The 42,006-nt window shown below is 65.3% G+C and carries 49 protein-coding genes and 1 riboswitch; of the genes, 18 read left to right on the plus strand and 31 right to left on the minus strand.

Annotation, left to right across the window (positions count from 1 at the left end; translation table 11 throughout):
* Positions 1-197: 197 nt before the first annotated feature.
* The 3 genes from XI09_RS15835 to XI09_RS15845 form a co-directional block, all read right to left on the minus strand.
* Entirely contained in the window at positions 198-800 is a 603-nt protein-coding gene (locus tag XI09_RS15835; protein ID WP_271567647.1) for an MSMEG_1061 family FMN-dependent PPOX-type flavoprotein, read from the minus strand.
* A gap of 76 nt (positions 801-876) precedes the next feature.
* Positions 877-1,230 carry a hypothetical protein gene (locus XI09_RS15840; protein ID WP_271567648.1) on the minus strand — a complete coding sequence of 118 codons (354 nt, stop codon included), beginning with the start codon at positions 1,228-1,230 and terminating at the stop codon, positions 877-879.
* Positions 1,231-1,404: 174 nt separating this feature from the next.
* On the minus strand, positions 1,405-2,466 hold the full coding sequence (locus tag XI09_RS15845) for an alpha/beta fold hydrolase (RefSeq protein ID WP_271567649.1): 1,062 nt from the start codon (positions 2,464-2,466) through the stop codon (positions 1,405-1,407).
* A gap of 125 nt (positions 2,467-2,591) precedes the next feature.
* Between XI09_RS15845 and XI09_RS15850 the strand changes: the two genes are divergently transcribed.
* Together XI09_RS15850 and XI09_RS15855 are read left to right on the plus strand one after the other, a co-directional pair.
* Positions 2,592-2,858: a DUF2277 domain-containing protein gene (locus tag XI09_RS15850; RefSeq protein WP_271567650.1), complete on the plus strand. Its 267-nt coding sequence runs from the start codon at positions 2,592-2,594 to the stop codon at positions 2,856-2,858.
* A 96-nt stretch (positions 2,859-2,954) separates the two neighbouring features.
* On the plus strand, positions 2,955-3,176 hold the full coding sequence (locus tag XI09_RS15855) for a hypothetical protein (RefSeq protein ID WP_271567651.1): 222 nt from the start codon (positions 2,955-2,957) through the stop codon (positions 3,174-3,176).
* Positions 3,177-3,342: 166 nt separating this feature from the next.
* Here the strand turns inward: XI09_RS15855 and XI09_RS15860 are convergent, their stop codons facing one another.
* Positions 3,343-3,861, minus strand: coding sequence for a collagen-like protein (locus tag XI09_RS15860; protein ID WP_271567652.1), 519 nt, complete (start codon positions 3,859-3,861; stop codon positions 3,343-3,345).
* Between the two features lie 113 nt (positions 3,862-3,974).
* Between XI09_RS15860 and XI09_RS15865 the strand changes: the two genes are divergently transcribed.
* A complete protein-coding gene (locus XI09_RS15865; protein WP_271567653.1) occupies positions 3,975-4,301 on the plus strand; it encodes a hypothetical protein in 327 nt (108 codons plus the stop codon).
* 21 nt (positions 4,302-4,322) lie between these two features.
* Here XI09_RS15865 and XI09_RS15870 read toward each other — a convergent pair whose 3' ends face one another.
* Positions 4,323-4,568 carry a helix-turn-helix domain-containing protein gene (locus tag XI09_RS15870; RefSeq protein WP_027547911.1) on the minus strand — a complete coding sequence of 82 codons (246 nt, stop codon included), beginning with the start codon at positions 4,566-4,568 and terminating at the stop codon, positions 4,323-4,325.
* A gap of 343 nt (positions 4,569-4,911) precedes the next feature.
* Complete coding sequence (locus tag XI09_RS15875) at positions 4,912-5,679, minus strand: SDR family NAD(P)-dependent oxidoreductase (protein ID WP_271567654.1); 768 nt, start codon at positions 5,677-5,679, stop codon at positions 4,912-4,914.
* 111 nt (positions 5,680-5,790) lie between these two features.
* Between XI09_RS15875 and XI09_RS15880 the strand changes: the two genes are divergently transcribed.
* Both XI09_RS15880 and XI09_RS15885 read left to right on the plus strand, forming a co-directional pair.
* Positions 5,791-6,276 (plus strand): J domain-containing protein, encoded by a 486-nt coding sequence (locus XI09_RS15880; protein ID WP_271567655.1) that lies wholly within the window; start codon positions 5,791-5,793, stop codon positions 6,274-6,276.
* Positions 6,277-6,340: 64 nt separating this feature from the next.
* Positions 6,341-6,883: an REP-associated tyrosine transposase gene (locus XI09_RS15885; RefSeq protein WP_271567656.1), complete on the plus strand. Its 543-nt coding sequence runs from the start codon at positions 6,341-6,343 to the stop codon at positions 6,881-6,883.
* 73 nt (positions 6,884-6,956) lie between these two features.
* On the opposite strand, the gene XI09_RS15890 is transcribed toward XI09_RS15885, so the two are convergent.
* From XI09_RS15890 to XI09_RS15905, 4 genes are all read right to left on the minus strand, one after another.
* Positions 6,957-7,595 carry a hypothetical protein gene (locus tag XI09_RS15890; RefSeq protein ID WP_271567657.1) on the minus strand — a complete coding sequence of 213 codons (639 nt, stop codon included), beginning with the start codon at positions 7,593-7,595 and terminating at the stop codon, positions 6,957-6,959.
* Positions 7,596-7,701: 106 nt separating this feature from the next.
* Positions 7,702-7,953, minus strand: coding sequence for a hypothetical protein (locus tag XI09_RS15895; RefSeq protein WP_271567658.1), 252 nt, complete (start codon positions 7,951-7,953; stop codon positions 7,702-7,704).
* Positions 7,954-8,193: 240 nt separating this feature from the next.
* On the minus strand, positions 8,194-8,454 hold the full coding sequence (locus XI09_RS15900; RefSeq protein ID WP_028176302.1) for a hypothetical protein: 261 nt from the start codon (positions 8,452-8,454) through the stop codon (positions 8,194-8,196).
* Between the two features lie 148 nt (positions 8,455-8,602).
* On the minus strand, positions 8,603-8,986 hold the full coding sequence (locus XI09_RS15905) for a RidA family protein (RefSeq protein WP_271567659.1): 384 nt from the start codon (positions 8,984-8,986) through the stop codon (positions 8,603-8,605).
* Positions 8,987-9,602: 616 nt separating this feature from the next.
* On the opposite strand from XI09_RS15905, the gene XI09_RS15910 reads away from it, so the two are divergent.
* Positions 9,603-10,037, plus strand: a complete 435-nt coding sequence (locus XI09_RS15910; protein ID WP_027547918.1) for a hypothetical protein — start codon at positions 9,603-9,605, stop codon at positions 10,035-10,037.
* Between the two features lie 192 nt (positions 10,038-10,229).
* Here XI09_RS15910 and XI09_RS15915 read toward each other — a convergent pair whose 3' ends face one another.
* Positions 10,230-10,877, minus strand: coding sequence for a glutathione S-transferase family protein (locus XI09_RS15915; protein ID WP_271567660.1), 648 nt, complete (start codon positions 10,875-10,877; stop codon positions 10,230-10,232).
* A 207-nt stretch (positions 10,878-11,084) separates the two neighbouring features.
* Between XI09_RS15915 and XI09_RS15920 the strand changes: the two genes are divergently transcribed.
* Positions 11,085-11,813 (plus strand): SDR family oxidoreductase, encoded by a 729-nt coding sequence (locus XI09_RS15920; RefSeq protein ID WP_271567661.1) that lies wholly within the window; start codon positions 11,085-11,087, stop codon positions 11,811-11,813.
* Positions 11,814-11,903: 90 nt separating this feature from the next.
* Here the strand turns inward: XI09_RS15920 and XI09_RS15925 are convergent, their stop codons facing one another.
* Positions 11,904-12,425, minus strand: a complete 522-nt coding sequence (locus XI09_RS15925) for a mismatch-specific DNA-glycosylase (protein ID WP_271567662.1) — start codon at positions 12,423-12,425, stop codon at positions 11,904-11,906.
* A 111-nt stretch (positions 12,426-12,536) separates the two neighbouring features.
* On the opposite strand from XI09_RS15925, the gene XI09_RS15930 reads away from it, so the two are divergent.
* Positions 12,537-12,986 (plus strand): hypothetical protein, encoded by a 450-nt coding sequence (locus XI09_RS15930; RefSeq protein WP_271567663.1) that lies wholly within the window; start codon positions 12,537-12,539, stop codon positions 12,984-12,986.
* A 158-nt stretch (positions 12,987-13,144) separates the two neighbouring features.
* Here the strand turns inward: XI09_RS15930 and thiC are convergent, their stop codons facing one another.
* The 6 genes from thiC to XI09_RS15960 all read right to left on the minus strand — a co-directional run bounded on the left by thiC (position 13,145) and on the right by XI09_RS15960 (position 18,867).
* Complete coding sequence (thiC, locus tag XI09_RS15935; protein ID WP_271567664.1) at positions 13,145-15,043, minus strand: phosphomethylpyrimidine synthase ThiC; 1,899 nt, start codon at positions 15,041-15,043, stop codon at positions 13,145-13,147.
* Between the two features lie 182 nt (positions 15,044-15,225).
* Complete coding sequence (locus XI09_RS15940; RefSeq protein ID WP_271567665.1) at positions 15,226-15,852, minus strand: thiamine phosphate synthase; 627 nt, start codon at positions 15,850-15,852, stop codon at positions 15,226-15,228.
* Positions 15,839-16,621: a thiazole synthase gene (locus tag XI09_RS15945; RefSeq protein ID WP_271567689.1), complete on the minus strand. Its 783-nt coding sequence runs from the start codon at positions 16,619-16,621 to the stop codon at positions 15,839-15,841. The genes XI09_RS15940 and XI09_RS15945 overlap by 14 nt, the downstream gene beginning before the upstream one ends.
* A 173-nt stretch (positions 16,622-16,794) precedes the next feature.
* The gene (thiS, locus tag XI09_RS15950; protein WP_271567666.1) at positions 16,795-16,992 is read right to left on the minus strand and encodes a sulfur carrier protein ThiS; all 198 of its coding nucleotides are present in this window, start codon (positions 16,990-16,992) and stop codon (positions 16,795-16,797) included.
* Between the two features lie 7 nt (positions 16,993-16,999).
* On the minus strand, positions 17,000-18,010 hold the full coding sequence (locus tag XI09_RS15955; protein WP_271567667.1) for an FAD-dependent oxidoreductase: 1,011 nt from the start codon (positions 18,008-18,010) through the stop codon (positions 17,000-17,002).
* A riboswitch (TPP riboswitch) is annotated at positions 17,999-18,126 on the minus strand. (Overlaps the previous gene by 12 nt.)
* A gap of 198 nt (positions 18,127-18,324) precedes the next feature.
* Positions 18,325-18,867: a lytic transglycosylase domain-containing protein gene (locus XI09_RS15960; protein WP_271567690.1), complete on the minus strand. Its 543-nt coding sequence runs from the start codon at positions 18,865-18,867 to the stop codon at positions 18,325-18,327.
* Between the two features lie 237 nt (positions 18,868-19,104).
* Here XI09_RS15960 and XI09_RS15965 point away from each other — a divergent pair, with 237 nt between their 5' ends.
* The gene (locus tag XI09_RS15965) at positions 19,105-19,335 is read left to right on the plus strand and encodes a hypothetical protein (protein WP_271567668.1); all 231 of its coding nucleotides are present in this window, start codon (positions 19,105-19,107) and stop codon (positions 19,333-19,335) included.
* 8 nt (positions 19,336-19,343) lie between these two features.
* Here XI09_RS15965 and XI09_RS15970 read toward each other — a convergent pair whose 3' ends face one another.
* Positions 19,344-20,669 carry an ATP-binding protein gene (locus tag XI09_RS15970; protein WP_271567669.1) on the minus strand — a complete coding sequence of 442 codons (1,326 nt, stop codon included), beginning with the start codon at positions 20,667-20,669 and terminating at the stop codon, positions 19,344-19,346.
* A 13-nt stretch (positions 20,670-20,682) separates the two neighbouring features.
* The gene (locus XI09_RS15975) at positions 20,683-21,438 is read right to left on the minus strand and encodes a response regulator (protein WP_271567670.1); all 756 of its coding nucleotides are present in this window, start codon (positions 21,436-21,438) and stop codon (positions 20,683-20,685) included.
* A 180-nt stretch (positions 21,439-21,618) separates the two neighbouring features.
* Between XI09_RS15975 and XI09_RS15980 the strand changes: the two genes are divergently transcribed.
* Positions 21,619-22,188 (plus strand): hypothetical protein, encoded by a 570-nt coding sequence (locus tag XI09_RS15980; protein WP_271567671.1) that lies wholly within the window; start codon positions 21,619-21,621, stop codon positions 22,186-22,188.
* A 218-nt stretch (positions 22,189-22,406) separates the two neighbouring features.
* Positions 22,407-22,931: a PRC-barrel domain-containing protein gene (locus tag XI09_RS15985; protein ID WP_271567672.1), complete on the plus strand. Its 525-nt coding sequence runs from the start codon at positions 22,407-22,409 to the stop codon at positions 22,929-22,931.
* Between the two features lie 102 nt (positions 22,932-23,033).
* On the opposite strand, the gene XI09_RS15990 is transcribed toward XI09_RS15985, so the two are convergent.
* The 8 genes from XI09_RS15990 to XI09_RS16025 form a co-directional block, all read right to left on the minus strand.
* Positions 23,034-24,245, minus strand: a complete 1,212-nt coding sequence (locus XI09_RS15990; protein ID WP_271567673.1) for an ABC transporter substrate-binding protein — start codon at positions 24,243-24,245, stop codon at positions 23,034-23,036.
* Between the two features lie 269 nt (positions 24,246-24,514).
* Positions 24,515-25,345, minus strand: coding sequence for an ABC transporter permease (locus tag XI09_RS15995; protein WP_271567674.1), 831 nt, complete (start codon positions 25,343-25,345; stop codon positions 24,515-24,517).
* Positions 25,342-26,604: an ABC transporter permease gene (locus XI09_RS16000; protein WP_271567675.1), complete on the minus strand. Its 1,263-nt coding sequence runs from the start codon at positions 26,602-26,604 to the stop codon at positions 25,342-25,344. Before XI09_RS16000 ends, XI09_RS15995 begins: the two co-directional genes overlap by 4 nt.
* Positions 26,605-26,680: 76 nt before the next feature.
* On the minus strand, positions 26,681-27,739 hold the full coding sequence (locus XI09_RS16005; RefSeq protein WP_271567676.1) for an ABC transporter substrate-binding protein: 1,059 nt from the start codon (positions 27,737-27,739) through the stop codon (positions 26,681-26,683).
* A 65-nt stretch (positions 27,740-27,804) separates the two neighbouring features.
* Complete coding sequence (locus tag XI09_RS16010) at positions 27,805-28,929, minus strand: ABC transporter ATP-binding protein (RefSeq protein WP_271567677.1); 1,125 nt, start codon at positions 28,927-28,929, stop codon at positions 27,805-27,807.
* A 135-nt stretch (positions 28,930-29,064) separates the two neighbouring features.
* Positions 29,065-30,633, minus strand: coding sequence for a DUF4403 family protein (locus tag XI09_RS16015; protein WP_271567678.1), 1,569 nt, complete (start codon positions 30,631-30,633; stop codon positions 29,065-29,067).
* A gap of 132 nt (positions 30,634-30,765) precedes the next feature.
* A complete protein-coding gene (locus XI09_RS16020) occupies positions 30,766-31,404 on the minus strand; it encodes a Vgb family protein (RefSeq protein ID WP_092186133.1) in 639 nt (212 codons plus the stop codon).
* Between the two features lie 28 nt (positions 31,405-31,432).
* On the minus strand, positions 31,433-32,653 hold the full coding sequence (locus XI09_RS16025; protein ID WP_271567679.1) for a helix-turn-helix domain-containing protein: 1,221 nt from the start codon (positions 32,651-32,653) through the stop codon (positions 31,433-31,435).
* A 144-nt stretch (positions 32,654-32,797) separates the two neighbouring features.
* Between XI09_RS16025 and XI09_RS16030 the strand changes: the two genes are divergently transcribed.
* Both XI09_RS16030 and XI09_RS16035 read left to right on the plus strand, forming a co-directional pair.
* On the plus strand, positions 32,798-33,592 hold the full coding sequence (locus tag XI09_RS16030; RefSeq protein ID WP_271567680.1) for a DUF899 domain-containing protein: 795 nt from the start codon (positions 32,798-32,800) through the stop codon (positions 33,590-33,592).
* Positions 33,589-33,861 carry a hypothetical protein gene (locus XI09_RS16035; RefSeq protein WP_271567681.1) on the plus strand — a complete coding sequence of 91 codons (273 nt, stop codon included), beginning with the start codon at positions 33,589-33,591 and terminating at the stop codon, positions 33,859-33,861. Before XI09_RS16030 ends, XI09_RS16035 begins: the two co-directional genes overlap by 4 nt.
* Before the next feature lie 126 nt (positions 33,862-33,987).
* On the opposite strand, the gene XI09_RS16040 is transcribed toward XI09_RS16035, so the two are convergent.
* Together XI09_RS16040 and XI09_RS16045 are read right to left on the minus strand one after the other, a co-directional pair.
* Positions 33,988-34,407 carry a c-type cytochrome gene (locus tag XI09_RS16040; RefSeq protein ID WP_271567682.1) on the minus strand — a complete coding sequence of 140 codons (420 nt, stop codon included), beginning with the start codon at positions 34,405-34,407 and terminating at the stop codon, positions 33,988-33,990.
* A gap of 112 nt (positions 34,408-34,519) precedes the next feature.
* Positions 34,520-35,236, minus strand: coding sequence for a L,D-transpeptidase (locus XI09_RS16045; protein ID WP_271567683.1), 717 nt, complete (start codon positions 35,234-35,236; stop codon positions 34,520-34,522).
* A gap of 273 nt (positions 35,237-35,509) precedes the next feature.
* Between XI09_RS16045 and XI09_RS16050 the strand changes: the two genes are divergently transcribed.
* From XI09_RS16050 to XI09_RS16060, 3 genes are all read left to right on the plus strand, one after another.
* Positions 35,510-36,562 (plus strand): glycosyltransferase family 4 protein, encoded by a 1,053-nt coding sequence (locus XI09_RS16050; protein ID WP_271567684.1) that lies wholly within the window; start codon positions 35,510-35,512, stop codon positions 36,560-36,562.
* Positions 36,563-36,594: 32 nt separating this feature from the next.
* Complete coding sequence (locus XI09_RS16055) at positions 36,595-37,284, plus strand: class I SAM-dependent methyltransferase (protein WP_092185141.1); 690 nt, start codon at positions 36,595-36,597, stop codon at positions 37,282-37,284.
* Positions 37,285-37,519: 235 nt separating this feature from the next.
* Positions 37,520-38,179: a hypothetical protein gene (locus tag XI09_RS16060; protein ID WP_271567685.1), complete on the plus strand. Its 660-nt coding sequence runs from the start codon at positions 37,520-37,522 to the stop codon at positions 38,177-38,179.
* A 197-nt stretch (positions 38,180-38,376) separates the two neighbouring features.
* Here XI09_RS16060 and XI09_RS16065 read toward each other — a convergent pair whose 3' ends face one another.
* Positions 38,377-40,041: an aminotransferase class III-fold pyridoxal phosphate-dependent enzyme gene (locus XI09_RS16065; RefSeq protein WP_271567686.1), complete on the minus strand. Its 1,665-nt coding sequence runs from the start codon at positions 40,039-40,041 to the stop codon at positions 38,377-38,379.
* A gap of 35 nt (positions 40,042-40,076) precedes the next feature.
* Between XI09_RS16065 and asd the strand changes: the two genes are divergently transcribed.
* Both asd and XI09_RS16075 read left to right on the plus strand, forming a co-directional pair.
* Entirely contained in the window at positions 40,077-40,940 is an 864-nt protein-coding gene (asd, locus tag XI09_RS16070) for an archaetidylserine decarboxylase (RefSeq protein WP_271567687.1), read from the plus strand.
* A gap of 67 nt (positions 40,941-41,007) precedes the next feature.
* The gene (locus tag XI09_RS16075) at positions 41,008-41,571 is read left to right on the plus strand and encodes an NUDIX hydrolase (RefSeq protein ID WP_271567688.1); all 564 of its coding nucleotides are present in this window, start codon (positions 41,008-41,010) and stop codon (positions 41,569-41,571) included.
* The last annotated feature ends 435 nt before the right edge of the window (positions 41,572-42,006 follow it).

Consider the following 42,006-nt stretch of genomic DNA (forward strand, 5'->3'; position numbering starts at 1 on the left):
CTTGTCTGAGATTTGCAACAACCTCATTCTGGCACACTGATGCCGTAGGGGGCCGTCCACCCCATCAACCACAGGAAGTGGTTGTAGCGCGCAACTGGTAACTCCGAGTCTTCGTCAAACCACTCCCTGTGGTTATGGGTCCCGGATCTGCGCTTCGCTTCGCTGCGCTTGTCCGGGACGACGGCTGGTTGCGCCAGCTACAGCTGCTGCTTGTAGCGCTCTTCCACGATCTCCTGACTCTCCGGTTCGCCCAGGCCCGTCTGGTCGTGAATGACTTCGACGATGCTCGGCATCACCGAGCGCTGCACCTTCTCCGGCGACCACAGCTTCGAGCGCATCAGCGCCTTGCCGCAGTGGAAATAGACTTCGCTGACCGCGACGTTCAGCACCGCGCGCGGTGGCTTGCCGAATTCCACCATCAAGGCGAGCAGATCCGGATCGGCCGACAGCATGCCGCGCCCGCCGACGCGCAGCGTCTCGTCGATCCCGGGCACGAAGAACAACAGATGCACGAAGCCCGAGCCTTCGACGACGTTGCGAAAACTGTCGATCCGGTTGTTGCCGGAGCGGTCGGGCATCAGCAACTGGTTGGGGCCGGCGACGTGGACGAAGCCGATGCCGCCGCCGCGCGGCGAGGCGTCGACGCTGCCGTCGCTGCCAGAGGTCGCGAGCACGCAGAACGGCGACATCTCGATGAATTTCTTCGCATGCGCATCGATTGCGGGACGTGCCTTCGCGATCACGCGCGGGCTCGGCTTGGCATAGATGGTGGCGAGGTCTTCGGCGCAAAGATCGGTCAACGGCGTGCCTCCGCATCAGCTTGGGGCAAACTACCCGATGGGGCCGCGCCCAGCCAACGAAATTCATCACGATCCGCTAGACTGCATCGGCCGGCACGAAGCAGCTGATGATGATGGTGCCGCGGTGGTGGACGTACCACACCACGGCCTGGCCGACCGGATTGCCGCGATCGCGGATGATGGCGCGGTCGGGGACCTCCATCCACTGTCCCTCGATCGGCACCCAATAGGTGCCGCCGCGGACGTCATATTCGGTGCGATGGCCGTCGGAGATGTCGCAGCAGGGCACGCCGTTCGGCGCGATCACGCTCTTGAACCAGGCGCGGATGTCGGGCGGGACGTGGTCATATTGACCGTTGTCGAACGCGAACGCCGCGCTCGTCAGCGCCGTCATCGCAGCCAGCCAAACGCACAGTGCGAGCCTGCGCATGCGATCCTCCTCATCGCGTATCGTGCCAGTGGCGCGCGATTGTCCCGCGCGTCGATTCGTATCGTTGACGCGATTAAGCCCGAGCTGCCGGCGCATTGCATGCTCAAATAATATGCGGCGCGAGAGGCGCCGCACATGATGCATTGCGATATGAGGATTTGCAGTCCGCCGGTTTTACATCGTCCGTTGCGGCGCGGTTTGCAGCAATTGCCTGACCTGCTCGCTGTAGAACTTTGCATTGCCGGTGGTGCCGTGACCGCGCGTCTCGGTGCTGGCGGGGATCAGATACAGGCGGCCGTTCTTGATCCGCTTCATCGCCGCGTCCGTGAGGCCGGTCTCCGGCGGGTTGCGCTCGTCGTCGGCGGAATTGATCAGCAGCAGCGACGCTTCGATGCCCTCCAGCTTCTCGGCGGCATTGTAGTCGTGCGAGGCCTCCCACTGGTAGACGAAGTCGTTGGCATCGGCCGTGATCGGCGTCGCGAGCCGCTCGTCGACGATCTTGTCGGCCTTGGCCGCCGTCGGCGCCTGCGATTGATAGGCCAGCGTTCCGCCGATGCTCGCGATGCCGTAGGCGGTGACGGCGTATTTCATCATGCGCGGCTGGCTGGTGTAGTTGCCGCCATTGTAGTCGGGATCGTTGCGGATGGTGTCGAGCATGATCCGCCGCAGCATCCAGTTACGCGAGGCCATCTCGGTCGGCTGCGAGGCCATCGGGATCAGCGCGTCCATCGCCTTCGGATATTTCTCGCCCCACAGCCAGGTGTGCATGCCGCCCATCGAATTGCCGATGACGAGCCGCAGATGCTTGACGCCGAGGCCTTCCGTCACCAGGCGGTACTGCGCCTCGACCATGTCGTCGTAGTCGTATTTCGGAAAGCCCGTCTTCATGCCGTCGGACGGTTTTGACGATTTGCCGTGGCCGATGCCGTCGGGGATGATGATGTAATATTTGGCGGCATCGAGCGGCTGTCCCGCACCGAACAGCTCGCCGGCAAAGCCTGGCGTCAGCATGCTTGCGCCCGAGCCGCCCGTTCCATGCAGCACCAGCACCGGTTGGCCGCTCGGCTCGCCGACGGTGGTGTAGTGCAGCCGCAGCTCCGGCATGGTCTCGCCGGTGTGGAACTTGAAATCCCTGGCGATCCAGTCGCCCTGCTTTGGCGCAGGATAATCGGCGGCCAAGGCAGGCAACGAGATGAACAGCAGAACGGCTGATAGGGCCGCGCAAGAAGCCTTCATGTTTCTCTCCCCATGCGGCTCGTATCCGGCGGCCGCGTTGCGGCGGAGCTTAGCAAAACTCTCCGGAAGGATGTAGGATTTTGGTTCCGCCGATCGTCCTTGAGGAAAACATCCGGAGAGGCTGCATGTGCCGCAACATCAAGACGCTGTTCAACTTCGAGCCGCCGGCGACGGAGGACGAGATCCATGCCTCGGCCTTGCAGTTCGTGCGCAAACTGTGCGGCTTCAACAAGCCGTCGCAGGCCAATGAGGCGGCGTTCGACCGCGCGGTGGCCGAGGTCTCGGAGGCGGCGCGAACGCTCCTCACCTCGCTGCACACCCATGCGCCGGCGCGCGACCGCGAGGTCGAGGCGGAAAGGGCCAAGGAGCGTTCGCGGTTGCGCTTTGGCTAGCGGATCCGCAGACCCGTTCCGTGATCTGGCTCACGGTATGGGGCGCCGCGACTTGCAATGATGTCTGCCGGGGTTTTGCCAACCCGGAGCACGATCATGAGCCGCCCCCTTCTTCCCCTCAAAGCAGGTGCCATCATCTTCACGCTGCTGTGGACCGCGTGGATGATGTGGTGGAGCGGTTCGTTCTCGAGCGCGAACGTCGTCATCCTGGCGATGTGCGGTGCGGCAGTCGGCTATCTCTGGTATCGCGCCATGCGCTGGCAGTTCGAGCGCATGGGCATGCTGCCGCGCAAGGATGATTCCTCTCATGCGTCTTGACCAAGGCCGGTGTCCCGGACGCGGTGCGGCGCGTCTTCAGCGATGCACCGCAGAATCGGGGCCCAGAAGTCGCGCACGCATGTCTCGGTGACATGGGCCCCGACTCAGCAGCGCATCACGCCGCGAAGGGCGCGCGCCGCGCTGCGTCCGGGGCACGCACAAGCCGCTAGTCCCTGTGGCCGTGCTTCTTCTTTTTCTTCTTTTTCTTGTGATCGTCGCCTTCACCGTCGTCGCTCTCGTCATCGACGATCGGCTCGTCGGTTTCCTGCACGGCGGCCTCCAGCGCCTCGCGCTCGGCGGCTTCACGCTCGCGCTGGCGGCGGCGCTCGTCCCAGGCGTCGAACAGCTGTTCGAGCCAGGGCAACACCTGTTCGATCGACGGCAGTTGGCCAGGCGGGCCGGCCTCGCCGCGCGGGCCCTGCGGCCCCACCGGGCCTTGCGGTCCGACAGGTCCCTGCGCTCCGGCAGCGCCACGCGGACCGGCCTCGCCCTGCTTGCCTTGCGGCCCGGCCTTGCCCAATGGCCCAGCCTTTCCGATCGGTCCCGGCTTGCCTTGCGGTCCTGGCTTGCCGCGCGCGCCGTCCGGGCCGCGCCGGCCCGGATGACCCTGAGGGCCCGGCCGTCCCGGCTCGCCCTGCCGCCCGCGCGGACCCTGAGGTCCCTGCCGTTTCTGTTCGTCTGCCACGCCACTGCTCCCTTGACCGGAAGCAAGCTACTTAGCGTCGTTTGACGACAGCAGCAATTCCGTCCGCGCATCGCACCACGCTTGATCAACATCAACCGGCGGCAGGCGACGCCGTGTCATTGAAGGGCGCGCGGCCACAACCTCACGAGGAGCGACCGATGCGCGAAGCGTGGAAAATGTTCTGCTTGTCTGCAGTCACTTTTGGCATTGCGTTCGGCCTTGCCCACGTGTTCGTGCCCGATATCGTGCCGGTCGCTTTCGCCGAAGAGCCGCAGGCGTCATGGGCTGTCATGACGGCCTTCGTTCTCCGCGCGATCGAGCTGATCGCGGCCGCAGTCGCGACCATCGCGCTCGCGGTTCTCGCCGGCGCGTACCTGCAGAAGGAGCTGCGCCGCCTGTTTCGCAGCACATCGTCGCGCCGGGCGTCGCAGGCCGACTGATCGACCTGGCGCAGCCACGCGCTAGTCCTGATAGGCCGGCACGTCGATGCCGGAGGCGGCATAGAGCCTGATCTTGTTGCGCAGCGTGCGTACCGACAGGCCGAGCACGCGCGCGGCGCGTGTGCGGTTGCCGTCGCAGCGGGCGAGCGTCTGGAGCACGAGCTCGCGCTCGACCTCGTCGACGGTCGCACCGATCAGCAGCGGAACGATCTGGTTTGGAGCAAGGAATTCTGCGCCCTGCGGCGCGGCGACATGAACAGTGGTCATCAATACACCTCCCGACCAACGCCCGCTTCCATCGTTGGAAGCGGATCGAGAACAAACGACCCCCAAGCCGTAAATCCACGGTGATCGGGTTTGGTTAATGAAAGGTTAACCGCCGGCGATCGCACCAATTGACCTTGGGATTGCCGCGAAGCCGCCGCGATTGGCGCGAGATGCGTGGGGATGCGGGCGTATCTCTCGCGACACACTCCGTGTCATCGTCCGCGAAAGCGGACGATCCAGTACGTCGCGGTACCTCGTGGGAGCTCTGGCGTCTCTGGAATACTGGATGCCCCGCCTGCGCGGGGCATGACACCGTCTGTGTCGATAGATCGTCGCGTTTCCCTCACACCGTCCGATACCCGCCGTCCACCATCACGATCGTTCCCGTGACGTAGGCCGACAGGTCCGAGGCGAGGAAGATCGCGGGCCCGACGATGTCCTCGGGCTTGCCGGTGCGTGCCAGCGGGGTGTGATCGACGAAGGCCTGCACCAGCGCCGGATTGCTCGCGCGCACATTGGCGTTGATGTTGGTCTCGATGAAGCCGGGCCCGATCGCGTTGACGCGCACGCCTTCCTTGCCGAGCTCGGCCGCGAGCGCCTTGGTGAAGCCGAGCACGCCGTGCTTCGAGGTGGTGTAGGCCGCCGAGCTCGGCGTGCGCAGATGCACGAAGGACTGGATCGAGCCGATATTGACGATGCGGCCCTTGGCTGCACGCAAGGGGGCGAGGAAGGCCTGCGTCATGTTGAAGACGCCGTTGAGGTTGAGCGAGATGATGTCGTTCCAGTCCTTCGCCACCGTCTCCGTCTCCGCGGTGAAGGCGTTGCGGCGGGTGATGCCGGCATTGTTGACGAGGATCGAGACCTGCCCGACCTTGTCGGCGACTTGCTTGGCCAGCGCAAAGCAGTCCTCGCGCCTGGTCACGTCGAGCGCGAAGCTCTCGGCCCTGCCGCCGGCCTTGCGGATCTCCTGCGCCGCTTCCGCAGCCGTGTCGGCGTTGACGTCGAGCAGCACCACTTGCGCGCCTTCGCGCGCGTAGCCGGCCGCGATAGCCCGGCCGATGCCGGAACCGGCGCCCGTGACGACGGCGATGTGGTTTGCAAGCAGTGCCATGACATTTTCCTCCCGGATTCGTTTCTAAGTTTCATGAAAGGCTAACTCGAAATTAAGGGGTCGGAAACGGCGGCCTTGGCATACTGATCTTCATTGCTAAACGTTGCGCGCATGATGGAACGGCTTGAATCCTGGAAATTGGCGCTCGAGCGCCTGCGGTCTGCGGAGCCGGCCGATTGGGCCGAGGCGGGCCGGCTCGTGGCCGAGATCGCGCGGATGAGCTCCGATGTCACGCTGCGACAGGCCGCCGAGCAGGCGCTTCCGGTGCTGCGCCAGGCCGTGGACAATGACGATCACAGCGTCACGCTGGCGGCCCAGCGCCGTATCGGTGTGGTCCTCGATGTCGTCCATGGTCTGACCGCGCCGCGCTTCGGCCGCCGCAACGCCATGCCGAAGAAACTTTCGAGCGAGGACCGCGCCCGCAAGGTGCTTGGCCTGCCGCTTGCGGTGCAGCTCACCTGCGAGGACATCAACCAGGCCTATCGCCGCGCCGCCAAGGGCATGCATCCCGACCGCGGTGGCAGCGCGGAAGCCTTCATCGACCTCGCCGCCGCGCGCGACCTCCTGATCCATCCCGGCGCGCACAAGGACGCATGAGAGCGCCTCATGTGCTATCCTGTAGCCCGGATGAGCGAAGCGATATCCGGGACAAGTCGAGCCTATGGTCCTGTACCGAAGAAATTTTCTTCCCGGCGGCACTTGCTTCTTCACTGTGACGCTTTTCGACCGCCGGTCGAGCCTCCTGATTGAGAATGTTGACGTTCTGCGCAAGGCCTTTCGGACCGCTCGGAAGGAACGTCCGTTCGAGATCGATGCGATCGTGATCCTTCCGGATCATCTGCATGTGGTCATGAAACTCCCGCTGGATGATGCCGACTTTGCTGGGCGTTGGCGCAGGATCAAGGGACATTTCAGCAGTGCTTTGCTTCGTGCCGGTGTCGACATGGCCCGCCATTCCAACGGAGATTTGGCGCTATGGCAGCGGCGCTACTGGGAACACACGATTCGCAACGAAGATGATTTCGCTCGTCACATCGACTACGTTCATTTCAACCCGGTCAAGCATGGTTATGTTCGGAGCGTCGGCGATTGGCCGCATTCGTCCTTTCACAGGTACGTGCGGACGGGGTTGCTCCCGGAAGATTGGGCAGGCGATGCCCGCGAAAGTGGGGATGCTTTCGGTGAGCGAGCCGAGGAACGCTGACCTGGGATAGGCTGAAGTCCCGGATGTCGCTTCGCTCATCCGGGCTACGGAAATCCGGCCGGAAGCCCGCGCCTCAGCTCTTGTTCACGCAGCTCGGATAGGGCGCGGCTTCCCCTGATACGATCGGGCAGAGCTCGATCGGGCTGAGCTCGCGCAACCGCGCCTGCCAGCGTTCGTCGTTGACCGGCGGCTCGTCGCTTTCGGGGCCGCGCTCGGCCCATTGGATGGTGTAGTAGTCGGTCGTGCCCTTCAGCGTGACCAGCAGGGCAGTCTCGCTGTGCCGGGTCGGGCCGCTGTCGACGCGGCCGCAGCCGATCACCGCGACGAATCCCTCGAAGCGGCCGAAATTCATGGCGCCGAGCGGCTGTGCCGCAAAGCTGTCCGGGCAGGCCGATTTGAAGCCGCCGGCGATGGAGCCTGCGAACGTCTCGGGCGAGGCGCCTGGCGTCAGCGTCATGCCCTTCTCGCCGGTGACGGTGATCATCTGCGTCCAGCGTTCCGGCGTCTCGCCCTTCGGCACGGCTTCGCGGATGTAGTGGCCGCCCTTGGTGTTCTCGAACACCGCGACGAAGTTCGACGGCATCGCGAAGCTGACGAGCTGGCCGAAGATCGGCGAGATCACGCGGAAGGATTGCGGCGCCTGCGCGCGGCCAGCGGAGACGAGCGCGAGCGACACGGTGAAGATGGCTGCCGTCGTGGTGAGCGTGCGCATCGATTGATCCCGCGGGGACTGAGCAGAAACGCTGGATAGAAACGCGAACGGGCAAGGATGCTAGCATCGCATCCTTGCCCGACCCTTGTCGTCCGCCGATCGAATCCTACCAGGTGCAGCGGCCGTTCTTCAGCGCGTGATCCTTCAGCGCCAGTGCGTCGACGAAGGTCGGCACGGTGGTGCTGACGCGGGCGTAGTCGGAGGGCCACGGCGTGGTCGGGATGCTCTCGTCCCAGATCTGGCAGAAGCCGGTGTCCTGCCAGCGGATCAGGTGATAGCTGGCTTCGGCAGGGCTCGCGGCGACGAAGGCAGTGACGGCAAGACCGGCGGCAGCGCACAGCACGGAAATACGACGCATGATCAGCTCCTCAAATGAAAGATGTGATGCGCCTCCCGACAATGACGGGAGGGGTGGTGCGGGACGCTTTTGGGCAGGCGCCCCGGACAAAATGTGAGTAGTTCCGCCTGCCGATGAGGTTCAAAGCGCGTGCGCCGGAAATGCGGGATTTAGCCCCGAAGATGAGGGGCCGCGCGCCAAAAGAAGAGGGCGGATCGCTCGCGCGACCCGCCCTCTCAAATCCGGTCCGTCGCGTCAGGCTCAGAGCGTGCAGCGGCGCTCCCCGCGCAGCTTGATCTGGAGGTCGGAGGCGGCCGTGAAGGTCGGGAGCGGCTTGCTGACGACCTTGTAGGTCGAAGCGCCCCACTGGAACGGCTTGTACTTCAGGTCCTCGTTCCAGACCTGGCAGATGCCGGTGTTGTCCCAGCGGATCACGTAATAGCCGGGCGCCGCGGACGCGGGCACGGCAAAGACGGAGGTGGCGATGCCGGCAACGGCACAGAGGGCGAGAACGCGACGCATGAAATATCTCCTTGTGAGGAAGTGGGACCCGAAAATTCGTGCGGTAAAAGCAGGACCTTTGCAAGCCGGGGAGCGGCCGTTCACGGACATGTCAGACGGAGCCGGCCACTTGGTTTGGCCGAGTGCCCGACAAGCCACACGGCGGGGCTCACTTCGCCAGCGACGCCACTGCCTCGATCTCGATCAGCATCTTCGGATCTGGCAGTGCATGCACCACGCAGGTGGTGCGCGCCGGATAGGGCGGCGGACCGAACGCGCCGGCATAGAGCGCGTTCATGGCGGCAACGTCGGAGGCGCGGGTCAAGAGCACGCTGACCTTGACGAGATCGCGGACGCTCGCGCCGGCCTCGTCCAGCACCCGCTTGATGTTGACGGCGACGTTGGCGAACTGCGCCTCGAAGCCGTCGGGCAGCGCGCCATTGCCGTCGAAGCCGGGAATGCCGGAGACGAACAGGAGGTCGCCCACGCGCGTCGCAAAGGACAGCGGCGGTGCCTTCACATGCGGCGGGGGCGCGAAATGCTGGATCGTCATGGGATCACCTCGGGGGTCGTGCAGGGCGCATCAGCGTAGCGACATGCGGGGGACTTGCAATCGTCATCAGGGTGCCGGCGCAGGGGGGCAAAATAAAAACCGCGAAAACAACCCCATGCACAGTAGAACGCCTTCGGCCGGGATGGTCGAGGCGAGGACGTGCAGGCACTTGATGCGCCGGGGAAAACGGCCGCATGCGCGCATCCCTGCGCCAGATGTGGCGGAAAGAGCGCGGAGCCCTCGTTCGGCTGCCGCGATCGATCGGGGGAGTGGAATTGTTCCGTCCGGACGACGTCGGCTCGGCTGCGACGACGTTTGACTCGTCGGGCAAAACACCGGCAGACTTGCATGATGGCGATTGGCCCGTCCTGCGACACCAAACTCCGCCGTCATGCCCCGGCTTGACCGGGGCATCCAGTACGCCGCGGCTTCGCGGTTCAGCCACCGCCGTTTCTGGAATACTGGATCGCCCGGTCAAGCCGGGCGATGACAGTTGAATGCGTTGCTGCACCTCACGCCTCACGGCCGCTCCATCATGTTGCCGCCGCGATCGATCGGATAGATTCGTCCGGTCTGATTCGATCCCTCCTTGAAAAATAGCCCCCGGAGACGCCCCATGAAGCTCGCATCCACCCTTCGCGCCGCGCTGGTCGCCATCGCCGCCCTTGCCGGGCTCTCGACCTCGGCGCTGGCCGACGGCGGCACCGTGGTGCTGACGATCTACAAGGCGGGCTGGATCATCGGCGGCTCCGGCGGCTCCGGCGTGCTGAACTTCCGCGGCCGCTCCTACGGGCTCTCCACCGGCGGCCTCGACTACGGCCTCGTCTTCGGCGGCTCCAAGACTGTGCTGCGCGGCCGCGTCTCCAACATCAACCGTCCCTCTGACGTCGCCGGCGTCTACGGCGCCGCTGGTGCCGGCCTTGCCGTCGGCCGCGGCGCCCGCGCCATCGTGCTCACCAACCAGAAGGGGGCCGTGCTCGAGCTGTCGGGCTACCAGACCGGCCTGATGGCGAATGCGGATCTCAGCGGGCTCGCGATCACGATGCGGTAGGGCGTGCGCCGCACTTCGTAGCCCGCATGAGCGTCAGCGACATGCGGGTCAACTCTCGGCCCCGGATGTCGCTATCGCTCATCCGGGCAGAATCCTCTCGCAATGCGCGACGAGATTCCACGTCCGCGGCAACAGAGGCGGTGGGTTACGCCGCGCGGACGACGCGTCGCGCCGCCGCGCGTCTAACCCACCCTACGAACGCGACGCCGCAGTGAAAGCCGCAAGCTGCGCCTCGAAAGCACGCCTGAAGGCGGGGCGCGCTTCGCCGCGGGCGACATAGGCGGCGATGTCAGGGTATTCGTCCAGCAGGCCGGACGTGTTGAGCCGGCGCAACACCGTCACCATCATGAGATCGCCGGCGCTGAATGCCCCGTCGAGCCAGTCGGCATCGCCGAGGCGAGCCGACAATTCGCCGAGCCTGACACGGACGCGATCCTGCAACATCGGCAGGCGCGCCTCGTACCAGCTCTTGTCGCGCTCGAACAGCATCGCCATCCCGAGCTCGACGATCGGCGGCTCCAGCGTGTTCAGCGCGGCAAACATCCACGCAATCGCGCGGCTCCTGGCATTTGCCCCGAGCGGCAGCAGCCCGGCATGGCGCTCGGCGAGATGGAGCACGATCGCGCCCGATTCGAACAGGGCGAGATCGCCGTCCTCGAAGGTCGGGATCTGCCCGAACGGGTGCAGCGCAAGATGCGCCGGTTGCTTCATCTGCTTGAACGACACCAGGCGGACGTCGTAGGGCTGGCCGATTTCCTCCAGCGCCCAGCGAACCCGCATGTCGCGGGCCTGTCCCCTGCCGCGGTCGGGCGAGCTTTCGAAGGCGGTGATGGTGGGCATCGGGGGTCTCCGGGGTGATCGGGCGTTGCCTGCAGAGGACGAACGGGCGGGGCGGATTCCGACAACCTATCGCGTTTTCTGGCGCGTAGGATGGGGAGGGCAAAGCGAACCCCATCGCCTGCGCGCGTTGACCGTTTTGCGACGTGATCCACTTCGCCAGGTAGCGCTGGATCGCTATACTGCCAATCTCAGCAGGATGGTGACCCCATGGGAAACGAATTGGAAGGCAAGGTTGCTGCAGTCACCGGGGCCGCGTCCGGTATCGGATTGGCGAGTACCGAGGCCATGTTGGCCGCGGGCGCACGCGTGGTGATGGTCGACCGCGACGCCGCCGCGCTGAAGGCGCTCTGCAACAAGCACGGCGACACCGTGATCCCGCTGGTCGTCGACCTGCTCGATCCAAAAGACTGCGCAACGCTGCTGCCGCGCGTTTTGGAGAAGGCCGGCCAACTCGACATCCTGCATGCAAACGCAGGCACGTATGTCGGCGGCGACCTGGTCGATGCCGACACCATGGCGATCGACCGGATGCTGAACCTGAATGTCAACGTCGTGATGAAGAACGTGCACGACGTGCTGCCGCACATGATCGAACGCCGGACCGGCGACATCATCGTCACGAGTTCGCTGGCGGCGCATTTTCCGACGCCGTGGGAGCCGGTCTACGCGTCGTCCAAATGGGCGATCAACTGCTTTGTCCAGACGGTGCGGCGCCAGGTGTTCAAGCATGGCATTCGCGTGGGATCGATCTCGCCCGGCCCGGTCGTCAGCGCTCTGCTTGCGGACTGGCCGCCCGAGAAGCTGAAGGAAGCCAGGGATTCGGGGAGCCTGCTGGAGGCCAGTGACGTGGCTGAGGTCGTGATGTTCATGTTGTCGCGGCCGCGCGGCATGACAATTCGTGACGTCGTGATGCTGCCGACCAATTTCGATCTTTAGGACTCGTAGGGTGGGTTAGCCGAAGGCGTAACCCACCACTTCAGCTTCCGCGGGGACGCACCTCGGTGGGTTACGCTGTGCTAACCCACCCTACGAAGCGATCCACGCCGCCAACTCGCGCCACGGCTCCAGCGTCCAGTGCCCGGACGCGGCACCGGACGGCGAGGGGAGCACGAATATCTCCGGGAGGCGCGCATCGTGCTGTTGCCGCCCCAGCGCAATCACGCGCGACGGCCTGCCGTAAAACAAGCTCGCCGCCTTCTTGCTGGTGAACGCAATCGTCCGCGGCCGGTACTTCTCGATCTTGGCCCTGAACCCCGGCACGTCGATCGTCTCCGTCGCGATCTGGTGATCCATCCCGGCGCCCGACTTGGAGAGATCGGTGAAGCCGATCCCGAGCTCGAGCAGCGCAGCGAACTCACTCGGCTGGTAGCGCCGCGGCGTGATGCCGGCCTCATGGATCGCGCGCCAGAAGCGGTTGCCGGGATGGGCGTAGTAGTGCCCGAGCTCGGCCGAGCGCGTAGAGGCGGCGGTGCCGACGAAGACGAGGCGGAGGTTTTCGCGGAGCTGGTCGGGGAGGCGGTGGAGCGCAGCGTTCAACACGTCGATCATCCGCGGCTGTAGCCCGCATGAGCGGAGCGATATGCGGGAAGACAAAGACCCTGGATATCGCTAACTTCATCCCAGCTCCGCTTGCTAGCGGCAAATCGGGAAGAAATTGAAATGGCGATTGGTTTTACCCAACGCTTTGATTTTAGCCCCATCATAGGATGGGAGCTCTATCAAGTGACGATCGACAAATACCATATAATGTTTTGGTTTGAGGACGAGCATGCCTTGCTGAATGTAGCGGATCGTTTCTCATTCAGGTCCTCCGATGGCGCGGTAGATTTCTTTTACGAGATTTATGGCACTCAGAAATTTCTGAATGTCGATCGCATTCTACGGACCAAAATCGTCGAAACGCGCCTTATCAGCAAGGACCAGCTCGATCTGGTGTTTGAAAATGGAGATATCCTGTCGATCTACGATAATCCGGAGTTGCGATCCTGGTGGTTCCTTGGAGGACGCCAAAATGACCCGATTATCCGGAGGACGAGTTGGTCCTTTGGAATCGGCGATCTAGAGCTGGAGGACCTCACGGAACAAGAGTACCAAGATCGCCGTAGCTAACGATTCCCAGTGCTCTAACGCGAAACAGCGGACGCCTGCCTTCCAGCGCCATGCTGGATCGACACAGTGTCAAACGAAGAGGGGCCGAGCTCTCCGCCGGCCTCTCAAATTTCGATGGATGCCCGGGTCAAGCCCGGGCATGACGAGCGGAGGGCTCCTCACAACACCCGATTGCTCTCCTTCACCTTCTCCGCATCCAGATACACGCTCGAGCCCATCTCCTTGAACTTCGCGCTCATCTTCGCCATCCCGTCCTCGGCGGTGCCGCTCAGCGACATGCCGATGCTGTTCGGGTCGTTCAGCGTCGCCGCATAGTCCCGCACGTCCCGCGTGATCTTCATCGAGCAGAACTTTGGGCCGCACATCGAGCAGAAATGGGCGACCTTGTGGGCTTCCTTCGGCAGGGTCTCGTCGTGGAAGTTCTTGGCGGTATCGGGGTCGAGGCCGAGGTTGAACTGGTCGCTCCAGCGGAAGTCGAAACGGGCGCGGGAGAGCGCGTCGTCGCGAAGCTGGGCGGCGGGGTGGCCCTTGGCGAGATCGGACGCGTGCGCGGCGATCTTGTAGGTGATGACGCCGGTCTTGACGTCGTTACGGTCGGGCAGGCCGAGATGCTCCTTCGGGGTGACGTAGCAGAGCATGGCGCAGCCGAACCAGCCGATCATGGCAGCGCCAATGCCCGAGGTGATGTGGTCGTAGCCCGGCGCGATGTCGGTGGTCAGGGGCCCGAGGGTGTAGAACGGCGCCTCGCCGCATTCCTTGAGCTGCTTGTCCATGTTGATCTTGATCTTGTGCATCGGCACGTGGCCGGGGCCCTCGATCATGACCTGGCAGCCCTTGTCCCACGCGATCTTGGTCAGCTCGCCGAGCGTTTCCAGCTCCGCGAACTGCGCGCGGTCGTTCGCGTCGGCGATCGAGCCGGGACGCAGGCCGTCGCCGAGCGAGAACGAGACGTCATATTTGCGCATGAGGTCGCAGATCTCGTCGAAATGCGTATAGAGGAAGCTTTCCTTGTGATGCGCCAGGCACCACTTCGCCATGATCGAGCCGCCTCTGGAGACAATGCCGGTGACGCGGTTGGCGGTGAGGTGGATGTAGGACAGGCGCACGCCGGCGTGGATGGTGAAATAGTCGACGCCCTGCTCGCACTGCTCGATCAGCGTGTCCTTGTAGAGCTCCCAGGTCAGCTTGACCGGATCGCCGTTGCACTTCTCCAGCGCCTGATAAATGGGAACGGTGCCGATCGGCACCGGCGCGTTGCGCAAAATCCACTCGCGGGTGGTGTGGATGTTGCGGCCCGTCGAGAGGTCCATCACGGTGTCGGCGCCCCAGCGGATCGCCCACACCATCTTCTCGACCTCTTCCTCGACCGACGAGGTCACCGCCGAGTTGCCGATATTGGCGTTGATCTTGGTCAGGAAGTTGCGGCCGATGATCATCGGCTCCAACTCTGAGTGGTTGATGTTGCAGGGGATGATGGCGCGGCCGCGCGCGATCTCAGCTCGCACGAACTCCGGGGTGATGAAGGCGGGGACCTCGGCGCCGAAGCTCTCGCCGTCGGCGAGGGCTGCTTCCGCGCGCTCGAGCTGCTCTTTGCGGCCGAGGTTTTCGCGTGCGGCGACGTAGATCATCTCCTTGGTGATGATGCCGGCGCGGGCGAATTCGAGCTGCGTGATCTTGTGGCCGTCGAGGCCGCGCAGCGGCTTGTGATAGGCGCTGAACGCGCGCGCGGCCTTGTCGGTGGAGAGGTTGCCATTGTCCTCCGGCTTGACCTGGCGGCCCTCATATTCCTCGACGCCGCCGCGCTCCAGCACCCAGGCCTTGCGATTGCGGGCAAGGCCGGCGTTGACGTCGATGGTCACGGACGGATCGGTGTAGGGGCCGGAGGTGTCGTACACCGGCAGGTTCGGCTCGCCGGCGCCTTCGGACAGGATGATCTCGCGCAGCGGCACGCGCAGGTCGGGCGCGGCATCGGGCGACGCAAAGATCTTGCGCGAGGACGGCAGCGGGCCGGTGGTGACGGCGGGAACGGTCTTGTCGGGGTTGGAGCGGATGTTCATGGGATCCTCCTTAATTCAGTTCGTTGGCATCGCTGCACGAGAGACAATTACCGCTGTCATCCCCGCGAAAGCGGGGATCCAGTATTCCAGAGGCCGTAGTGGGATACGGAGAGGTCGCGGCGTACTGGATCGCCCGGTCAAGCCGGGCGATGACAGTGGAGTGTGGGGTGAGAGAGGGCGCATCACGCCGCCTCCGCAGGTAGGCCGAGCCATTGCCGCACCCGCGCGTCGGGGTCGGTATTCTGCGTAACGTCGCTGACGACGGCGATGGAATCGGCGCCCGCGGCAAAGATCTCCGCGGCATGCTCGAACTTGATGCCGCCGATCGCGACCAGCGGGATGGTGCCGATGCGCTTCTTCCATTCCGTGATCTTCGGAATGCCCTGTGGCTCGAAGCGCATCGACTTCAAGGTGGTGAAGAAGATCGGGCCCAGCGCGACGTAGTCGGGTTTGGCTGCCAGCGCGGTCGCAAGCTCGGCGTCGTCATGGGTGGAGATGCCGAGCAGAAGGCCCGCCTCGCGGATCGCCTTGAGGTCGGCGTCGGCGAGATCCTCCTGGCCGAGATGCAGATACTTTGCGCCGGCGACGATCGCCGCGCGCCAGTAATCGTTCACGACGAGTTTTGCCTGCGTGCCTTTGGTGATGGCCAGCGCGTCGGTGAGGATCTGGAGCGCTTCGGCGTCGTTCAGGTCTTTCGCGCGCAGTTGAATCGTGCCGACGCCGAGCTTGGTCAGGCGCTCGACCCAGTTGAGGCTGTCGACGACGGGATAAAAGCGATCAGGATACGCGTTGCGATCAGGATACGGCATGCCAGAACGGGGTCCCAACGACAGGGGTGGAAGGGGAGGCGAAGTCGCGGGCGTTCATCAGCCCGGCCTCAAAGGCGGTGCGGCCGGCCTCGACGCCCAAGCGGAAGGCGGTGGCCATGGCGACGGGATCGGCGGCCTTTGCGATGGCCGTGTTGAGCAGCACGGCGTCGTAGCCGAGCTCGAGCGCCTGCGCCGCGTGGCTCGGCGCCCCCAGGCCGGCGTCGACCACCAGCGTGATGTCGGGCAGCCGCTCGCGCAGCAGCCTGAGCGCATCGCGGTTGGTGATGCCCTTGGCGCTGCCGATCGGAGCTGCCCACGGCATCACCACCTTGCAGCCGGCATCGACCAGGCGGTTCGCGACCGAGAGATCCTCGGTGCAATAGGGGAACACTTCAAAACCGTCCTTGATCAGGAGGCTTGCTGCTTCAACGAGGCCGACGACATCGGGCTGGAGCGTGTCGTTGTCGGCGATCACTTCCAGCTTGATCCAGCTTGTGCCGAACAATTCGCGCGCGAGCTTTGCGGTCGTCACCGCCTCGCGCACGCTGCGGCAGCCGGCGGTGTTCGGCAGCACGGTGACGTCGAGCTCGCGGATCAGATTCCAGAACGCATCGCCGGTCTTGCCGCCGGCGGATTCGCGCCGCAGCGACACCGTGACGATGTTCGAGCCCGCGGCGCGGATCGCTCCTTGCATGATCGCCGGCGAGGGATAGAGCGCGCTGCCGATCAAAAGGCGCGAGGCGAAGGTTTTGCCGTAGAAGGTCACCATGTCGGTGTTTCCTCGAATGACGCTGTCATCCCCGCGAAAGCGGGGATCCAGTACGCCGCGGCCGCGCGGCTGGAAGCGAGATGCCGCGGCGTACTGGATCGCCCGGTCAAGCCGGGCGATGACAGCGGAGGGTGGGGCGCGCGCCGCCGCGACAAACGGAGAGCCATCATCCATCACCCTCCCTGCCGCGGCGTGATGATCTCGATCTCGTCGCCGGCCTTCAGCGCGGTCTCGGCCCAGCGGCTTTTCGGCACGACGTCGTAGTTCAGTGCGATCGCGAAATGGGTGCCTTCGTAGTCGAGCTCGCTGAGCAGCGCGTCCACGCTGGCCGAGTTCACCTCGCGCTGCTCACCGTTGATGATCACAAGCATTGCACGATCACCCGCATTGCATCACCTCATTGTCGATCTGGCCGCGCTGGACGTATTGCAGCGTCAGCTCGGCGAGCGCCGGCGCGATCAGGAAGCCGTGGCGGTAGAGCCCGTTGACGGTGATCTTGCCGCCGCGAATGCCGATGCGCGGCAGATTGTCGGGGAAAGCGGGGCGAAGGCCCGAGCCGAACTCGACGATGCGCGCCTCGCCGAAAGCCGGGTGCACCGTATAGGCCGCACCCAGAAGCTCCAGCGCCGAGCGCACGCTGACGCCGGTGTCCTCGGCCTCGATCGAGGTCGCACCAAGCATGAACAGATTGTCCTCGCGCGGAATCACGTAGAGCGGCCAGCGCGGATGGATCAGCCGCACCGGGCGCGCCAGCTGCACCTCGCTGGTCTCGATCAGGATCATCTCGCCCTTGACGCCGCGCAGGTCGGGCTGCTCGTCGCGCGCGGACAGGCCGCGGCAGTCGATCACGATGCCGTCGAGATCGGCGGCGCTGACGTCGCTGGAAAACTTGATGGTGCCGCCGGCGGCGCGGATGCGCTCGTGCAGCTTCGGCAGCACGCGGCGCGGCTCGACATGGCCCTCGGCCGGGAAGAACAGCGCGTCGCGGAAGCGGCCCTCCAGCGACGGCTCGAGCTCGGCAAGGCCCGCGGCATCGAGCCGGCGGTGTTCTTCGGTCATCCGGGCAAAGCGCTCGAAATCGTTGCGCTCGCGCGGATGGGCGACGACCAGGGAACCGTTGAAGGGCGTGTCGGGCAGCTCGCGCCGCCAGATGTCGAGGGAGCGCTGGCCCAGCCGGCTGATGATGGGTTCGGCGACCTCGGCCTCGCAATAGGGCGCGAGCATGCCGCCGGCCCAATGGCTGGTGGAATCGGCCATGGTGGCATCACCGCGCTCGTGGAGCGTGACGGCGTGGCCTGCCTGCGCGAACAAAAGCGCCTGCCAGGCGCCTGCAATGCCTGCGCCGATGATGGATACCGCGGAATCCGGTCGCTTGGTCGTCTGTAACATCCCTGTCCCTTCGCCGGCATGACCCGGATCAGGTTCAAAGGGTCACCGCGGTCCTGGGCGGATTTGCCCATTTAGCGGTATCTCAGCTCCTCCTCGGAGCACCCCTCGGAACGGCGCTAATGTATGCCAGTGACGGGCTGTGTCAACGTATGTTGCCGGGAACCCCACCGCTCGTGCCCCGGACGCAGCGCAGCGCGCCGCCCTTCGCGGCGTGGTGCGCTGCTGAGCCGGGGCCCACCTTTCTTTGCGTGAGGCGCTGGGTCCCGGCTCTGCGCAGCAGCGTTTCACGCTGCGGCGCGTCCGGGACACGAGAGCTACTTCGGCGCCTGCGCCCGTGCATTTCGCACACGCTGGGCGAGCTTCCGATGCGGCACGGTGCCGAACATCGGCTGCGGGTTGCCGTTCGGCTCGAGCCAGGTCTCGTTGCTGGCCTCTCGCACCATCTGTTGCGCCGTTTCCTGGCGCTGCCGCTTTGCAATGTAGTAATAGCCGCCCGCGAAATAACGCACGGCTCGGGCGTGGTCGCCATTGGCGGCGTGATAGGCGCCGGCGAGGTATTTGACCGCGTAGGTGAGGTTGGTGTTGGGATCGCGCAAGCCGGCGGCATCGCCGGTGTAGCCGACCCCGCGGGCGGTCGCGAGCTTGATCTGCATCAGCCCGATGGTGCCGCCATGGCCGACGAGGCCGGGCTGATAGCGGCTTTCGCGCATGATGACGCGATGCACGAGCGCTTCCGGCACGCCGTTGGCGCGGGCATGGGCCGCGACCATCTCGGCGTACTCGGCTTCACCCGCGAACGCGGCCTGCGGCGACACCAGTCCGGCCGCGATGAACGCGGCGACACGTAAAATTTTCATCATTTATCCCGGGGCCCCTGTGTAACCTGCGCCCGGCTGCCGTTACGACTCCGGAACACGGCGATGATGTGACCAAACGCCGCCGCTGACGATTTTGCGGCGCCGAGCCGCTGTTACGACGCAATGCTGCCGTAGGGGTTGCTCAGGTGGAAAACCTCAGCTCGCGACAGCGAGCCTGTCTATTCGCGCGCAGACGCGAAAGCGAGCATGAAAACGCTGCAAATCGGGAGAGGTGCCATGACAAAAACCAACATGGCCAACGCGCACTTGGCCAAGGCACATTTCGGCGACATCCCCAGACAGAATCCCTGTGCCCAATGCGGCACGCCGATCCCGCAGCCCGACTGGATCGAGCCGGGCGAGGGGCGCGTCTCCTATCTCTGGACTTGCCGCGCCTGCAATTATCGCTTCGAGGCGGTGGCGATCTTCGACGAGGCGGCTGTCGTGCATCCGCCGCTCGCGGCTTAGGCTGCGATCTACGCCGCGAGCCGCGGCTCCTGCCAGACCGGCAACTCCATCCGCACGATCAGCCCGTGCGGCTCGCGGTCGTGCAGCGACAGCGTCCCGCCATGCGCGACCGCGATCGCGTGCGCGATCGACAGGCCGAGGCCGAAGCCGGTGGACTCGTCCATGGTGCGCGCATCGTCGCCGCGCGCGAACGGCTCCAGCATCTCCTGCTTGCGTGCATCGGAAATGCCGGGGCCGTCGTCCTCGACGTCGATGACGAGCGTGGTGCCCGATATGTCGAGGCGGATCGTGACCTCGGCGCCGAAGCGCACGGCGTTCTCGACGAGATTGGTGACGCCGCGATGCAGATCGTCGGGACGCGCGGCCGCGGTCGCCGAAGCGGGGCCGTCATAGTGCACGACATGGCCCATGTCGCCGAACTGGTCGGCAATGAGCTGGAGCGTGCTGGCGATGTCGACCAGCGTCACGGCCTCGATCTTGCGGTCGTTGCGCAGGAGCGACAGCACGGATTCCAGCATCGAGCGCATCTGGTCGAGATCCATCAGCATGCGCTTGCGGTTGACCTCGTCTTCGATGAACTCGGCGCGCAGGCGCAGCCGCGTGATCGGCGTGCGCAGATCGTGGCTGATCGCCGCCAGCATCCTGGTGCGATCCGACATCAGCCGCGCGATCCGCTCATGCATGCGGTTGAGCGCGCGCGCCACCGAGCGGATCTCCTCCGGGCCGCGCTCGGGCAGCGGATCAGCTTCGCCGTCCAGGCTGAAATTCTCCGCGGCTGCGGCGAAGGACGACAGCGGCGCGGCCAGCGCGCGCGCCGCCCACAGGCCGAGCACGGTGACGCAGATGAAGGTGGTCATCAGCGCCGTCAGCCACGGTGCGCCCCAGAACCACGGCCGCGGGCCGCCATCGACGCGGCCGGCGATCACGCTGCCGTCGGGCAATTCGACGCCAACGCGGTGCGCGGTGTCGTCGGCGGCGAGCTGCACCACCTTGTAGCCGCGCCCGAGATGACGGCGCATTCCGCGCAGGTGCTGGCTGTCGCTCTCCGCGACAATGGCCGCCGTGCCGGGCGCGTGCATCTCGATGCCGAGCTTGGGGAAGGCGCGCGCGAGGTCGGCGACGAGGCGCGGGCGCTCGCCGGCCTCGGCCGAGCCGAGCAGCAGCGCGGCATCGGTCAATTGATGGGCGCCGTCCGGCGGCGTGTCCGGGCGATCCGGCCGGCTGATCAGGAAGGCGGCGGTGACGACGAGATGGAACGCGACGGTGGAAGCCAGCACCAGCGCGGCGATCTGCCCGCCGATACCCTTGAGGTGGAAGAACCCGAACGGCTTCATCGTCGGCGCCCCCTCAGTTGCCCAGGGAGGCCGCGACCGCTTCAGTGCTTGCTGCTTCAGTTCTCGGCGTGAACAGATAGCCGCCGGAGCGCACCGTCTTGATGATGGTCGGATCCTGCGGATTGGGCTCGATCTTGCGGCGGATGCGGCTGACCAGCACGTCGATGGAGCGTTCGAACGAGCCGGTGTTGCGGCCCTGCGTGAGGTCGAGCAGGCTGTCGCGCGACAGCACGCGGCCGGGCCGCTCGCAGAACGTCCTGAGCAGATCGAACTCGGCGCTGGTCACCGCGACGCGCGCGCCTTCCGGATTGCGCAGCTCGCGCAGGCGCAGGTCGATGCGCCAGCCCTCGAAGGCGAGCGTGCTCGCGCCTTCGATCGAGCTCGCCGCCTGGGCTGCGGCCTGGCGGCGCAACACCGCGTTGATGCGGGCGAGCAGTTCGCGCGGGTTGAAGGGCTTTGGCAGATAGTCGTCCGCGCCCATCTCGAGGCCGACGATGCGGTCGACGTCCTCGCCGCGCGCGGTCAGCATGATGATCGGCGTCTGCGCCTCCGAGCGCACCTTGCGGCAGAGGCTCAGGCCGTCCTCGCCCGGCAGCATGACGTCGAGGATGATGAGGTCCACGCGATGATCGGTCATGGCGCGCGACATCTCGCGGCCATCGCTCACGGCGGTGACGTTGCAGGCGTTGTTGCGCAGGTACTTCGCAATCAACGTCCGCGTTTCGCGGTCGTCCTCGACGACCAGGATGTTGGGATTGGGAATGGCCATGCGCTTTGTTTGTCCAAGATTCGGGCCAAAAGGCGAAGATTTTTGTTTCAGATTGTTTCTGTTGGTCCCGTCGCAATACCGGGACACACCCGGGCAGTGGAGCGGCAAGGTCTCGTTAAGGCCGTTAACCATACCGTGGCGCGGTCAGACAAGAAACCCCGCAAAATCCACGGAGCCATCATGACCTCGATTTCGGCGGCCTCCGCCGGTACCTATCAGTCGCCGCTACAGCGGCTGCAGCAGGAATTGCAATCGGAAGTTTCCGCCGGCACGATCTCGTCGTCGGACCAGTCCGCGCTCTCGACCGCGCTGACCGACATCGACACGGCGCTCCAGCAGAGCCGCTCGAGCGACCAGTCGAGCGGCACGCGTCCCTCCAAGGACGACATGCAGTCGAAGATCGACGACCTCATCTCCAACGAGGTGTCGAACGGGACGCTGACCTCGGAGCAGGCCGAAGAGCTCAAGGGCGTGTATCAGTCCGCCTTCGCGAGCGGTCCCGGTGGCGCGGGCGGAGCCGGTGGTGCAGGCGGGCCGCCGCCCGGTCCGCCGCCGGACGACAGCTCCTCGGATTCGTCCTCCACCGACTCCACCAGCAGCACGTCGAGCGACTCGACGACGGCGGAGATTCTCCAGCAGTTCCTCCAGGCGCTTCAGCAGTCGCAATCGTCGGCGTCGTCGTACGGTGCCAACGGCAGCTCGTCCGGCAACTCGGACTTCTCCGCGCTCCTGATCGACTACAAGAGCTGACCTGAGCGACGCAGGTCGGCGCATTCCCCGCCACGCTCGTGCTTCTCCCAGGGCGCATGATCGTCGGCGGGGAACTGTGCATCCGGAACGTTCCTGCGCGAGGAACTTTCACCGCAACGCAGCGCCACGGTTATGCGACGAAATCGCCGCAGCTGAGGAACTGCACGTGATCGGCGCTGTTTTCTCCATACGAGTTTTTGCTGAAGGAGAGGACAACAATGTTGATGAAATCAATCGCCGCCGGCCTTGCCGGCACCGCGCTGCTCGCGACAGTTGCGTTTGCGCAATCACCGACCGCCACCACCGACAAGGCGCCGACCGCGGCTACCGCAACGACGACGATCACGACTGCGTCGGGCGAGTGGCGCGTCTCGAAGATGTCGGGATTGAAGATCTACAACGACGCCAACGAGAGCATCGGCTCGATCAATGATCTGCTGATGGACAAGAGCGGTAATGTGAAGATCGCCGTGATCGGCGTCGGCGGCTTCCTCGGCATGGGCGAGCATCTGGTCGCCGTGCCCTATGAGAAATTGAAGTTCGTCAACGAGGCCGTGGCTTACACCGGTGCCGCCACGAACCCGGGCGCCAAGCCGCCTACGACCACGGGCGCTGCGACCGGCACCGAGAAGACCGCACCGGCCACGGTCACGCCGTTGTCGAAGTGGTATCCGGACCACGTCGTGTTTAACGCGACCAAAGACGAGCTGAAGAACATGCCCGAGTTCAAGTACTCGGAGTGATGCGGCTCGCGTGACGACTTGAACGAAGCGCGCCCGGTTTTCACTGGGCGCGCTGTCGTGTCTTTTCGCCTCGCTCCGCTTGCGGGGAGAGGGAGAAGACGCTCAGTGCGTCACCAGCGGGCAGCCGCCCTTGTCGAGCGGGCGGAACGCCTCATCGCCGGGCACGGTGGCGATCAGCTTGTAGAGGTCCCACTCGCCCTTGGACTCCTCGGGCTTCTTGACCTCGAACAGATACATGTCGTGGACCATGCGGCCGTCGATGCGGATCTTGCCATTTTTGGCGAAGAAGTCGTTGACCGGCGTTGAGCGCATCTGTGCCATCACCTTCGGCGCCTCGTCGGTCTTGATGGCGTCGATCGCCTTCAGATAGTGCATGGTCGCCGAATAGAGACCGGCCTGGATCATGGTCGGCATGTGCCCGACCTTCTCGTTGAAGCGTCTCGAGAAGGCGCGCGTTTCCTCGTTCATGTCCCAGTAGAACGCGTCGGTGACGATCAGGCCCTGCGTCGCCTTGATGCCGAGCGAATGCGTGTCGGTGATCTCCTGCAGAAGCGCGATCATCTTCTGGCCGCCCTGCGTCAGGCCGAACTCGGCGGCCTGCTTCAGCGCATTGGTGGTGTCGCCGCCGGCGTTGGCCAGCGCGACCACCTTGGCCTTGGAGGCCTGGGCCTGGAGCAGGAAGGAGGAGAAGTCCGACGAGTTGAGCGGATGACGGACCTCGCCGAGCACCTTGCCGCCGCTCTCCTTGACCACGTTGGCGGCGTCGCGCTGGAGCGCCATGCCGAAGGCGTAGTCGGCTGTGACGAAGAACCAGCTGTCCTCGCCGCGCTTCACCATCGCCTTGCCGGCGACGTTCGACAGCGCATAGGTATCGTAGGTCCAGTGCACCGTGTTGGGCGAGCAGGCAACGCCGGTGATGTCGGACGATCCGCCGCCGGAATTGATGTTGATCCTGTTCTTCTCGCGCGTCAGCGCCGAGATCGGCAGCGCGACCGATGAGGTCGGCACGTCGAAGATCGCGTCGACCTTGTCGTTGTCGTACCAGTTGCGGGCGATGTTGACGCCGACGTCGGGCTTGTTCTGATGGTCCGCGGCGACCACCTGGACCGGCTTGCCCGCGACCTTGGCGCCGTAATCGGCGACCGCCATCTCGACGGCGGCGAGCGAGCCCTTGCCGGTCGCGTCCGCATAGAGGCTCGACATGTCCGTGAGCACGCCGATTTTGACGACGTCATCGGAAATCTGCGCCTGCGCGGCGCCGCATGTCGCAGCGAGCGCGAGACCGGCCGCGACGGCGGCGAAGAGTTTTTGCATGTTGTTTCTCCCTGTGTGTTGTTGTTCGGGCGTTGTTTGCAGGGACCGGTGTAGCGACAATCGGTGGTCGCAGTTAAGCCAAAGATGCGTGAGGAGGGTTGAGAAATAAGGAGGGGCCTCCGTCATTCCGGGGCGCGCCCCTCGGGCGCGAGCCCGGAATCCATTCATCCACCGTCGCTGCGGCGCGATGGATTCCGGGTTCGCGCTTCGCGCGCCCCGGAATGACGAGAAGTCTCTCTATCGGAAGTGTGACACCACCGTGCCGCCGGTCAGGCGCTGCTGCCCTTGAGCCGTTCGTTGCGTCGGCGCAGGCCTTCCAGGGTGGCGAGAAGGATGACCGATACGGTCGTCAGAACCACCGCCGCTGCCGTGATGGTCGGGCTGATGTTCTCGCGGATGCCGCTGAACATCTCGCGCGGCAGGGTGCGCTGCTCCGGCCCGGCCATGAACAGCACGATCACCACCTCATCGAAGCTGGTCGCGAAGGCGAACAGCGCACCTGAGGCCAGGCCGGGCAGGATCAGCGGCAGGATCACGCGGCGGAACGCATAGAGCGGCGAGGCGCCGAGCGAGGCGGCGGCGCGTGCCAGATTGGTGTCGAAGCTTTGCAGCGTCGCGCCGACCGTGATCACCACAAAGGGCGTCGCCAGCGCGGTGTGGGCCAGGATCAAGCCGAGATAGCTGCCGGTCAGTCCGATCGGTGCGAAGAAGAAATACAGGCCGACCGCGGTGATGACACCGGGCACGACGACCGGCGATAGCACGAAAGCCAGCACGAGCGGCTTGAACCGGCTCTTCCACTGCGCCAGCCCCAGCGCGGCCAGCGTACCAAGCACCATCGACAGCAGAGTCGAGGCGACGCCGATGATCATGCTGTTCTTCAGCGAATTCATCCAGCGCGGCGAACTGATGAAGTCGTCGTACCAGCGCAAGGAGAGGCCTGGCAGCGGATATGTGAGGTACGAGCCCGAGCTGAACGACAGCGGCATGATCGCAAGGATGGGCGCGATCAGGAAGATGAATACCAGCGTGGAGACAATGATGGTCGTGGTCCACGCGATGCGCTGGCTGCGCGTGCGGAGGGTGGAATTGTCGCTCAATTCTTCATTCCTCCCGTGACCTGCTGGCCCTGCACCAGCTTGCCGTAGACGAGAGCGAGCAGAATGGTGGCGAGCAGCAGCACCGCACCCAGTGCCGAAGCAAGGCCCCAGTTGGCCGTCTCGGTCGTGTAGAGCGCGATGAAGTAGCTGATCATCTGGTCGGCGGCGCCCCCGACGAGTGCCGGTGTGATGTAGTAGCCGAGTGCCAGGATGAAGACGAGCAGGCTTCCCGCGCCGATGCCGGGCAGCGTCTGGGGCAGGTAGATCCGCAGGAAGGCCGTGAGCGGTGGTGCACCGAGCGAGGCGGCGGCACGCATGTAAGCAGGCGAGATCGCCTTCATGCTACTGTACAGCGGCAGGATCATGAACGGCAGGAGAACGTGGGTCATGGCCACGCAGACACCGAAGCGATTGTAGATCAGGCGCAGCGGCTGGTCGATGATGCCAAGCCACAGAAGGCTGTCGTTCACGACGCCTTTGCTCTGCAACAGCACGATCCAGGCGCAGGTGCGGACCAGAAGCGACGTCCAGAACGGCAGCAGGACGAAGATCATCAGAAGGTTCGACCGGCCCGGCGGCAGTGTCGCCAGCAGGTACGCGACCGGGAAGCCGAGGATCAGGCAGAGTACCGTGACGCTGAGGCTGATGAGGAAGGTACGGGCGAAAACGTCGCGGTAGATGGCCTGATCCGGCGGGGCTGCGACGATCGCGCCGTCCGCGTTACGCGTCAGGTCGAGCGCCGCCAGAAGGTAGAAGCCGGTCACTGGGCCACCGGCGTCCTTGATCGTCGTCCAGGTGCTGCGTTCGCGCCAGGCCGGGTTGATCTTGCCCAGCGTCTCCTTGGCCGTGCCGGGCTCCGGCATCGCCTTCAGATTGCGTGCCGTGCTGGTCAGGATCGTGCGGAAGCCGTTCAGCGCGTAGTTGAGCCGCTTGGCCGCGATGGCGATGGTGCCGGAGGTGCGCGCCGCCAGGATGTCGCCTGCCAGCGCAGCAAAGGCCTTTTCGTCCGGCAGATCCTTGCCATCCCAATTGGCGAGAGCCGCGACTGTTTGCGGCAGAATCTGACGCACCTCCCTGTCATCGACCGCGCGCCACAGCATGCCCGCGATGGGCCCAGCGAAGGTGAAGAGCAGAAACAGCAGAAGCGGCAGAACCAGCGCCAACGCCTTGATCTGGCGCGTGCGCTCCGCCCGCTTCAGGCGGCGCTTGAGCGGCATCTCGGTCTTGGCATCGGCGCCGGTCAGGGACACTGCTGTCATAGGGTGATCATTTCAGGCAAGGGGCACCGCGAAGGGGCGCGCCCCTCCGCCTGTGCTGTACGGCCGTTCGGACGTGCTATTTCGCCGCCCATTTGTTGAAGCGCTCGGTCAAGCGGTCGATGTTCTCGAGCCAGAAGCCAACGTTGATCTCGACCGCGTTCTTGATGTTGTCAGGCGCGGTCGGCAGATCTTTCAGGACGGCCGGCTGGATCAGGGCGGCGGCGTCCTTGTTCGAGGTGCCGTAGGCGATGTTCTCCGACAGTTTCGACTGGTTCTCCGCCTTGCCCGCGAAGTCCAGGAACTTGTAGGCCGCGTCCTTGTTCGGGCTGCCCTTCAGGATGACCCAGCTGTCGAGGGTGAAGAGCGCGCCGTCCCACACCATGCCAAAATTCTTCTTCTCGTTCTTGTTCGCGGTGTCGATGCGGCCATTGTAGACCGAGGTCATCGCCACCTCGCCGGAGGCGAGCAATTGCGGCGGCTGCGCACCCGCCTTCCACCAGACGAGGTCGCCCTTGATGGTGTCGAGCTTCTTGAACGCGCGATCGACGCCCTCGTCGGTCGCCAGCACCTTGTAGACGTCCTTCGGCGGGACGCCGTCGGCCATGAGTGCGATCTCGAGCGTGGTCTTCGGGCCCTGACGCAGGGCGCGCTTGCCCGGAATCTTCTTGGTGTCGAAGAAGTCGGCCCAGCCCTTGGGCGCGTCCTTCAGCTTGTCCTTGTCGTAGCCGAGGACGAAATCATAGAGGATGGCGCCGACGCCGCAGGGATTGACCGACGGCGGGATATAGGCGGCCTCGCCGCCGATCCTGGAATAGTCGAGCTTCTCGAACAGGCCTTCCTCGCAGCCGACGGCCAGTTCGTCGCTCTCGACCTGGACGACGTCCCAGGTGGCGGCGCCACCCTGCACCTTGGCGCGCAACACGCCGACACCGCCGTCCCAGGACTCGTCGTTCATCGCAACGCCGGCTGCCTTCTTGAACGGCTCGAAATAGACCTTCTTCTGGGCATCCTGATACGCGCCGCCCCACGACACGACCGTGAGGTCACGCGCCTGCGCGACCGTCGCCAGCGCTGCGCTGGCGCTCAGTGCCGCGGCCAGGCCCAGGGCGATCTTGCCAATCTTGCGCTTCAGCATGGTCTTTGTTCCTTCTTCATGTGAGTTGCGTTGAAGTTGATCGATGCGGATCCGCTTGCGTTGGATCAGGCGGGATCGAGGGCCAGGCAGTCCTCGGGGCGGAAGGTGATGAACACGCTTTCGCCAGGCCTCAGGCTACCATGTCTCAGGCTGTCATGCGCTCCCGGCTGAAGCTTGACCATGAACTCCCCGTTGCCGGCGACATTGAGCACGGCCAGCGCGTGGTCGCCGAGATAGATGGTGTTCTGCACCCTGGCCGGCAGCCGGTTCGGTCCTTCGCTGGAGGTGCCATCCGGGACAATGGCGACCCGCTCCGGCCGCACCGATAGGGAGGTTGATGCGCCCGCGCCTGATACATTGACCGCCCGTGCGGTCACGGCGCCGCCACCGGCCAGCGCGACGCGGCAATATTCCCTTTCGACCGTCTCGACGGTGCCGGCCAGCACATTGTTCTCGCCGATGAAGTGAGCGACGAAGCTGTTCACCGGATGCTCGTACAGCGCGTCGGGCCTGTCGATCTGCTGCACGATGCCGTCGTTGAACACGGCGATGCGGTCCGACATGGTGAGCGCTTCACTCTGATCGTGGGTGACGTAGACGACGGTGATGCCCATCGTCTCGTGCAGTTGCTTGATCTCCAGTTGCATCTGCTCCCGCAGGCGCTTGTCGAGGGCGCCAAGGGGCTCGTCCATCAGCACGAGTTGCGGATTGAAAACCAGCGCGCGCGCCAGCGCCACGCGCTGCTGCTGACCGCCGGACAGCTGCCCGGGCCGCCGGTGCGCCAGGGTTTCCATCTTGATCATGCGCAACGCGGCCTTGACGCGCTCCTGCGCGTCCGCCTTGCTCGTCTTGCGAACGGATAGCGGGAAGGCGATATTTTCCGCAATCGTCAGGTGCGGAAACAAGGCATAGTTCTGGAACACCATGCCGATGTCGCGCTTATGGGGCGGCACGTTCTTGATAGGCCGGTCGGCGAGGTAGATCTCGCCATGGGTCGGAACCTCGAAGCCGGCCAGCATCATCAGCGTGGTCGTCTTGCCCGAGCCCGACGGGCCGAGCAGCGTGATGAACTCGCCCCTCCTGATGTCGAGATCGAGGTTCTTCACCACGAGGTGCTCGCCATCATAGGTTTTCTGAATGCCGGAGAAGCGCACCAGTGCCGGCGCAGACGTGACCATGCCGGCTTCCATCTTGTCCTCGCGTTATCAGCTACAGTGCTGCCAGGACCTCGTTCGAGGTTACGAGGAACAGCTTAGCACCCTCCGACGAGAATGCCAGCGTCGCAAGCGACGAAGGCGCGCGCGGACCCGGACAGTGAAGGCGCGCTACATCCCCGACAGCTTCGTCACATACACGTTGAGCGAGCCGCCGGCCTCGGCGACCACGCGCAGCGTCCTGGAATCGAAGGCAATGTCGGCGAGCGTCAGGCTGTCGATCTTCGCGTCGACCTTGAGGCCGTCCTCGCTCTTCTGGTAGTCGGCGATCGCGGCCGCGATCTTCTCGCGGGCGTTGGCGGCGATCGGCTTCAGGTCGAGCGTCGCCTTCTGCACCAGCGCCTGCTGCATCTGCGGCACCACCGCGCGCGCCGCCGCGCCGAGCAGCCCGAAGGCGGCCTCGGATTCCACCGCGAGCTGGATGTCGGCGAGCCGCAGCGTCTGCTGCGCCTGGTCGAGCATCGGCCGGCCCCAGATATGCACGGTCGCCTCGGCGCCGAGACCGAGCCAGCTCTTCTTCTCCTTCGCGCGCACCAGGAGCGAGATCAGCAGCCGGTCGCCGGACGGGACCACGTTGACGCTCTTCACGGTGACGTCGACCGGGCCCGAGCCGTCCTCGGGATAGGTGTGGCCGACCATCTGCGCCGCGATGAGCTTGTTGATCTCGGTGAAGGGTACGTCGATCGGCACGCCGATGTTCACGCCGGTGCCGGTCGGCGGCACGATCGAGATCTTGTCGGGGAACGGACATTCCGGCTTGGTCGGCGTCGAGGTCACGCGCGTCTCGAGCTCGAGGCCGAGCAGCAGCGTCACAGCCTGCGCGTCGACGCGCGGCTGCGCGGCGATGGCGCGGGTCGGCTTCATCTCGAGCCAGAGCGGCGGCAGTGCGGCGGAAGACCCCGAGCCTTGCAGCGGGATCGAGCGGCAGGCCTTGGCCCATTGCAGCTTCGCATTCTCCCGCAGCGAAGGATCGTTGCGGATGCGCTCGGAGACGACGTTGATCTGCTCGCCGACGTTCTTGTCGATCAGCGGCTTCACCTGCGCCGGCACGTTGACCTTGGCGCCGGCGACCGCAAGGTTGGTGTCACCGAGATTGACCTGGGCGCCGAGATTGGGCTCGAGATGCCAGTTCGCCGCGAGCTTCGGGCGTGAGGTGACGACCACGTTGCCCTTGATCTCGGCGCTGGCGTTCAAATTCTTGATGTTGACCGCGCCGATCCGTTTCGCTGCGTCACCGCCGAGCACGCTGCCCAGCGCGTCGCCGAGCGCGCCGGTGGCCTTCGACGACAGCGAGCCCGTCACGTTCAGCTTGCCGCTGAGCGGCGTCGAGATCGTCAGCACGTCCTTGTCGCCGACGGCTGCCATCGGACCGCGCACGGCGGACCAGCCGATGTCGGCATCCTGCAGGATCTGGGAGATCGGGTTGTCGGCCTTGCCGGCGAAATTGCGCGGCGCGGCCTTCTCGGCCTGCTCGCGGATCGCCGACACCGCGATGGCGACCGGCGCGACCACGATCGAGCTCTTCGAGACCGGCGGCAGCGGTGGGAGCTGCGCGACCGGGGGCGCCGAATTCGTCGCGCGTGGCGACAGCCAGTCCATCGCCTTCAGGCTGATGAAGAACGACGCCGCGAGCACCATGACCGCGATCAGGATAGTCTTGAAATTCAACGCCAGACGCATCGCACCCCCAGGCCGCCCGCGGGGATTCTACAGGGCGGGAGAGAAGGGCGCTAGAGCGCATCGATGGGGTGGAATTGGGGCGAATGTGTTAACGGCCGCGAACGCGCCGTTGCCGCACATTTAGGCCGTCATCTAGTCGCGCCTCGGACGGCGGACCGCTCTCACCTTGCCGGCGCTGCCGCCACCGCAGAACAAGCGATCGCCGCCATCGGACTCCAGGCCCGAGACCATCGTGCCCGCAGGCAGGTCGAGCTGCTCCAGCACCTTGCCCGTGTCAGGATCGATCCGCCTGATGTCGCTATCGTCGCCTTCCCAGGTGCCGTGCCAGAGCTCGCCGTCGACCCACGTCACCCCGGTCACGAAGCGCTTGCTCTCGATGGTACGGAGCACCGTCCCGGTCTCCGGATCGATCTGGTGGATCTTGCGCTCTCGATATTGACCGACCCACAGCGACCCCTCCGCCCAGGCGAGTCCGGAATCGCCACCGCCGCCGGGCGCCGGGATGGTGTTCACCACCTTGCCGGTCGCGGCGTCGATCTTCTGGATGCGGTCCTCGGCGATCTGGAACAGGTGCCGGCCGTCGAACGCCGTCCCGGCATGCGCGGCGACGTCGATCGAGCGTGCGATCTTGCCGCTGGCCGGATCGACCGCGTTCAGCCTGTCGCCGGATGCGAACCAGACATGCGTGCCGTCATAGGTGACGCCATGCACGGCCTCGACGCCCGGAAAGGGTCCGTACTCCCTGACGATCTCGGCGGCTGAACGTTTCATGTGCTTGATCCCTGTGAGCTGATCCACCTTACGTCTTCAGCAGCGGTCCGGGGAGTAACAAGCCTGTCGGGAAACCCGGGACGGGCGGGGTCATCCAGCGGCGCGCCCGTCCGTGTCCGAACGACTGCACCTTGTTCGATCGTGCGAGCTCCTCGAGCGCCCGTTGCACCGTCCGCGCGCTCGTCCCCAGCGCCAGCGCGAGCGCCGAGCTCGACCATGGCTCGCCGTCGGAGAGGAAGGCGAGGACGGCGGCGTGCTTTTCCTCGACGGGCCGGGCCAGCACGAGGACGTCGCGCGTCTTGCGCGGCGCCAGCACAAAACCCTGCTTCGTCGCGCTGATTTCGGCCAGCGGCTTGAGCTGGGTGCGAAGCCGCCCGATCTCGACGCGCAATCGCGCGCGATGCGATTCATCGGCGTGCTTGGCCCGGAACGCGCCTGATATCAGCATCTCTCGCGAGACATCCGCGGGCCATGCCTGCGCCAGAAGGCGGGCGAGCGCGAACAGCACCGGCCGCGTTCCGAGCGACACGACAGCGCCTTGCCTGCGCACGACATGATGGAAGGTGTCCACGACGAGCGCTGTCGACGTCGCCAGTCTTTCGACCTCTCCGAGCAACAAGGGGTGCTCGCTGCCGCGCGCGATCAGGCGCGCTGCGGGCGTGTCGAGGATGAGGTTCGCGCTGTCGACCTCGGCCGAAAGTGCCGGGATCCCTGCCAGCCGCGCTGCCCTGGCCGCGCGGTCGAGCGCGGTGCGCGCGGTTTCCGTCCTCAGCCGCCGTATCGCAATGCCCGCGACCACCAGTTCGCGCGCCACCTGAGACGCAGGCGGGAGCGATGCGGTGCTGACCTCGGCCAGTGTGCGCTCTGCCTCGTCGATGCGTCCGAGGAGGAGGAGACGGCGCGCCTCGATGTGGCCGGCATGGGCGGCATTGGCGAGATCGCCATGTTGTTCGAGCGTCGCCCGCGCGGCCGCGAGGGTCCTCGCCGGCCAGCTCAGGTCGCGCGAGACCAGCGCGATCTCGGCTTCCGCCACGACGCATCTTGCCCGCGCCACCGCCTCGCGCGGACCGAAGGCGCGCGCGGCGCTCCGCAGCAGCGTCTTCGCCTTTGCGAGATCGCCGAGCTGCGCCATCGCGATGCCGCGCAGCGCCAGCGACGGTGCATCGTTGCGCAATGCGACACGGTTCAGTGCGCCGAGCGGATCGCCGGCCTCGAGCGCACGCGCCGCGGCGGTGATCAGCGACTCCATGTCAATCCCGCCACACTTGTTACTCCCACCGCGCAACCGCTTGGTGCGAGAACTGGCTCACGACCGACGATGTGCGGTGAGACGCGCTTCGGTCTGCGCCGGTGAGGCGCAGGACGAACGCCCAAGCAAGAGGTTTGGAGAGCCATGACGACAGCCACTCAATCAGCCGAAACCGGACGGAACAACGGACAGCCCGCCATGCAAACACCGCCAGTGGTGTCGCCGCAGGACTGGGAGGCAGCCCGTCAGCAACTGCTCGTGAAGGAAAAGGCGCATACCCGTGCCCGCGACGCTCTGGCCGCCGAACGCCGGCGCATGCCGTGGATGGAAGTGGACAAAACCTACGCATTCGAGGCGCCTTCGGGCAAGGCCAGTCTGCTCGATCTGTTCCAGGGCCGGCGCCAGCTCATCCTCTACCGGGCCTTCTTCGAGCCCGGCGTGTTCGGCTGGCCCGACCATGCGTGCCGGGGCTGCTCCATGGTGGCCGACCAGGTCGCCCATGTCTCGCACCTGAACGCCCGCGACACCACTCTTGTCTTCGCCTCGCGCGCCCCCCAGGGCGATATCGCGCGGCTGAAGCAGCGGATGGGCTGGACCATCCCGTGGGTCACCATCACCGACAGTTTCGATGCCGACTTCGGCGTGGACGAATGGCACGGAACGAACGTGTTTTACCGTGACGGCAACCGCGTCTTCCGCACCTACTTGATCAAGAGCCGTGGCGACGAGCAGATGGGTGGCACCTGGAACTACCTCGACATCACGCCGCTTGGCCGCCAGGAAGTCTGGGAGGATTCGCCGGCGGGCTATCCGCAGACCCCGACCTACAAATGGTGGAACTGGAACGACAGCTACACGGAGGGTGCAGCGCCCGACAAGCGGTGGGTCGAGGTGTCGGACGCCGGAGAGATAGCGCTCCGCTCGGCGGGCGCGCAGTGACCGAGACCCATCCCGCCGGCGCCAGCCGTGACGGCACGGAGGCCGCATCTCACCTCGCCGGATGGCTGGGTCTTGCAGCCACCCCGACCTTCGCAGTCATGGCCGTGCTGACCGCCGTTCTCGGCGGCGGTCCGGCGGACATGCTCTGCTCCGCCGGACACGGGTTGTCGCTTGGCGGGATGGTTCCAATGTATCTGCTGATGAGTGCGTTTCACTCATCGGCGTGGCTGAGGCTGATCTCGGAGCGACGAGGTGGGGCGGTGAGGTGAGGGACTTTCGCCCGCGTGAACGCCTCGTCCTTCGAGACGCGCGCAAGAGCGCGCTCCTCAGAGCCTGACCGAAAAAGGTGAGCGGCTTTAGCGGGCCCACCAAAATGACGCGGTTCAGCAGGGCTGCTATCGGCTGCCCGCCGCCTGCAGATAGGCAACCACCTTGGCCGCTTCGTCCGCGGAGACGCCGCCATAGGGCTGCATCTTGTTGCCGGAGACGACTTCATCCGGCTTGACCATGAAGCGGGTGAGCTTGTCCTGGTCCCAGACGAAACCGGCTTCCTTCATCGATGGAGAGTAGTTGTAGTCGGGCAGCGAGCCCGCCTTCCGTCCGACGATCTTGCTGAGATTGGGGCCCAGGCGATTGTCGCCTTCCTTCACCGAGTGGCAGGTGCGACAGGAATTGTTGAACGCCTGCTGAGCTGTCTCGTCGTTCGCCGGCTGCTGGGCGAGCGAGGAGGGCGCGAACAGCAGCAGCGTCAATGCCCCGGCGCCGGCGATCGGGCGCAGCCATGGGCTTGGCGGCGTTTGCAGGCGGGATTGCATCTGCGCCTCCATCGGGGATCGCGCCGCAACAAGCGCGCATCGGGATGTCGAGGGCCAACGAAAACAGCCCCGGTGGGTTCCGGGGCCGTTTGCGTCACAATGTCCTGTCGCTTTAGCGCGTCGCGGCGCCGAGGTCCGCGCGGCGCTCCGACATCGGCAGCACGATTACCTTGGTGCCGACGTTGACGCGGGAGTAGAGGTCGGTGACGTCGTCGTTGGTCATGCGGATGCAGCCGGAGGAGACGTGCTTGCCGATGGTCTCGGGGGCGTTGGTGCCGTGGATGCGGTAGATGGTGCCGCCGAGATACATGGCGCGGGCCCCTAACGGGTTGCCGGGGCCGCCGGCCATGTGGCGCGGCAGATAGGGCTGGCGGGCGATCATCTCCGGTGGCGGGGTCCAATCCGGCCACTCGGCCTTCTTGGTCACCGACTGGATGCCGGACCAGGTGAAGCCGTCGCGGCCGACGCCGATGCCGTAGCGAACCGCCTGGCCGTTGCCCAGCACGTAATAGAGATAGGTGTTGGGCGTATCGATGATGATGGTGCCCGGCGCTTCGCGCGTCGCGTAGGAGACGGTCTGGCGGCGGAAGCGGGCCGGCATCTCGACCGCGTCCTGGTCCTCGGAGGGAGCTGCCTGGTAAGGCGTCGCCTGGTAGGGCTGATAGGGCTGGATCGGCTGCGGCGCGGCCATCGGGGGCAGCGGCTGGAAGAAGGGGAAGAGCTGCACCGGCGCGGCCTTGGCCGGACCTGCGAATGCGATCGCGGTGACAGCGACTGCGCCGAAAGCAACGGCGCGCGAATACGTCTTGAACGTGTCCAGATTGAACATGTGATCGCCCCTGTTTGCTCGGTGTCTTGTCCACCGCGGCACCATTGCGGTGCTCCGTTGCGTAGATCACTAACGGCAATAAGTTTCGGGACGTTTGCGCGGAAAACCGAAAACGGTTTCATCGCGGCAAGGATTGTTTCATGACAGTTTCGTGGCCGCCCGAGTCCGGTACCCAACAAAACAGCGGGCCGACACTTCTGTGACGTCACACGCCTGAAATATCCGTGGTTGATGGTCCTAAGCCGAGAATCATCAAACTCTCGGGATTTTCCCATGCGGGTATTAATCGCGACTGACGCCTGGCATCCGCAGGTTAACGGTGTAGTCCGGACGCTGACCTCGCTGGCGGGTGCCGCCAAGGCCCTCGATGTCGAGATCGACTTCCTCACGCCGGACGGCTTCCCGTCGTGGCCGCTGCCGACCTATCCGGGCCTGCGCATTGCGCTACCGAGCCGCAAGGAGATCGCGCGGCGGATCGAGAAGGCTGCGCCCGAAGCGCTGCACATCGCGACCGAAGGCCCGATCGGCTGGGCCGCGCGGGCCTATTGCCGCCGCAACCGGCTCGCCTTCACCACCTCCTACACCACGCGCTTTCCGGAATATGTCTCGGTGCGGACCGGCATCCCTGATGCGGTCGGCTATGCCGTGCTGCGCCACTTCCACGATGCCGCGGCCATGACCATGGTGGCGACGCCGTCGCTGCGGCAGGAGCTGTCCGAGCGCGGCTTCAAGCGGCTCGGCTTCTGGACGCGCGGCGTCGACACCGAGCTGTTCCACCCGGACGCTCCGGCCAAGCTCGATCTGCCGCGCCCGATCTTCATGACCATGGGCCGCGTGGCGGTGGAGAAGAATCTCGAAGCGTTCCTCGCGCTCGATCTGCCCGGCACCAAGGTCGTCGTCGGCGACGGCCCGCAGAAGGCCGCGCTCGAGAAGAAATATCCGGATGCGGTCTTCCTCGGTGAGAAGAAGGGCGCGGATCTGACCGCGCATCTCGCGGCTGCCGACGTCTTCGTGTTCCCGAGCCTGACCGACACCTTCGGCGTGGTGCAGCTAGAGGCGCTCGCCTGCGGCACGCCGGTTGCGGCGTTTCCGGTGACGGGACCCAAGGACGTCATCGCCGATCACCCGATTGGCGCGATCGACCACGATCTGCGCACCGCGTGCCTGCGCGCACTCACCATGTCGCGCGAGACCTGCCGCAACTTCGCGCTGGAGCGCTCCTGGGAGAACAGCGCGCGCCAGTTCGTCGGAAACCTCACCTCACTTCAGCCCAGCCGCATCCTGCGCGCCTCGCCGGTGATGGCGCGGCGGCCGGTGCGCGGTTGATCCTACTTTGACCCACAGCGAGAACCTCACCGATGGCTAAGATCATGAACCTTGACGGCACCCAGCAGCTCGACCTCACCCGCGGCACGGTCGAGCAGGCCTACGATCGCTGGGCGCCCGTCTACGATCTCGTGTTCGGCGGCGTGTTCGCCAAGGGCCGGCAGGCGGCGATCGCGGCCACCAACAAGATCGGCGGCCGCGTGCTCGAGGTCGGCGTCGGCACCGGCATCTCGCTGCCGCTCTACGCGCCGCACCTGCGCATCTTCGGCACCGACATTTCGGAAGCGATGCTCGACAAGGCGCGCCAGCGCGTCACCGAGGGCAAGCTGAAGAACGTCGAGGGCCTCGCGGTGATGGACGCCGAGAAGCTCGAATTCCCCGACAATTCCTTCGACGTCGTGATGGCGCAATATGTCGTCACCGCCGTGCCGAATCCGGAGAAGGCGCTGGACGAATTCGCCCGCGTGCTGCGCCCCGGCGGCGAGCTGATCATCCTGACCCGCGTCAGCGCCGACGCCGGCATGCGCCGTTTCATCGAGCAGAAGCTGCAGCCGGTGGTGCGTCCGCTCGGCTTCCGCACCGCCGAGTTCGCCTGGTCGCGCTATGCCAAGTGGCTGGCGGGTGCCAACGGCATCGAGCTCGCCGAGCGCCGGCTGATTCCGCCGCTTGGCCATTTCTCGCTGGTGCGCTTCCGCAAGGTCGACGTCGCCAAGGCGGCGTAACGGCCTCTCCTCATGGTGAGGAGGCGCGTAAGCGCCGTCTCGAACCATGAAGGCCCGGCTGATGCAGCTCGGCCTTCATCCTTCGAGACGCGCGTTCCGCGCTCCTCAGGATGAGGGGAGAGAGTAACAGTGCGTCATCGCGCCGCTGCACATCGTCACATGACAAAATGATGATGTCACACGGCGTACATCGAATCCCTGTAATCCCGTACCCGAAAGCATTTTGGGGGAGAGCATGATCAAGAATTATCTCGAGCAGCTGCGGATCCAGCGCTGGGACGACCATCGCTACTATCACCACAGCCGCATCAATCAGAGCCTGCACTTCATCAGCGCGCTGAGCTTCCTCTTCGCCTATGTCTGGCTGTTCATCGACCCCGTGATCTCCGCGCTGGTCGGCTGGCTGGTCTCGATGACCTCGCGCCAGGCCGGCCACTTCTTCTTCGAGCCGCACACTTACGACCACGTCAACCAGGCGACGCACGAGTACAAGGAAGAGATCAAGGTCGGCTACAACCTTCAGCGCAAGGTGGTGCTGATGGCGATCTGGGCGGCCTCGCCGCTGGTGCTGCTTGCCGATCCGACGCTGTTTGGCCTGTTCACGCCCTGGGCGAGCGCGACCGACTTCATGCGGCAGGTCGCCAAGATCTGGCTCGTGGTCGGCGGCGGCGGTCTTCTGTTCCGCACCGTGCACCTGTTCTTCATCCGCGACGTCGAGACCGGCCTCGTCTGGATGACCAAGATTCTGACCGACCCCTTCCACGATCTGATGCTCTATCGCAACGCGCCGCTCGCGCTGATGCGCGGCGAGCTGATGGACCCCGGCCTGCACCTCAACCCCGAGCACACGCTGGGCCTGATCTCCGAGCCCACGCTCGAAGAGCAGCACGCCTGAGCGCGCTGCGTACGCACAACACTCCGATGTCTGATGGTTGCGTCATGCCCGGGCTCGTCCCGGGCATCCACGTCTTGGGGGCTATCCATGTCGTCATTCCGGGGCGATGCGCAGCATCGAACCCGGAATCTCGAGATTCCGGGTTCGGTCCTGCGGACCGCCCCGGAATGACTGTGCATATGATCGAAGAACCGGCCTCAGCGTCCAAAACGCTTGGCGAGCATCTCTTTCAAGATCTGCCGCTTGATCTGCTTGTTGGTGAGCGCGCCGTCGTGCCACCAGAAGCCGTCGGCCTTCATCTTTTCGGCGGCGCGGACGAAGCGTTCGGCGACCTCGGTGAAATCGGCGTCGGTGTAGTTCAGGCTGAAGATCAGCCGTCCGGTGCCGACCCAGCTCAGCGCCAGGCCTTCGGCGCGCAGGTAATATTGCAGCATCCAGTTGTAGCGGGACGGGGTGGTGTATTTCACCGTCCAGATCGACGAGAAGTTGGCGAACCGCACCGGCAGGTCGGCGCCTTCCATCATCTCGTTGAGCTTTTGCGCGCGGCCGTTCCAGGTCGCCTCCAGCCCGTCATAGATGGCGCGGAAGTTCGGGCTGGCGAGCCGGCTCAGGAACTCGTCCATCGCCGTCATGACGTAGGGGTGCGAGTTGAAGGTGCCGCGGGCGAAGCAGATGTCGGCGGGACGATCGTCGCGGAAGCGGCGCATCAGCTCGCGTCTGCCGCAGACCACGCCGACCGGCAGGCCGCCGGCGAGGCTCTTGCCGTAGGTCACCATGTCGGCGCGCACACCGAAATATTCCTGGGCGCCGCCGGCGGCGAGGCGGAAGCCGACGAAGACCTCGTCGAAGATCAGCGCGATGCCGCGCTCGGTGCAGACCTCGCGCAGCTTCTTGAGCCATTCGGTATAGGCCGCGCGGTCGAAATTGCCGCCGCGGGAGGAATCGACCAGCGAGGAATCGCCGGGCGCGTTTCCGTTCGGATGCAGGCCCTGGAGCGGATTGACCAGCACGCAGGCGATGTCCTTGCGCGTGCGCAGCACGTGCAGCGTCTTCTCCGACATCTCGGCGAGGGTGTAGGTCTCGTGCGCGGTGATCGGATTGCCGACGCCCGGCTGCACGTCGCCCCACCAGCCGTGATAGGCGCCGGCGAAGCGGACGAGGTGCGTACGCCTGGTGTGGTAGCGCGCGAGCCGCACCGCCTGCATCACGGCCTCGGTGCCGGACATGTGGAAGGAGACCTCGTCGAGGCCGGAGATCTGGCACAGCCGGGTCACGTTATCGAGGATGACGTGGTGGTAGGGGCCGAGCACCGGTCCAAGCGCACGCGCCCGCTTCTCGGATCCCTCGATGCACTCCTTGTAGAAGTCGTTGCCGAAGATGTTGACGCCGTAGGACCCGGTGAGGTCGTAGGACGTGTTGCCGTCGACATCGGTGACGGTGACGCCGCGCGAGGACTCCATGAAGGTCGAGGTGCCCAGGTGCTCGCGGACGAGGCGCGAGAACTGGAACGGCACGCGGTAGGTTTCGGTGAAGTTCAGGTCGGAGATCTTTTCCGCCGCTTCCTTCGTCATCGCGCGCCCCTTGGGGTAGCGCTCGGCGTAGAGGCTTGCGAGGCGGAAGAAGCCGTCCTTGCGCCGGGCGGCGATATTCGCGGGCGCGCCGTCGCAAGAGAAGTAGTCGTCGTCTCCGAACTCGTAGAACGGGAGCAGCCGCGCCACACGGCGCGACATCTTGGAGTGCCCGGCGAGCGAGCGGTGCTTGGCGCGGGAGAGTTCGATCCGCGCCTTGAGCTTCGGGAAGGCGGCGGCAGCGGACGCTGCGGCGGCCACGGACATCGAGAGAATCGGGAGTGTCGTTTCCATGACAACAAGCGCTAATACTGCGAGCTGACAGATTCATGACAGTCAAAGCCCTCATCGCCTCTTTCACCCAGCAGGAAGACCTCAACTTCCTGTTGACCAACCGCATCCCCCGCGCCGCGCTGACCCGCTTCATGGGCTGGTTCTCCAAGATCGAGAATCCGTTTGTGCGGGACGTCTCGATCGCGCTGTGGAAGCTGTTCTCCGACCTCGACCTGTCGGAGGCGCGGAAAACGCATTTCAGGAGCCTGCACGACTGCTTCACCCGGGAGCTGAAGCCGGGCCTGCGTCCGTTCGACCCGGACCCTTCCATTGTCGCCAGCCCCTCCGACGGCATCGTCGGCGCGCATGGCCGGATCGCCGATACCGAGCTGTTCCAGGTCAAGGGCGCGCCCTATTCGCTGCTCGACCTGCTCGGCGATTCCGCACTGGTGGATCAGCACCGCAACGGCTCCTTCGTGACGCTGCGGCTGACGTCGAGCATGTACCACCGCTTCCACGCGCCCTATGACGCCCATATCGAGCGCGTGACGCTGATCCATGGCGATGTCTGGAACGTCAACCCGATCGCGTTGAAGCGGGTCGAGCGTCTGTTCTGCAAGAACGAGCGCGCGGTGATCCGGACGCATCTGTCCACCGGCGAGGCCGTGACGCTGGTGCCGGTCGCCGCGATCCTGGTCGCGAGCATCCGCCTGCATTTCCTCGACATGGTGCTGAACGCGCAGACGAAGGGCCCGGTCAATTTCCCCTGCGACGTCAACGTGAGCAAGGGCGAGGAGCTCGGCTGGTTCGAGCACGGCTCGACCATCATCATCCTCGCACCCGGCGATTTCAAATTCTGCGACGGCATCGCCGAGGGCACCCGCGTCCGCGCCGGTCAAGCGCTGCTCGGAAGAAAGTAGCCTTCAATCCGCCGTCCCCGCCGCCTATATGGTCGGCGGGGACGATTAGATCGACACGGATTTGGTGATGGCGCGGGCGCCGGTGATGGCGGCGGGAGGTATTGTGCTGCGGCGTGGCGCGCCGCCGCTGGTTGCAGTCGTGCGCCAGCGCAAGCGCAACGAATGGGTTTTGCCGAAGGGCAAGCTCGACGACGGCGAGACGCCGAAACAGGCCGCGCACCGCGAGGTGCTGGAAGAGACCGGTCACGAGGTCGCCATCCACGAATTCCTGGGCACGCTCGTCTATCAGTCGGGCGGTCGCTCCAAGGTCGTGCATTACTGGCGCATGGAGGCCGGGGGCGGTCCGGTCCGCAAGCTGATGAACGACATCAAGGCGGTCGACTGGCTGACGCTGGAGGATGCAATCGCACGCCTGTCGCGCGAATACGAGCGCGCCTTCCTGGTGCAGATCGGCCCGATCGCGATCGCCGCCGCCGGCCTTGCATCTCCGCCCGCACCCGAGCCGACGCCGGCGCGCGACGACGTCGATGCCGCCTTGCAGACGCTGACGCCCGCCGAGGCTGCGTCGGTCGACGAACTGCACCACGGCCTGTTGCAAAAAGTGAAGGCCTGGCTGCGCGGCGAGGCGTGAGTTCTCTTCACGCCGCTTTGCTTGCGAGTTTGGAAACATCCGCGAGCTCGTATAGCTGTGGGAGCGTCAGTTCCCTCCAAGTCGTCATTGCGAGCGAAGCGAAGCAATCCAGAGTCCCTCCGCGGAAAGATTCTGGATTGCTTCGCTGCGCTCGCAATGACGGAGGATGCAGGGAAGCGCCTCACTAGCGCTATCGTTGCGGAAGTCGTCGCCGCATTGACGCTGCACCTTCTCACGCAAGGGGAGAAGGAAGAAAGTCACCGCCGCTCTTTCTTCTCCTTCGGAGCGGGCGCCGGCTTGCGCGGCGCTGCGGGGCGCTGCGCGGCGGGGAGGCGCTGCTGGAATCCGCCCTGGCGCTGGATGCCGCCTGGCTGCTGGACTACGGGCGGCTGGCCCGGCTGCAATCCGGTGCGCGGCGTTTGCGGCTGCGGTGTC

Source organism: Bradyrhizobium sp. CCBAU 11386 (assembly GCF_028128955.1).
Lineage (GTDB): Bacteria > Pseudomonadota > Alphaproteobacteria > Rhizobiales > Xanthobacteraceae > Bradyrhizobium.

Coding starts and splice junctions, on each gene's coding strand:
- XI09_RS15840 (WP_271567648.1), bottom strand. CDS start 1,230: ATGCGCAGGCTCGCACTGTGCGTTTGGCTGGCTGCGATGACGGCGCTG.
- XI09_RS15845 (WP_271567649.1), bottom strand. CDS start 2,466: ATGAAGGCTTCTTGCGCGGCCCTATCAGCCGTTCTGCTGTTCATCTCG.
- XI09_RS15850 (WP_271567650.1), top strand. CDS start 2,592: ATGTGCCGCAACATCAAGACGCTGTTCAACTTCGAGCCGCCGGCGACG.
- XI09_RS15855 (WP_271567651.1), top strand. CDS start 2,955: ATGAGCCGCCCCCTTCTTCCCCTCAAAGCAGGTGCCATCATCTTCACG.
- XI09_RS15870 (WP_027547911.1), bottom strand. CDS start 4,568: ATGACCACTGTTCATGTCGCCGCGCCGCAGGGCGCAGAATTCCTTGCT.
- XI09_RS15875 (WP_271567654.1), bottom strand. CDS start 5,679: ATGGCACTGCTTGCAAACCACATCGCCGTCGTCACGGGCGCCGGTTCC.
- XI09_RS15880 (WP_271567655.1), top strand. CDS start 5,791: ATGATGGAACGGCTTGAATCCTGGAAATTGGCGCTCGAGCGCCTGCGG.
- XI09_RS15885 (WP_271567656.1), top strand. CDS start 6,341: ATGGTCCTGTACCGAAGAAATTTTCTTCCCGGCGGCACTTGCTTCTTC.
- XI09_RS15890 (WP_271567657.1), bottom strand. CDS start 7,595: ATGCGCACGCTCACCACGACGGCAGCCATCTTCACCGTGTCGCTCGCG.
- XI09_RS15895 (WP_271567658.1), bottom strand. CDS start 7,953: ATGCGTCGTATTTCCGTGCTGTGCGCTGCCGCCGGTCTTGCCGTCACT.
- XI09_RS15900 (WP_028176302.1), bottom strand. CDS start 8,454: ATGCGTCGCGTTCTCGCCCTCTGTGCCGTTGCCGGCATCGCCACCTCC.
- XI09_RS15905 (WP_271567659.1), bottom strand. CDS start 8,986: ATGACGATCCAGCATTTCGCGCCCCCGCCGCATGTGAAGGCACCGCCG.
- XI09_RS15910 (WP_027547918.1), top strand. CDS start 9,603: ATGAAGCTCGCATCCACCCTTCGCGCCGCGCTGGTCGCCATCGCCGCC.
- XI09_RS15915 (WP_271567660.1), bottom strand. CDS start 10,877: ATGCCCACCATCACCGCCTTCGAAAGCTCGCCCGACCGCGGCAGGGGA.
- XI09_RS15920 (WP_271567661.1), top strand. CDS start 11,085: ATGGGAAACGAATTGGAAGGCAAGGTTGCTGCAGTCACCGGGGCCGCG.
- XI09_RS15925 (WP_271567662.1), bottom strand. CDS start 12,425: ATGATCGACGTGTTGAACGCTGCGCTCCACCGCCTCCCCGACCAGCTC.
- XI09_RS15930 (WP_271567663.1), top strand. CDS start 12,537: ATGGCGATTGGTTTTACCCAACGCTTTGATTTTAGCCCCATCATAGGA.
- thiC (WP_271567664.1), bottom strand. CDS start 15,043: ATGAACATCCGCTCCAACCCCGACAAGACCGTTCCCGCCGTCACCACC.
- XI09_RS15940 (WP_271567665.1), bottom strand. CDS start 15,852: ATGCCGTATCCTGATCGCAACGCGTATCCTGATCGCTTTTATCCCGTC.
- XI09_RS15945 (WP_271567689.1), bottom strand. CDS start 16,621: ATGGTGACCTTCTACGGCAAAACCTTCGCCTCGCGCCTTTTGATCGGC.
- thiS (WP_271567666.1), bottom strand. CDS start 16,992: ATGCTTGTGATCATCAACGGTGAGCAGCGCGAGGTGAACTCGGCCAGC.
- XI09_RS15955 (WP_271567667.1), bottom strand. CDS start 18,010: ATGTTACAGACGACCAAGCGACCGGATTCCGCGGTATCCATCATCGGC.
- XI09_RS15960 (WP_271567690.1), bottom strand. CDS start 18,867: ATGAAAATTTTACGTGTCGCCGCGTTCATCGCGGCCGGACTGGTGTCG.
- XI09_RS15965 (WP_271567668.1), top strand. CDS start 19,105: ATGACAAAAACCAACATGGCCAACGCGCACTTGGCCAAGGCACATTTC.
- XI09_RS15970 (WP_271567669.1), bottom strand. CDS start 20,669: ATGAAGCCGTTCGGGTTCTTCCACCTCAAGGGTATCGGCGGGCAGATC.
- XI09_RS15975 (WP_271567670.1), bottom strand. CDS start 21,438: ATGGCCATTCCCAATCCCAACATCCTGGTCGTCGAGGACGACCGCGAA.
- XI09_RS15980 (WP_271567671.1), top strand. CDS start 21,619: ATGACCTCGATTTCGGCGGCCTCCGCCGGTACCTATCAGTCGCCGCTA.
- XI09_RS15985 (WP_271567672.1), top strand. CDS start 22,407: ATGTTGATGAAATCAATCGCCGCCGGCCTTGCCGGCACCGCGCTGCTC.
- XI09_RS15990 (WP_271567673.1), bottom strand. CDS start 24,245: ATGCAAAAACTCTTCGCCGCCGTCGCGGCCGGTCTCGCGCTCGCTGCG.
- XI09_RS16000 (WP_271567675.1), bottom strand. CDS start 26,604: ATGACAGCAGTGTCCCTGACCGGCGCCGATGCCAAGACCGAGATGCCG.
- XI09_RS16005 (WP_271567676.1), bottom strand. CDS start 27,739: ATGCTGAAGCGCAAGATTGGCAAGATCGCCCTGGGCCTGGCCGCGGCA.
- XI09_RS16010 (WP_271567677.1), bottom strand. CDS start 28,929: ATGGAAGCCGGCATGGTCACGTCTGCGCCGGCACTGGTGCGCTTCTCC.
- XI09_RS16015 (WP_271567678.1), bottom strand. CDS start 30,633: ATGCGTCTGGCGTTGAATTTCAAGACTATCCTGATCGCGGTCATGGTG.
- XI09_RS16020 (WP_092186133.1), bottom strand. CDS start 31,404: ATGAAACGTTCAGCCGCCGAGATCGTCAGGGAGTACGGACCCTTTCCG.
- XI09_RS16025 (WP_271567679.1), bottom strand. CDS start 32,653: ATGGAGTCGCTGATCACCGCCGCGGCGCGTGCGCTCGAGGCCGGCGAT.
- XI09_RS16030 (WP_271567680.1), top strand. CDS start 32,798: ATGACGACAGCCACTCAATCAGCCGAAACCGGACGGAACAACGGACAG.
- XI09_RS16040 (WP_271567682.1), bottom strand. CDS start 34,407: ATGCAATCCCGCCTGCAAACGCCGCCAAGCCCATGGCTGCGCCCGATC.
- XI09_RS16045 (WP_271567683.1), bottom strand. CDS start 35,236: ATGTTCAATCTGGACACGTTCAAGACGTATTCGCGCGCCGTTGCTTTC.
- XI09_RS16050 (WP_271567684.1), top strand. CDS start 35,510: ATGCGGGTATTAATCGCGACTGACGCCTGGCATCCGCAGGTTAACGGT.
- XI09_RS16055 (WP_092185141.1), top strand. CDS start 36,595: ATGGCTAAGATCATGAACCTTGACGGCACCCAGCAGCTCGACCTCACC.
- XI09_RS16060 (WP_271567685.1), top strand. CDS start 37,520: ATGATCAAGAATTATCTCGAGCAGCTGCGGATCCAGCGCTGGGACGAC.
- XI09_RS16065 (WP_271567686.1), bottom strand. CDS start 40,041: ATGGAAACGACACTCCCGATTCTCTCGATGTCCGTGGCCGCCGCAGCG.
- asd (WP_271567687.1), top strand. CDS start 40,077: ATGACAGTCAAAGCCCTCATCGCCTCTTTCACCCAGCAGGAAGACCTC.
- XI09_RS16075 (WP_271567688.1), top strand. CDS start 41,008: ATGGCGCGGGCGCCGGTGATGGCGGCGGGAGGTATTGTGCTGCGGCGT.